The organism is Nocardia amamiensis (assembly GCF_015477605.1).
Lineage (GTDB): Bacteria > Actinomycetota > Actinomycetes > Mycobacteriales > Mycobacteriaceae > Nocardia > Nocardia amamiensis_A.
On sequence record NZ_JADLQX010000023.1, the window covers coordinates 1 to 57,671 of the forward strand.

The following is a 57,671-nucleotide window of genomic DNA, read 5'->3' on the forward strand; positions in this document are numbered from 1 at the left end:
ATCGCGTCCTCGTAGTTGTGGCCCTCCCACGGCATGATCGCCACCAGCAGGTTCTTACCCAGAGCCATCTCACCGTTCTCGGTGCACGGACCATCGGCCAGCACCTGACCCTGCTCCACCCGCTGACTCTCGTCCACGATCGGACGCTGATTCGAGCAGGTGCCCTGGTTCGTACGAGCGAACTTGCGCATTCGATACGACTTGCGGGTGCCGTCGTCGTGCATGACGGTGATGTAGTCGGCGGAGACCTCCTCGACCACACCGGGCTTGTCGTTGACCACGACATCTCCGGCATCGATCGCGGCGCGCAGCTCCATGCCGGTGCCGACGATCGGCGCCTCGGAACGGATCAGCGGCACCGCCTGCTTTTGCATGTTCGCACCCATCAGGGCGCGGTTGGCGTCGTCGTGCTCGAGGAACGGAATCATCGCGGTCGCCACCGACACCATCTGACGCGGCGACACATCCATATAGTCGACCTGGGCGGAGTCAACGAGCTCGACCTCGGAATTCTTGCGACGCACGGCGATTCGCGCGGCAATGAAGCGTCCCCCGGCATCGAGCGGCTCATTCGCCTGCGCCACGACGTGCAGGTCTTCCTGGTCGGCGGACAGGTAGTGCACCTCGTCGGTCACCGTCCCGTCGATCACTCTTCGGTACGGCGTCTCGATGAAGCCGAACGGGTTGACCCGCGCGTACACCGACAGATAGCCGATCAGCCCGATATTCGGACCTTCGGGCGTCTCGATCGGGCACATCCGGCCGTAATGGCTGTAATGCACATCGCGGACTTCGAGGCCGGCACGCTCCCGGGTCAGACCACCCGGGCCCAGCGCCGAGAGGCGACGTTTCTGGGTCAGACTCGCGAGCGGATTCCGCTGGTCCAGGAACTGCGAACTCTGTGAGGTTCCGAAGAACTCCCTGATCCCCGCGACGACGGGGCGGATATTCATCAGCGTCTGCGGCGTGATCGCCTCGACGTCCTGAGTCGTCATCCGCTCGCGCACCACGCGCTCCATCCGAGACAGGCCCACCCGGAACTGGTTCTGGATCAACTCACCGACGGTGCGCAGCCGGCGATTACCGAAGTGGTCGATGTCGTCGACCTCGACCCGAACCTCGATGCCGCCTGGCGCGGTCATCACCGCATCACCGGCGCGCAGGCGCAGCAGGTATTCGATGATCGTGACGATGTCTTCCTCGGTGAGCACCCGTGAGCGCACTTCGCCGGTGTGGATGCCGAGTTTCTTGTCGAGCTTGTACCGGCCCACGCGCGACAGGTCGTAGCGCTTCTCCTTGAAGAACAAGTTCTCCAGCAGGGTCTGCGCCGACTCCTTCGTCGGCGGCTCACCCGGGCGCAGCTTGCGATGGATATCGAGAAGCGCCTCGTCCGTGCCAGGTGTGTTGTCCTTCTCCAGGGACGTCATCATGACCTCGGAGAAACCGAACCGCTCGGTGATCCGCTCGCTGGTCCAGCCGAGCGCCTTGAGCAGGACTGTCACCGGTTGACGGCGTTTGCGGTCGATGCGAACGCCGACAGTGTCGCGCTTGTCGATGTCGAACTCCAGCCATGCGCCGCGCGACGGGATGACCCGCGCACTGTACAGCGTCTTATCGGTGGATTTGTCGATGGACTCGTCGAAGTAGACACCGGGCGAACGGACCAACTGCGAGACGACCACGCGCTCGGTGCCGTTGATGATGAACGTGCCCTTGTCGGTCATCATCGGGAAGTCACCCATGAAGACCGTCTGGCTCTTGATCTCACCGGTGTTGTTGTTGACGAACTCCGCCGTGACGAACAGCGGAGCCGCGTAGGTCATGTCCTTGTCTTTGCACTCGTCGATCGAGGCCTTGACCTCCTCGAAACGGGGGTCGGAGAGCGTCAACGACATCGTTGCGGCGAAGTCCTCGATCGGGCTGATCTCCTCGAGCACCTCCTCCAATCCACTCCCAGGTGAGTCGTCGCGCGCCGCTGCCCGTTCGCGCCAGGCAGGCGCACCGATCAGCCATTGGAACGAATCGACCTGAACCTCCAGCAAACCCGGAACATCCAGCGGCTCACGGAGTTTGGCGAACGAGACCCGCTTCGGCGCTCCGGAGACTCCGCTGACGACGGGTACTCCGGCACTGACCTCGGTCTGACTAGAGACTGCCAAGATGCGTCCTTCCAGCGCCTCGCACCGCCCGCGCGTTCGCGCGGCCGGCACGGTATCTGTTTGTCCTGTGGGCTGTATTTCACATTTACGCACCGTGCCGGAGGCCGCCCGAACATGACTCGACAACAACCGGCAGAAAGCGGCATGCCGACAGTGCCTCTTCTTACCGTCATTTCATATTTCGAGAGTTGGACAGCACGCGCCCCGGCGCGAAGTCCCTAAATTACACCCGAACTCGACCGATGTCGAGGAAGACAAACAAATAGACACCTGAATTCCGGCGCCTTCCCATATTGATGATGACATCTCAATATGTCATCCGTCAAGTCTATTAGCGGTAATCCGCCAATGCGCATTGATAGTCCCCGGACCGGACGTTATCCCGCGCTTGCCTTCGACCATCTGTCATCTGCGGCGTGGGACGGCACGTGCCGGTCCGGCGGTGTCCCTGAGGTGTGCAGGCGGGATCGCTACGGCGGCGGGACGAGTTCCGCAATGGTGCCCACACCATGCTGATACTGCACGGTGACCGACCGCCGAGTGTGCCGTGGCCAGCGATCTCTGGACACGGCATCTGTGCTCAGCTCAGTGTGAACGTCGCCGTACCCGAGAGCTGCTCCATATCTCTGTCGTTCGAGTCCAGCGCGACGATCCGAGCCTCCACCCGGCCGACGCCCGGCGCCGTGCCGAAACCGACGATCACGCCGTCCACCGTGTTTTGGACGACACCGTTCACGACGCGGTGCTGCTGCCCGTCCGCGTACCCGGTATCCAGGTTCTTGAAGCGCACAGCGACCTTCCAGTCCGAGCAGCTGTCCCCGGTCTGGGTGACCTTCACCCGCACGCCGAACGAGCCGGGCTTCTCCTGCCGCACGGTGACCGCGTCGATGATCGCGGAACAGCTGGTCGGCACCAGGCGCGTCAGGGTCGGCGAGAACGGAAAGCCTGGGTCATGCGGAATGGCGGTAGACGGCGCTGCGAGCCCGACCACCCCGGCGGCAGTCACCGCTGCGATGACACCGGCACGGGCCGAAAAGCGTTGCAGCTGCTTGGGATTCAGAGTCATGACTGGTTTGTCGGGTCACCGGCAGCCGTTGTTACCACAATAGTTCGTTAGTGAAATCACTGTAACGTCCGGAATAGATGCAGTTGATCATCTCCTCGACCAGGACCGAAAGCCGTTACAGCTCTGGCCCTCTCAGCTCCACCGCTGATCCGAAGACAACGGCGACTGTTCCAGCCCGCCGACATCCCAGTCGACCTCACGAATGTCCGAGAGTGCCGATGTGCGGACGCATTGACGGACGGTCGCCCGTCGCGATCGCCGTCATCCTCGGCTTGGTCATTTCTAGCGACCGTGGAGCAAAAGTCACCGGTTCAGGGCCTATCGCTGTGTGGCCGGTTTTGCGAGCAGCTCGATCAGTGCCGTGATGCTCTGCTCACCGCGGCCGTCGGCTACCGCTCGACGCAGCAGGTCGTGCATCGGTGCGTGCCAGGACATGTCGAGGCCCGACTCCGTCCCGAGCTGCTCGTCATCGGCGATCGCGGCGTGGAACAGTGCGATCGAAGAGCCGAGCCGGGTGTAGTCCCTGGCATCGATCTCCTCGGCCATGACCGGCAGTAGCGACTCGATCATCTGTAGCCACTTGGCCGAATAGGGCACCATCGTGCGGGCCGCCAGACCGCGCGCGGCCAGAATCGCCGCGCCTTCGAAGAAGCCGAGCAGTGCGGGCAGCAACGTGGCGCCCACGGCGGATTCGTAGAGGGCGGCCAGGTCCGGTTCGGCGCCCAGGTAGACGAGGTCGCCGCCGAGTACCCGCAGCGTCTGCGCGTGCTCGTCGAAGGCGGCCTGCTCGCCGCCGAAATACAACCACGTGTCCGGCTTGCCCACGGCCGAGGGCACGTTCTTGATCGCGCCGCCGAGGAAGCGCGCCCCCTGATCGGCTGCCCACTGCGCCAATTCTTTTGCGTGGGAGGGTGTTCCGCTATTGAGGGTGACGAGCGTGCGTCCGCTGAGCCCCACTCCCACCGGAGCCAGGCTGTCGTGGGTCGCTCGGAATGTGGTCATGCACGCGATGATCACCGGGCTGGCGGCGATGGCATCGGCGATGGCGAGTTGCTGCTTCGCACCCGCGGCCACCAACGGAGCCGCCCGGTGCGGGCTGCGGTTCCACACGGTGGTCGGATGCCCTGCCGCGAGGAAGGCTTCAGCGAGCGCGCGGCCCATCGACCCGGTGCCGAGCACGGTCACCGAGGTGCGTTCCCGATCGATCATTTGCGACTCCAATTCCAGACAAATGCGGACCGAGTCTGTGTGCGTCTGAGTAGTCGGGACAAGTACGCACTTTCCAAGGCAGTTACATACGTTCAGGTAATCGGCCAGGTCGCGACGGCCAGCACGCCGCGCGATATGACCGGAGTCACTGTCGGCACTCGAGGTCGCGCGTTCGGCGTACCGCGCGACCAGCGGACCCCCGGCGGCGCAGGCGGGCGACGACGGCCGGATGCTCACTACCGCTGATGAGTGAGAGCCCGACGAACAGACCCGCAACCGCCTGCGCCTCCGGCGGAGACCATTTCGCCGCGCGGTTCGCGTCATCGACAGCACGCCTGGTTGTGCGGTCGTCAGTGGTTATGGCTCGAGCCGACTGCGTGCATCCCGCCGAATGGAGTTGTGACACCGTCGTAGCGCAATTGCAGCATCATCCCCTGATGGGCGTGAGACAGGTTGTGGCAGTGGTTCATCCAGATGCCCGGATTCGAGGCCCGGAACGCGACCTCCCATACCTGTCCAGGACGAACGTCGAAGGTGTCGACCCACAGTGGGCTGCCCGACGACGGCGTCCCGTCCCTGGACAGGATCAGCACCGGATGACCGTGCAGATGCCAGGGGTGGGTCTCGCGGCTCCGGTTGACCACGGTGAACCGGACGATATCGCCTTCGGCGACGAGCTGATCGGGGATCGACGGGTGTCCGCGGCCGTTGACGGTGTGCGCGTATGCCGGTGATCCGTCGACCATGGCCATCCCGCGGTCGAGAACCAGGGTGAAGTGCCGGTCGGCAACGCCTGTTCGCAACGTGACAGGGACCGCGGATCCGTAGGTCAGCAGGTCGAGTTCGGGCCATCCCGCGGTGTCCCGCATGGCGGGCTCGTCGTCAGAGGCACCGGCCTGGGGCCGCAACCACACTGTGGCGGCGCGGTCGTCGAGTACCAGTGCCACGGACGTGCTCGGCATTGCGAACACGAGGTCGTAGCGCCCGCCTGCGGGCAGCCGCAGCCCGGTCCGGCTGATGTCGCCGGGCTGCTCGAGGTCGCGGCCGTCCACCGCGGCCACCCGGAACGACGTGCCCGCCAGCGCGAACCTGTGCGGATCGGAATCGGTGTTGATCAGCCGCAGCCGTACCGCGGTACCCGGCCGTGCGATGTGTTCGCCGCCGCCCGAGATCGTGGCGGTGCCGTCGAAGGTGTGCACGAGCAGAGTGAGATCCAATGATTCCGTGTCGGATTCATCGCGAGGTTTTACGACAAGGGCACCGTAGAGGCCCCGGCGTACACCGACGTGAGACGCGTAATGCGTGTGATACCAGTAGGTTCCCACTTGTTCGGCGCGGAATCGGTAGACGAACTCGCCGCCGGGTGCCACGACGTCCTGGGTGATGCCCGCCGCACCGTCCTCCCCGCACGGCACGTCGTAGCCGTGCCAGTGCAAGGTCACTCCGTCACCGATATCGTGATTGACCAGTGTGACCTCGATCAGATCGCCCTGGGTGGCAGTGATCGGCGGACCGGGCACCGTACCGCCGAAGGTCCATGCGTCGATCTCGCCTCCGGACTCCAAGCCCACGGTGGATTTCCGGGCGACCAACACGTGTTCGCGCCGAATGCCGCCCGGTGCCGGTGTGTCGGCGCCACGCAGTTCGGTTACCGATACAGCCGCGTGCGACGCCGGACCCGGACCACCTCCGTCTGCCACCGACGCGCCGGGCCGCACCGACAGGCCGACGCCGGTACCGGCCGCGCCGACCACAACCACCCCACCGGCAACGCCGAGGAAGCGACGGCGCGAAACCTCCGGCCCGGCCGAATCGGCGTCCGGTTCCTCGACCGGGTTCGGTGTCGCGAGCACCAGCGCGGTCAGCAGCGCGCCCGCGAGCACCAGCGCGATAGTGATCAGCGCGATGCCGACGGTGAGGGGGTATCCGACGAGGAAGGTCACCACGAAACCTGCCAACGCGACGTAAGCGGCGGTGAGCAGCGCGACGACGCCTGCGGCATCGATGGTTTCCGGCCGCTGGTCATCCGTGACTTGCGCGAGCAGCCGTGGTCCGGCCAGCACCGCGGCGGCCAGCGCGGCCACCGCGAGCATCGGCAGCCCGAGCAGCACCTTCTCCTGGACGAACCACCAACCTCGACCGGCCAGCACCGTCACCGGCGCGGCCCTGGCCGACGTCACCAGCAGGGCCACGACCAGGAAAGCCAGGGCGGGCCTGGCACGGCGCAGCGCCATGATGGCGCCTGCCGCGAACCACGCGACGACGCTCAGCAATGCGAGGGCATGGTCTAAGACCATCCAGGTGGCTGTCGTCATGACGCCGTGCGCGCGGATTCGGCCGGTTTCCGCGAAATCTTGTGCGATTGCCGCACGATCATCCCGATCACGGCGATGATGGCCAGCCCGTTGATCGCGTGCACGCCGAAGACGAAATGGCTGCTCGAGCCATCACCCAACGATTTGGCGACTTCCCGGATCACCGACTGACCGATCACCAACCCGGTGACCAGTCCGGCCAGCCCGATGATCCGTCCCGGCATCCGGGCGACGGCGGCGGCGATCGTGATCACGAGCGCGAAGAGGAGGATCGCGTATCCGAGTGTGCGATGCGGCTGGAAGGATTCCTCGACGGGCGCGTTGTCGAACGCACCGCTGGCGGCCAGATAGAACTGGGCGATGACGGCGAGCAGCAGCACGGCCGCCAGGCCGGTGAAGGCTTTTTTCATGCTGTGAATCGTCACGGCGGCCAGGCATACTCGGCTTCCGGCAGCGGGAGTCGCTGTCTACGCGAATACGCGTACGAGAATCGCGATCGGCTGCGTCGGTCGTCGTAGCCGATCGAGTGTCCGGGCAGGAGCGCGAGCACTCGCGGATGCCGTACGCTCACGGCATGGTTCAACGGGCGGCGTCACGGCAGCTTTCTGCCTGGTTCTCGCGTCGGCCCGCCTGGTTCTCGGATGTTCTGCTGGCGCTGTTCGTTACCGCGATCCAGGTTCAGAGTGCCGCGATCCCGGTGCCGCTCGAGCCGGTCTCGACGCCGGTCTCGGGCTTCGGATATGCGCTGCTGATCGTGAGTGGTGTGGCCGTCGCCGCCCGCCGCCGGTCGCCTGTCCTGATGTTCCTGGTCACGGCGGTGGCCAGCCTGATCTATTTCGGTCACGACTTCCCCGACCGGGCTTCCTATCTCGCACTCTTCGTCGCCCTGTACACCCTCGCCGCGTACGGCGATGGTCGGCGATCGCTGATGATCGCCGGTGCTGGCATCACGGTTCTCGCCGTCGGCTGGCTGATCGCGGCAGCGGATGTGGAACCGCTCGTGGCCATCGGCTGGGTGTTCTTCCGGATCGGCGCGTCGGTGATCAGCACGATACTCGGTGAATCCGTCCGATCCCGCCGAGTCATCGCCGCCGATGCGGAAGAACGGGCTGAACTGGCCGAACGGTCCCGCGACGAGGAAGCCAGGGCGCGCGTCGACGCGGAACGGCTGCGGATCGCCCGCGAAGTCCACGACACCGTCGCCCACGCGATCGCCATCATCAACGTGCAGTCCGGTGTCACCGCACACGTGCTCGACAAGCGACCGGAACAGGCCCGCGAAGCATTGCGCACCATCGAGCAGACCAGTTCGCGGGCACTCCGCGAGATGCGAGCCATCCTCGGTGTGCTGCGCGACGGCGACGAGCGCGAACCCTACCCCGGTCTCGATCAGATCGACGAACTCGTCGGCAAGGCCCGCGATGCGGGGCTCGACATCGCTTTCGAGCAGACTTCCCCGGTGACGCCGCTACCGAGCGCGGTCGGCAGCGCGGCGTACCGCATCGTGCAGGAATCGATCACCAACGTGATCCGCCACGTCGGCCCGACCCGGGTGACGGTGGCGCTCGAACCCGGCATCGATGCCTTGCGGATACGGGTGATCGATCAGGGCCGCCGCGACCCCGCGCACATCCCGGCCCGCGCCGCCGGCTCCCCTGCGACCGGCCGCGGGATCGTCGGAATGCGCGAACGCTGCCAGCTGCTCGGCGGTGAACTCGACGCTACGTCGCGTCCCGACGGCGGGTTCGAGGTCACTGCCCGGTTGCCGCTCGCCCCGGTCGGATCCCGCTTGTGAACTCCACGCCACCGATCAAGGTACTGCTCGCCGACGATGAACGTCTGGTCCGTTCCGGCTTCAAAGTCCTGCTCGACCTGGAAGACGACATCACGGTGGTCGGCGAAGCCACCACTGGCGCGGAGGCCGTCGAAATGGCCCGCGCCACCCGGCCGGACGTCGTCCTGATGGACATCCGCATGCCACGGCTGGACGGGATACGCGCCACCGCCCAGATCGCCGAAGCCAACGGGATGGAGCGGGTCAAGGTCCTCATCCTCACCACGTACGACACCGACGAGAACGTCTTCGATGCCTTGCAGGCGGGCGCGAGCGGGTTCTTGCTCAAGGACGCGGGCCCAGCCGAACTCCTGCACGCCATCCGGGTGATCGCGGCCGGTGACGCGCTGCTCGCACCCCGGATCACCCGCCGCCTCATCAGCCAGTTCACCGCGCAGCGCAGGGCGGCCAAGTCCGCCGAGGACCGGCTCGCGGTGCTGACCGACCGTGAGCGCGAAGTACTGGCCCTGGTGGGGCAGGGCATGAGCAATGACGAGATCGGCGCCGCGTTGTTTCTCAGTCCGGCCACCGCACGCACGCATGTCAGCCGTGCGATGGTGAAACTAGGTGCGCGCGACCGTGCGCAGCTGGTCGTCATCGCCTACCAGACCGGGCTGAGTGATTTCACCCCGTAGCGATGAGCGGTTCATCCGTCCCGAGCGGAACCGACAGCCATGAGCACGATGCGCGCACACATGAGATATCGCTCTGCGTCAGAGAATTGGCGCAGGAACCGCTTCGACAACGACGTACTCCTTGCAAATGTCCGGTAGTCGTTCAACGGCTGGCCGGCTACGACGACTGACGCAGTCGATCGCACTCTTCGTACGCGTATTCACGTAGACAGCGACTCCTTTCGCCGGAAGCGCGGCATGCCCGGCGGGCGCGACCATCGACGGCATGATCATGGATCCCGAACTCGAAGCATTCGTCCCGTTCTTCCCTCCGGCCGACCTGAGCGACCCGATCACCGCCCGCGAGAACCTCGCCAAGCTCGCCGCCGCGATACCGGTACCGGACACCGCGAACCTGGAGATCGAAAACCACACGGTGCCCGCCGATTTCGACGTGCCGGTGCGGATCTATCGGTCGCACGGCGCGCAGGGCGCCATCGTGTGGCTGCACGGCGGCGGGTTCGTCATGGGTGATGTGGACACCGAACATCCGTGGGCCGCGCGGCTCGCCAACGCCTCCGGCGCGACAGTGATCTCAGTGGACTACCGCTTGGCGCCCGAACACCCCTTCCCCGCCGCGCACGATGACGTCTACGCGGTGCTGACCTGGGCGGCCGAGCACGCGTCGCAGCTCGGCATCGACCCGGCGCGAATCGCGATCGGAGGCCACAGCGCCGGCGCGGGGATCGCGGCCGCGGTGGCGTTGCGGGCGCGTGACCAGCAAGGGCCGCCGATCCGCTTCCAGCTGCTCAACCAAGCCGTCCTCGATGACCGGCAGCAGACATGGTCGGCGCGGCATTTCACCGATACGCCGTTCCTGACCCGCGACAAAGTCGCCCAGATGTGGGGACACTACCTGGGTTCCACTCCCGCCACGCCGTACGCCGCCCCGGCCAGGGCCACCGAACTGTCCGGACTGCCACCCGCCTACATCGCCACCGCGGAGTTCTGTCCGAACCGCGACGAAGACGTCGACTACGCACTGCGCCTGCTGCATGCGGGAGTGCCGGTCGAGCTGCACCAGTGGCCGGGCACGTTCCACGGATCGCAGGCGATCCTGTCCGCCGAGGTGTCCCAGCGGCAGAACGCCGAACTCGCCGCCGTACTACGTCGCGCCCTGGCCGGAGATGCGAACCACCGACCAATCTAGACATTGACAAGTTCGCGCGCTCAGCCCTATCTTTCCACTGTCAAGATTTGCTGTCGATCCGCAGGCGACCCGATGGCACCGCCGAGTGCCCACGCCGTCGTCACCGCAACCACCCGGCTCACCGGCCGACCGACCGCCTCTGACTGGCTCGATTCCTGAGCGCACACGACCGCACTCGGACTGGCGGCGGCATTGCCGCGACGAGATCGACGAAGACAGGAGAACGATGACCACCATCGACCTCGCCGAAGCGAGGAAACAATCCACACCGCCTCCAGCAGATTTCGATTCCTCGGCGGAACCGAGCGGAGCACAGTTGCTGCGCCCTTATCTAGGCGGTCTCGCCGCCGTGGTCGTCCTGCAGATCATCGGCGCTGTCGCTGGTCTGGCACCGTTGCTGGCGGTTGTCGAATTGGGTCGAACTATGTTGTCGTCCAGTGCGATTGATCAGGGTCACGTCTGGTTGGTCGTGATCGCGGGCGCGGTCGGGTTCCTCGTCCGACTGCTGTTCACGGCCGCGTCGTCCGGAATCGGGCATCTGCTCGACAGCCGGGTGCAACTGTCGTTTCGCAGGCAACTGGCCGCGCGGCTGGGGCGCGTACCGATCGGCTGGTTCTCGCGGCGCAGCACCGGCGAACTGGCGAAGGTCGTTGGCAAGGACGTCAGTGCCGTGCACCCGTTCATCGCCCACACCCCCGGCGACCTCGTCGCCGCGTTCGTGGTGCCGCTGGTATCGCTGATCTACTTGTTCACCATCGACTGGCGGCTCACCCTGATCACGCTGATCCCGGTGGCGCTGGCGGTGGCACTGGTCCCGCTGATGATGACCCCGACCCGGCTGCGCGAGCAGAAGGAGTTCGATGCGGGGATGGGCCGGATCGCCAATGCGGCCGTCGAGTTCGTGCAGGGAATCTCGGTGGTCAAGGCGTTCGGTTCAGGCGAGCGCGCGCACCGGAAATTCCGCACCGCCGCAGACGATTTCGCGGACTCGTTCCTCCGCATGGTGCACGGTCTCGCCGGAATCGCCGCGGGCATGCAGGTGGTGCTGTCGCCGCCGTTCGTGCTGCTGGTCGTGCTCATCGGCGGTGCGGTTCTGATCACGAGCGGTTCTCTGGCCCCGGCGGATCTGCTGCCCTTCCTGCTGCTCGGACTGGGACTCACCGCTCCGGTCGCGGCGCTGGGCCACGGCTTCGACGATCTGCAGGCCGCCCGCCGCGCAGTCGATCGAATCCGGGAAGTCCTTGCGGTGCAATCGCTCCCGGAACCCGCGCAGCCGGTCGCACCACAGGGACACCGGGTGGAACTGCGTGATGTGCGATTCGGTTACGAAGCCGATCACGAGGTGCTGCGCGGGATCGACCTGGAGCTCGAGCCGGGGACGGTCACCGCGATCGTGGGGCCGTCGGGAAGCGGAAAGTCCACCCTGGTGCAGCTGTTGCCGCGGTTCTTCGACCCGACCCACGGTTCGGTCCTGCTGGGCGGTGTCGATCTGCGCGAACTCGGCAGCCGGCAGCTGTTCCGGATGGTCTCGTTCGTCTTCCAGGACGTTCGGCTGCTGCGCGCGTCGGTCGCGGACAATATAGCGCTGGCCGTACCGCATGCCGACCGCGACGACGTGGTTCGCGCCGCCCAGCTGGCCAATATTCATGAGCGAATTCTCGAACTGCCGCACGGATACGACACGGTGCTCGGCGCGGACGTCCAACTGTCCGGTGGTGAGTCGCAACGGATTTCCATCGCGCGCGCTCTGCTCGCCGACGCACCCATTCTGGTGCTCGACGAGGCCACCGCCTTCGCCGACCCGCACACCGAACACGCGGTGCGCCGGGCGCTGGCGACGCTGGAGGGCGATCGGACGATCCTGGTCATCGCCCATCGCCTGGAGACGATCGCCGACGCCGACACCGTCGTGATGCTGGAGAACGGGTCGATCGTCGAGCGCGGCAAACCCGCCGAACTGCTGGCACGGAACGGAAAGTTCGCCGAATTCTGGCAATCCCACCGATCGGCGCTCACCGACGAGATCGAAACCCTCGGCAGCGTACTGCGGCGTGAGCTCCGGCCCCGGCGGAGTGTAACCGCGGACCTCGCCGATGAGACATTGCAAGGAGACGAGTCCCGATGATTCGAATGCTGCTGCGTGTGCTGGGACATGAGTACGCCCATCCCGTGCGTCGAACAGTGGCCCTGATGACGGCAACCTCGGTAGCCGAAGGTTTGTCCTACGCGCTGCTGGTTCCGGTGTTGCGGGCACTGTTCGGGAGCACGCCCTCGGACGCCTGGCCCTGGCTGATCGCCTTCGGGGCTGCGGTCGCGGGCTACGCGGCGCTGCGCTATCGCAGCGATCTGTCCGGTTTCCACGTCGGGACCACGCTCTTGCGCGGTGTCTATCACCGTTTCGGCGATCGTCTGGCCCGCTTGCCCCTCGGATGGTTCACCGCCGGGCGCGTCGGGGAGGTGTCGGTTCTCGCCAGCGAGGGTGTGCTGCAGGCGATGAGCGTGATCGCGCATCTGCTGGCGCCGTTGATCTCCGCCAGCGTGACTCCGCTGACGATCGTTGTCGTGATGTTCGCCTTCGACTGGCACATGGGGTTGGCCGCACTGGCCGCCGTACCCGTCGTGGCGGCGATCCAGATCTGGACGGGCCGCTCGATGGCCGCCGCCGATGCCGAGCGCACCGAACGCGCCAAGGAGTCCACGGGGAGAGTCATCGAATACCTGCAGGCCCAGCCGGTGCTGCGGGCCGGCGGCCGGACTGCCGAACGCTTCCGGTTGCTCGACGACTCGCTGTCCGGACTCGAGCGCGCGTCCCGCCGTTCCATGCTGTCGGCGCTGCCCGGCATCGTGGGCCTGACGCTCGCGGTACAGGCGGCATTCACCGCGCTGCTCGCCTTGGGCGCCTACCTCGCGCTCGGCGGGAATATCGGTGTAGCAGAGGTTTTGGCGATCCTGGTGCTGGCCGCCCGCTGCGCGGATCCGCTGCTGTCGCTGTCGGAAATCGGCGGCCAGATGCGCGGCGCTCGTGTCGGGCTCGCCGGACTGGAGACGGTCTTGCGCACCGAGCCGCTGCCGGAAGCTGCCGAACCGATTCAGCCGGTCGGCCATGACGTGGAGTTCGAGTCCGTCGCCTTCGAACATGGCGACCGCACGGTGATCGACGACGTATCGTTGCTCGTGCCCGAGGGACAGCGGCTTGCCGTTGTCGGACCGTCGGGTGCGGGTAAGAGCACATTGCTGCAGCTGCTCGCACGGTTCTACGACGTGAACGCCGGCGCGGTGCGCGTGGGTGGGGTTGATGTGCGCGAAATCAGCACCGACGTGCTGATGCGGCAGATCGCCATCGTCTTCCAGGACGTCTATCTCTTCGACGGCACCATCGAGGAGAACGTGCGTCTCGGCCGTCCCGATGCCGACGACGCCGAAGTCCGGGCGGCAGCGACCGCGGCACGGTTGGACGAGGTGATCCAGCGACTGCCCGGCGGATGGGCCGCCAAAGTCGGCGAGGGCGGCGCACTGCTGTCCGGTGGTGAGCGGCAACGCGTTTCGATCGCGCGGGCGCTGCTGAAGAACGCGCCCATCGTGCTGCTGGACGAGGTGACCTCCGCACTCGACCCGGTCAACGAAGCGGCCGTCCACGAAGGAATCGAGCGCCTGATGGCAGGCAGGACAGTGGTGATGGTCGCGCACCGGCTGCGGACCGTCCGGCGCGCCGATCGCATCGTCTTCCTGGATAGCGGCCGGATTGTGGAAGAGGGCAGCCACGACGAGCTGCTGCGCCGTGGTGGCCGCTATGCCGACTTCTGGAATGTGGCCCTGACACCAGTAACGAGCGAATAAATTTCCGCATGACTACCATCGGACGCGATGCATGTTGACTTGATGCTCGATTCACTCGATGGGCTGTCTGTCGGGGATGCGTTGGGGGCGGAATTCCCCATCATGGGCCGGTCGATTCCGGCTCTTCAGGCAGGCGATCTCCCTGCCCGACAGTGGGGATGGACCGACGACACCGAAATGGCCTGCACCGTGGTCACCGAACTCTCCAGTCACGGAGGGATCGACCAGGACCGGCTTGCCGCCGCCTTCGCGCGACGGTTCGACCCGAGCCGTGACTACGGCTTCCTAGCGGTCGACACACTGCGCCGAATCAGGGACGGCGTGCATTGGCGGCAGGCGGCCGGAACCGTGTTCGATCACCAGGGTTCCTGCGGCAACGGTGCGGCCATGCGGGTCGCCCCCCTGGGCGCCTTTTACGCGGGCGATCCGGAAAAAATCGCCGCCCAGGCGGTCCGGTCGGCGCAGGTGACGCACATGCATCCCGAAGGCGTCCTCGGCGCGGTCGCGGTGGCCCTCGCGGCCGGTCAGGCCGCTCATGCCCGCCTGCGCGGGAGTCGGCCCACACCAGAAGAATTCATCACCGCCGTCCTGGACCGCCTCGACGAGGGTGACACGAGCCGGCTGATCCGCCACGCTCGCACCCTGCTCGGAGCCTCCGCAGAGGAGGCCGCGAATGAACTCGGCAACGGATCTTTGGTAACCGCCCAGAACACAGTCCCGTTCACGATGTGGGTCGCCGCAACGCATCTGGACGACTACCCGGCCGCGATCACCACATGCATTGCGGCAGACGGAGACATCGACACCACCAGCGCCATCGTCGGCGGGATCGTCGCCGCCTACACCGGGACCGGCCCTCGCCCCGGTCCCATCGCCGGGGTGCCGCAGACCTGGCTTGCCGCGCGAGAACCGTTACCCGGCTGGCTCGACCCGACCCGCGGAACACGACGCCGCAAGAATTCGGCATCCGGCCGCGTTCGAAGATGGCTATCCGGCGCGTCGTGAGAAGAACCAACCGGTCGCTCTCGCTGCTGATCGGCGGCACGAGGACAAGTCTCTGATCGGAGCCGCCAGAAGGCGGCCGCGACCGACATCACCTGAAGGCGCCGAGGTCACGGGGTGGCGGGCAATATCGGGGGGACGTATTCGAATGTCATTCCGAGCAACCATACGAGAAGCAGTACCACCGGGAGGTGGAATAGGAACTGCAGGAACGTGAAGCCGACGAGGTCGCGCGCCCGCAGTCCGAGCACTGCCAGCAGCGGCAGCATGAAGAATGGGTTGATGAGATTCGGCAGCGCTTCTGCCACGTTGTAGATCTGGACCGTCCAGCCGAGGTTCATCTGGACGTCTGTCGATGCCTGCATGACGTAGGGGGCTTCGACCAGCCATTTTCCGCCGCCGGACGGGACGAGGACGCCGAGCACCACAGTGTAGAGGGCGATGACGACGGCGAAGCTTCCGCCGCCGCCGATGCTCGTGAAGAACTCCGCGAGGTGTTCGGACACGGTGAGACCACCCCTGCCCTTGGCTTTGGTGAGGATCGCGGCCATGGCGGCGTACAGCGGGAACTGGACGAGAATTCCGGCCGTGGCGGGTACGGCGAGCGAGACGGCTTGCAAGAACTTGCGCGGGGTCCCGTGGAGCACCAAGCCCAGCATGAGGAAGACGAGCAGATAACCGTTCAGGCTGCTGACCACGGTGAGCACCGGTTTGGTGAACAGCTGCGAGATCAACCAGCCCGCCGTCATCACCCCGGCCGAGATCGGCAGGAGACGGCTGTACTCGAGCCACTCCCCCGGACGAGAGCGTGGAGCCACCTCCGCAGGCTGGTCATCCAGATCGACGTCCAGTTCCTCGGCGGTCTTGATCGCTGCGTCCTTCGGTGCCGAGAAGTGCGCGATCACCACCGTGAGCGCCATGATGACGGCGCACATGAGCAGGGACTGCCACGTGAAGATCGTGTGCCCGAAGTCGAGGACACCGGTGATTCTCAGCAGCGCCGGAGGCAACGAGCCGGCAGTGGCCTGTAACTGCGCGGCCGAGGAGGATATTCCCAGCGCCCACACGGCGCCCAGTCCCATGAACGCCGCGGCGCCGAGCGCCCGATAGTCCACGCGCAGATCGGTCCGACGGGCGATCGCGCGGGCGAGCAGACCGCCGAAAACCAGACTGAGTCCCCAGTTCAGCAGCGATATCGACATGGCGAGGAACGCAACGAAGCTCACTGCGCTGCTGGCGGTTCGCGGCACGGTGGCCAGCCGGTCGATCAGCCGAGCGACAGGCGGGGAGGTGGCGATGACGTATCCGGTGAGCACCACCATGGCCATCTGAAGGGTGAAGGCGGTCAGATCCCAGAAACCGTCGCCGAACGCGTTCGCGACTGTTCGCGGCGACGAGCCGTTGGCCAGTGCGGCGACGGCCACGATGAATACCCCCGCCAGCGCGACGACGTAGGCGTCCGGAAACCACTTCTCTGTCCACCTCGCGAGCGACTGCGCAACCCGCGCAAGGCCCCGTTCGGAACTGGTTGCTTCATGCTTTTCTGGGCTGGTTTCCGCACTGGTGGACGTCATCCCGCCGTACCTCGTCTTTCTCTTCACGCATGAGGCCGCCCGGTGCATGTGACGCACCACACACGGCTCGACTGGTGAGTATTGGTGCCAAACTTGCGTGCGGGCAAGAGAGAAATGCGCAGGTGCTGTCTGCAAAAATGCAGAAACAGCTCACTATCTCTGAAGCTGGGAAATACGGTGCTCACCCATGGTCTCGACGCCGACCCCGCAATACTGCGCGAATTCCTCACTCTCGCAGGGGCACCCGATGCAGAAGGGAGTCGACTGTCCGATCGGGCCGTTCGCCGCGCGTGGGGCGCTCGTCTACCGGGACAGGCACGACCGAACCTGACCGCCGTGCGCGCGGCCGGGATTCCTGCTCTGGTCGCATCGGGCGGACACTCTCCTGGCCTCGAACGGATCTCCGACCTGCTCGCCGACACACTCGGGGCACAACGGCTCGTAGCACCGGGTGCGGGCCATTTCGTCCCGGCGGCACCCGGTTTCGCTGACCGGCTCGAGGAGTTTCTCTCGAGAGCTATCGCCCACTGATCGGCTATTACCGGCTACCGGAAGGGATTGGCACCGAGCTGAGGATCGCGACACCGCCGCGCTGGCCACCGGCGTGAGTCTGTGATACGGGTACGGCGGGTAGGCGCCCGCTTGTGGCGGATTCGGCGGCCGCTTTCCGGCGGCGATCCATCGACCGGTGGACGGCGGCGGCAAGCACGAGAGTGGCGATGCAGAGCGCCAACGCAGCGATCCTGCCGACGTTCAAGTCTTGTCCGAAGCAGATGATGGACGGAACCGAGGCCGATGCGGAGTCAATCCCGGATTCGCAGCACGGCCCGGAGTGCTTCGACGAACAGCGAATCCGGCACCGATTCAGGATCGGCCAGCCGTTGCAGAGCAAATCCATCGGCGAGTGCGGTGACGATCGGCCCGATCATGTCGTCCGGCAATCCGACCTCGACTCCCGTTGCGCCGCGCACGCTTGCGACGAGCGATCCGATGGTTCCCCGTATCGCCGCGTATCTTTGAGCGAATTCTCGGCGAAGCTCGGTGTGGCGCATGGCCGCGGACCAGAACTCCATGAACAGCATCGTCTGCGCGGGACTTTCGTCCTGCAGAGGTCGGAAGCTCCCTCTTCGGGACTGCCGCCAAGCTGGCGGGATCGCAGCAGCATCGCCGGTCATGGTGTGCTCTCCGTAGTAGCACTCGCTGAGGTCCGCGGACGATTTCTCGGATCGGGTGGCCAGCAGGAAATTGTCCGACACAACGGGCTCCTCATTCGGCCCGTACATTCCGGTGAGGGGCGTCAGCCGATTCGGGCGCTTTGGCCGCCGTCCACAGGCAGCAGGGCGCCGGTGATGAAGGCGGCCTCGTCGGAGGCCAGGAAGAGGGCGGCATGGGCCACGTCCCATGCGGTGCCCTGGCGTTGGTTCAGCGGGACCATCCGGTCGCGGGCCGCGCGCAGTTCATCCTGGTTCATGCCCAACTTCGAGGCCATGCCCTCGATCGCCATCGGGGTATCGATGAAGCCGGGCATGATGGTGTTGGCGCGGATGCCGAAGGAGGCGTTCTCCATGGCCAGGGCATGGGTCAACGCGTTCAGGCCCGCTTTGGAGACCTTGTAGGCGACCAGCGGGGCCGAGCAGACCGCGGCGATGGACGAGACGTTGATGATGGCGCCCGTCCGGCGTTCGCGCATGTGCGGGATGATCTGGCGGCAGACCGTCCAAGGGGCGCGCAGGTTGACCGACTGGATGCGGTCCCAGGCGTCCTCGGTGACGTCGAGCGCGCCGGCGTCGCCGGCGCCGATGCCGATGTTGTTGTGCAGGACGTCGATACGGCCGAAGGCATCCAGCGCGGTGCGGGCGATGGCGGCGCAGTCGGATGGGTCGGTGATGTCGGCGACCAGCGGACGGGCGGTACCACCCGACTCGGAGATCAGCGCGCAGGTCTCGAGCAGCGATTTCTCGTCCCGGTCGACAGCGAGCACCTCGGCGCCTTCGCGAGCGAACAGCAGGGCGGTGGCCCGGCCGTTGCCAATGGTCGTGCCGGGGGTCTGGCCGGCGCCACAGACGACGGCGACCTTGTCGTGCAGACGTCCTGTCACGATGGGAATCCCTCCAGCCCTTCGTCCAGGGCGACCTGGAAGGTGTTCAGCGCAGTGGAAACGAGCGTGTACTGGCCGACGGCGAAGACGATGTCCATTGCCTGCTGCAGCGTCCAGTCCCGGCACAAGGCCGCCCACAGGGAGTCGTCCATGGTGTGGGTGGCGACGAGTTGGTCGGTGGCGCGCAACAGGACAAGGTCGCGCTCGGGCCAGTCGGTGGCGTCCGAGGCCACCTTGTCGATCTCCGGACGGGTCAAGCCCGCCTCCTCACCCAGCTTGCGATGCTGGGCGAACTCGTACTCCGAGCCACACCGCCACCCGGTGCGCAGGATGACCAGCTCGCGCTCGCGTGCCGGCAGCGTCGAGCCGGCCAGGACGTGTCGGCCGAACACCAGCCAGCGGTGCAGCAGATCGGGATGGTGGGCCAGGGTCGTGAAGATGTTCTGCCGACCGAGCCGGTCGAGCGTCGTTCGGGTGCGCTCGTCCCAGTCGGCTTCGACGGTGAGGGGAACTCGCATGGGAGACCTTTCGGATAATGATCGTTCGCCGAATGGTCATTATTCGAGCTTGGTATGCTGTCCGCAAGACCCCCAGGAGGATGTTTTGCCCGTACCGACCACCCGGCGGCAGCGTCAGGAGCAGACCCGCGCCAAGCTGCTGAACGCCGCCGCCCGCGTGTTCGCTCGCCGTGGTTACGAAGGAGCTTCGGTGCCGGAGATCGCCGCCGAAGCCGGGTTGTCTACCGGCGCGATCTACTCGAACTTCGACGGCAAGATAGACCTGTTCCACACACTGATGGCCGCGGAGATGCGCCGTCAGAGCGAGCGCCGCGTCCGCCGTGTGACCGCCTCGCCCGGGGACGCTGTCGCCGCCGCTAGTGCGCAGTGGGCCGACTTCGTCGAAGGCCACCGCGACTCGGTCCTGCTTCTGCTCGAGTTCTGCCTCAGCGCTGCCCGCGACAACCCTTCCGCCCGCCTCCACGCCGCCGAAGAGTTCGCTCGCGTCCGAGCCGATCTCGCCGACCTGGCTCCCGACGCCCCGCCCCATCTGGCCGCCGCCCTCCAGGCGCTCGCCTACGGCTACGGTCTCCAGCGCCTGGTCGACCCCGACTCCACCAACAAAACATCCCTCCTCGACGCCTTCACCTGGCTGCTCAACGGAGCGTCGAAGACCCAGGACCTGCCTGCGCGGGCCGCTTCCGGCCCGTAGCACCCGCGAATCCATCGACCCGAGAGGGCACTCCTCCTGTTGGGCGGAGTCCGGATTGTGGGGCAATCTCCGACGTCAAAAGCGATGTGACCGACGTGGGTACTTGGTGGGTCGCATCCGGCCGGTGACGCGCAATGTCTCGAGCGCAGCGCTTTTCCACGAGCACTCGTCCGCGTCGCACTCGCGATGCACCTGCATGAGCGCGTGGGCATCGGCGGGAGTGAACTCCGGGCCGTCTCGTGGCTCCACCGCTGGCCATCCCAAAGGCGGCCAGCCCAGCATGCACAGTTGCTCATGGCCCACGCGTTTCGCGATGTCGTACACGCTCGGGCCAGGCAACGGCCTTCGCCACCACCTACTGGCCGCGAAAAAGAGGCCTAACAGCACCACGACCACCACCGTCGCCACGGCAATGGAAGTACCGAAGTCGGACCAGTCGGACGTCAAGGCCGTACCCCGCTCGGGAGTGGACCGAAGGGGGGACCACCGGTGCGCACGCTGCCAAACCTCTTCGGGGGCAACGAATATCAGGGCAACTACTTCGGTAAGTCCGCGCCTGGCAGTCCATACGTGGTCCCGCGCCGGGGCGATGGCAACCGAAGCGCCGACCGGGCGGATAGCCTGCATCAGCAGGAGCGTCGGCATCAGCACGTCGCGATCCACAACTAGCACTTGCGGTTCCGGGTAGGCCTTCGCCTGGCTAGAGCCCGAATCGCCCGCTCCTCCCCTGCCTGATCACTACCGGATTGATCCAGCCGGATGTAGCCGATCGCGATTTTCGCCATGTCACCCTCGTTCGATTCGTGTGGTGCGGCACCCGGTGCGGGGGATCTCACGACCCTCCCAGCGACGCCGTAGACGCCGGTGGTGTGCCCGGACGAGCAACGGGCTCTCACCCCGCGCCGGGGCCGGAACATGACTGTGACGACGAACAACACCGCGGAGCGGCAAAAGATTTGTCACTCTGGGGATAACGAAAACTGTGGAATGGGATACGTGATGACGATGACCCAGGAATCCGGTGTCGGCGAGAAGGTACGCGTAGCCAGGAAGCTCGCGGGCTGGAGTCAGGAGAAACTTGCGCAGGAGGCCAACTTCTCGGCGAGTTTGGTCCGCAAGGTCGAGCGCGGCCGTGCGCCCGCATCACCGGCATTCGTCGCGGCATGCGCCCGCGCTCTGCGCTTGAACCTCGCAGATCTCCTCGAGCAGCCCTACCCGAGGCAGACCCGCGATGAACAGCGAGTTCACGCGGGAGTGCCCGAGATCCGCCGGGAACTGGCCGCGTACAACATCGAGCCCGACGGCACCATGAACGCCCGCCCCGAGCACCAACTCGCCGCTGACGTCGCGAGGGCCTCCAAATTGCGGCACTCCGTCAACCTTGGCGACCTCGGCACAGTCCTGCCCGGTCTGCTCGCCGATCTCCGTGTCGCATGGCACTCCGCCACAGGCCTCAAACGCGAGCGTATCTTCGGGCTTCTCGCAGAAGCGTTCGCAGCGACCGGACAAGTGGTGTACAAGCTCGGATATATCGACCTCTCCTCGCTGTGCGTCGACCGATACGAATGGGCAGCGGCACAGTCCGGTGACCCGCTGGCCGTCCTCGTGGGCGACTATCAGCGCGCGGGCGAACTGATCGGCGCGGCCGACTGGTCGACAGCGCTCCCCTTCCTCGAAGCAAGCCGTGCCACAATCGAATCCGACATCGGCGGCAACGATCCAGCCGTCCTGAGCATGTGGGGCAACCTCCACCTGAAATCCGGCCTCGCCGCCGCCCGCGCAGGTCGCCGCGATATCGCCGACGGACACCTTGCCGAGGCGCGCGAAACCGCCCAGCGCATCGGTAGCGATCGGGACGATTACCGGCTGTGCTTCGGTGTTACGAATGTCGACATCTGGTCGGTCGGCCTGGCCGTCGAGATGATGGACGGAACCGAGGCCGTGAAACGCGCCCAACACGTGCATCTTCCGGCGACAACGCAACGGGAGCGCGCGGGCCACCACTACATCGACTTGGCCCGGGGATACCTTCTCCACGGCAACCGCACGAATGCCCTTGCCTCCCTTGTGAAGGCCAAGGAGATCGCGCCGACACAAACCCGCTACCACCCCATGGTCCACGAGACCATCCGCGTTCTAGCCCGTGACGACGCTCGAAGCAATGAGAGCGTGCGCGGCTTTGCCGCATGGTGCGGCATAGACCGCGCCTGATCAGTTTCGGTCTGAAATCGCTCGACCCGCGCGCGCAGGCCACTGGCTTGAATGCGTTCGACGATCTGGTGAGGAGGGCCACGGCTTGTATGGACGATTCCGACCCTCCATACCAGTCGACCAGCGATGAGCCAACGCCTCGCGCCGTACGCTGCGCTGCCGGACGTCGCGGACTTCCGACAACAGGTCTTCTCGACCACTACGCGGGCAGACTGAGCGCCCTGTACACCGCGACCACCGTTGCGGCACCGACGATCTCGCCGCGATCGATCATCTGCACCGTTTCCGAGAGGGGAATCCAGCGGATGTCCTCGGCCTCGTTGACATCCGGCTGAGTGTCGGTGAGGTGCGCGCCGCGCGCCAGGTAGATCTCTTGCGGTTGGTCCAGCGTGCCGATGGCTGGCTGATAAGTGACCAAGTGCTCCATCGCGTCCGGCCGCCAGCCGGTCTCCTCCTCCACCTCGCGTGCCGCCGCGATCGCGACATCTTCCGCCCCGTCGACGTAACCGCCAGGGAGTTCCCATACCCACCGATCGATGATGAAACGGTGTCGGTACATCAACAGCGCCTCCCGCCTCTCATTGAGTACCAACGTCATTGCACACCGCGGCATCCGGGCGACGTACTGGGTGAACTTGACTCCGTCCGGCAGCTCCACGTCCACAGTCGACAGCCTGATATGGCGGTTCTCTTCGACCAGACGCTCGCCATGAATCGTCCACTGAGTGCGGCTCACCTGCTCGACGGTATCGCAGGCACTACCACGACTGGCCGGACGCACCGACATTCGATGTCCTGATCCGCGAGCTGTCTTAGCCTGATTCCGACCATCCGTACCAGTCGACCAGCGATGCGCAGGCAATATGCTGGGCGATTGTGACCGAAACCCACCCCCGAAACAGCAGCGAACCCGCGATCCTGCCGACGACGTTCGTACCGGTGGAGCTGGAAGGTGAGCTGTACGTACGGTGGGTAGAGCGGGGCTATTTCAAAGCCGACGCCGCCAGCGACAAGCCGCCGTACGCGATCGTCATTCCGCCGCCGAACGTCACCGGCCGCCTGCACATGGGGCATGCCTATGAGCACACTCAGATCGATGCGCTGACCCGGCGCAAGCGCATGCAGGGGTATGAGACGCTGTGGCAGCCCGGTATGGACCACGCCGGGATCGCAACGCAGAACGTCGTCGAGCGCGAGCTGGCCAAGGAAGGCTTGTCCCGGCACGACCTGGGCCGGGAAGCATTCGAGCAGCGCGTGTGGCAGTGGAAAGCCGAATCCGGCGGGGCGATCTCCGATCAGATGCGGCGCCTCGGCGACGGTGTCGACTGGGACCGCGAGCGCTTCACCATGGACGAGGGCCTGTCTCGTGCTGTCCAGACGATCTTCAAACGGCTTTACGACGACAAGCTGATCTACCGGGCCGAACGGATCATCAATTGGTGTCCGCGTTGCACGACCGCGATCTCCGATATCGAAGTCGACCATCAGGAACTCGACGGTGAGCTGGTGTCGATCCGCTACGGCGACGGCCAGGACTCGATCGTGGTCGCCACTACCCGCGCGGAGACGATGCTCGGTGACACCGCCGTCGCGGTGCACCCCGACGATGATCGCTACCGTCATCTCGTCGGAAGCGAAATCGTTCTGCCATTGACCGGCCGCCGCATCCGGGTTGTCGCCGACACCCATGTCGACCCGGAGTTCGGCACCGGCGCAGTGAAGGTCACCCCAGCCCATGACCCGAACGACTTCGAGATCGGTCGACGCCACAACCTGCCCTCGCTGACGGTGATGGATGAGCGGGCGATCATCACCGCACCCGGCCCGTTCCAAGGGCTCGATCGGCTCGAGGCGCGCAGCGCGGTCGTCGCCGCATTGCGTGCCGAGGGACGTATCGCCGCCGAGAAGCGCCCATATCGGCATGCGGTCGGGCACTGCTCGCGCTGCGGCACTGTCATCGAGCCGCGCTTGTCGATGCAGTGGTGGGTCGAGGTCGCAACGCTGGCCGAGGCCGCGGGTGACGCCGTCCGCGACGGCCGGGTCTCCATTCATCCGCCCGAGTTGGCGAGCCGCTATTTCGACTGGGTCGACAATCTGCGGGACTGGAACATCTCCCGACAGCTGTGGTGGGGACACCGCATTCCGATCTGGCACGGCCCCGGCGGCGAGATGGTCTGCGTCGGGCCCGGCGAGACCGCTCCCGATGGCTGGGTGCAGGACCCCGATGTACTCGACACCTGGTTCTCCGCGGCATTGTGGCCGTTCTCCACCATGGGCTGGCCCGGCCAGACCGACAGCCTTGCGCGGTTCTACCCCAATTCGGTGCTGTTCACCGGCTACGATCTGATGTTCTTCTGGATCGCCCGAATGATGATGTTCGGGCTCTACGCCACCGGCCGACCACCATTCGCGACGATCGCCCTGCACGGCATGGTTCGCGACAAGCACGGCAAGAAAATGTCGAAATCCTTTGGCAATGTGGTGGATCCGATCACCTGGATGGATGCCTACGGCACCGACGCACTGCGCTTCGCGCTCGCCCGTGCCGCCAACCCGGGTACCGACGCCCCGATCAGCGAAGAATCCGTCGAAGGTGCCCGCAACTTCACCACCAAGATCTGGAACGCCACCCGCTTCGCCCTGCTCAACGGCGCTACCACCAGCGGACCACTCCCCGCCTCGGAGACGCTCTCGACGGTCGATCGGTGGATCCTCTCGCGGCTGAACACCGTGATCGCCGAAGCCGACGTCCTCTTCGACGATTACCAGTTCGCCAAGCTCACCGAGCTGCTGTATCACTTCGCGTGGGACGAAGTATTCGACTGGTACCTCGAACTGTCGAAGGCCACTTACGCTGCCGGCGGGCCAGCCGCCGACGTCTCGCGGCGCGTGCTCGGACATGTCCTCGACAGCCTGCTGCGACTGCTGCATCCGATCGTCCCGTTCGTCACCGAGAAGCTGTGGACCACCCTCACGGGGCAGGAATCCGTCGTCATCGCCTCGTGGCCCACCGATACCGGCTACCGCGACCACGACGCCGAAACCGAAATCGCCGAGTTGCGGCAGCTCGTCACCGAGGTCCGGCGATTCCGCTCCGAACAAGGTGTCCGCACCAGCCAACCGGTACCTGCCGACCTCGAACTCCCGCCCGCGCTGCGATCACACGAACCCGCGATCCGGCAACTGCTGCGCCTGGAACCCGCCGCCGAGGGTTTCCGGCCTACCGCGACGCTGCCGATCGGCCGAGCCCGGGTCAGCCTCGACCTGTCCCAGGCCATCGACGTCGACGCCGAACGACGCCGCCTGCAGAAGGCCTTGGCCGCCGCGCACAAGGAATTGGACAGCACCGCTAAGAAGCTGGGCAACAGCGGGTTCCTGGCGAAGGCACCCGCCGACGTCGTCGAATCAATCCGCGCTCGCAAGCAGGCAGCGCAAGAAGACGCCGACCGAATCCAATGGCAGCTCGATCTCCTCTCCAACTAGCGCTCGCTCGAAATCTGGGGGCGGCAGCATGGTTTGCCGAACAAGCATCACGCGCGTGGCTGATCACCGTAAGGGAGGTGAACTGGAACCCCCACCGCGGACGGCATCTGCCGGTACCGGTCCCGAACTCGGTAACCGTGGCTGGATACGCGCGAGTTCCTGGGCACCTTTCCGTAATGGCCGCCCTCGGCGATTCCAGGCTGGATCGGGGGCTGTCCATCGCAGGCGCATCAGCAAACTTTCCGCGAAGTCGAGTAGTGGACTACCCACGTCATCGGACCTCGGGTGCGTGAGACTCAAAAAGTCCAGTTCATGCGTCTCGATCTGGAGAGCGGGCGATAACGGATGCGTGCTCAGGCTCCGGAGCAGCAGGCTCGTCGGGAACAGGAGTCGTTCGATTACGACGCCTTCATCTCCTATGCCCATGATGATCGGCCGGTGGCCGCAGGGATTCAGAAAGGCCTGCACCGCATAGGGCGGCGAATGGGCCGCTTGCACGCCCTGCGGGTGTTCCGCGACGCCACCGACCTCACCGCCAGCCCCGACCTGTGGGGCAGGGTCAGCGAGGCGATCGACCGGGCCCGCTATTTCATCGTGGTGCTTTCCCCGCACTCGGTCGCCTCGGGCTGGGTCAACAAAGAGGTTGCCCACTGGCTGGAGCGGCGTGGGCCGGATCAGTTGTTGTTCGTCGTCGCTGATGGGCATGTGATCTGGGACGAGAACACCGGACGGTTCGACCCGGACCGATCCGATCTGGCTCTGCCGGTGCTGACGGAAACGGGAGCACTGCCCACCGAGCCTTTCTACGTCGACGTCAGCGAGGACGCGCCGTGGGATCCCCGCGCGGCGATATTCCGGGAAAAGGTCACCGATCTGGCCGCCCCGATCCACGGCAAACCCAAGTACGAACTCGCCAGCGAGGATCTGCGGGAGCAACGCCGCTTCCGGCGGTTACGGCGCGCCGCCATCGCGGGCCTTGTCATGCTGACTGTTCTCGCGGTCACCGCAGCCGCGATCGCGTTCGCGCAACGACGAGAGGCGATACGCCAACGCGACGAAGCGGTAGCCCGACGACTGGTGTCGGAAGGCCAGGCCATGCTCGCCGGCGTCACCTTCGGCAGTGATGCACGAGCGCTGACGCAGATTTTGGCCGCGCAGTCGATCGCATCACGGCCGGACGAGGGCGCGCTGCTCGGCGCCGTGCTCGAGCGGCGTGCGTTGCTCTCGATAATCGACACCACCGCGCAGGTGTTCAGCGTGGCGGTCAGTCCGGACCGGCAGCGGATCGTCTCCGGCGGCGCCGACGTGCGGCTGTGGGATGCGACCAACGGCCAAACGATCGGGGAACCGATGACCGGCCACCAAGGCCGGGTGTGGAGTGTGATATTCAGCCCCGATGGGCAGCGCATCGTCTCCGGTGGAACTGACAGCACGGTCCGGCTATGGGACGCGGCCACCGGCCAACCCATTGGCGAACCGATGACCGGACACCAGAAGGGTGTGCGGAGCGTCGCTTTCGCCCCGGACCGGCGGCGCATCGTCTCCGGGGGTGACGACAGCACTGTGCGGCTGTGGGACGCGGACACCGGACAACCCATAGGGGAACCGATGACCGGACACCAGGGGTTTGTGTTGAGTGTGGCGTTTGCCGCGGACGGGCGGCACATCGTCTCCGGCGGCACCGACAAAACCGTGCGGGTATGGGATGCGGCGAGCGGCCAATCGATCGTCGAACCGATGACCGGTCATCAGGGTGAGGTGACGAGCGTGGCGTTCGCCCCGGACGGCCAGCGTATCGTCTCCGGCGGTATGGACGGTCGTGCCGGAAACGTCCGGCTGTGGGACACGAACTCCGGAGCACCGATCGGCAAACCGATGACCGGCCACCAAGGCGCGGTGAAGAGTGTGGCGTTTGCCCCGGACGGCCAGCGTATCGTTTCCACCGGCATCGACGGCACCGTGCGGCTATGGGATACGAACACCGGTTCATCGATCGGTGAACCAATGACCGGACACCGAGGCATGGTCTCGAGCGTGACGTTCAGCCCGGACGGGCAGCGCATCATCTCCGGCGGCACCGACGGCACCATGCGAGTGTGGGAGCCGATCACCGATAAACCAACCATCCCAGGCACGGTAGCGAGCGTGGCGTTCAGCCCGGACGGCCGCCGGATCGTCTCCGGCGGTGAAGACGTTCGGCTGTGGGATGCCACCACCGGAGCACCGATCGGCAAACCGATGACCGGACACGGCGGCGAGGTGATGAGCGTGGCGTTCGCCCCGGACGGGCAGCACATCGTCTCCGGCGGCTCCGACGGCGCTGTGCGGTTATTGGATACGAACACCGGAGCGCCGATCGGCAAACCGATGACCGGACACCGCGAAACGGTCTGGAGTGTGGCGTTCAGCCCGGACGGGCAGCGCATCGTATCCGGCGGCGCGGACAACACTGTGCGGTTATGGGACCCGACCATCGAAGCACCGATCGGCAAACCGATGATCGGACACGAGGGCCAGGTGATGAGCGTGGCGTTCGCCCCTGACGGCCGCCGGATCGTCTCCGGCGGCTACGACAACACCGTACGACTATGGGACGTGGCCACCCACCAACCCATCGGCCAGCCGATGACGGCGCACGTGACCTGGATAACCAGTGTGGCGTTCAGCCCGGACGGGCAGCGCATCCTCACCGGCGGCTACGACGGCACCATGCAGCTGTGGGACGCGACCACCGGACAACCCATCGACGAACCGATTGCCGCGCACCAGGGAATGGTGTGGAGTGCGGCGTTCAGCCCGGACGGGCGCCGCATAGTCTCCGGCGGCGCCGATGCCACCGTGCGGCTGTGGAACGCGGCCGCCAGCGACCCCGTCGGCCCTCCCATGACCGGACACCCGGCAACAGTGTGGAGCGTTGCGTTCAGCCCGGACGGGCAGCGAATCGTCTCCGGCGGAGACAATGGCAGCATATGGATGTGGGAGGCAACACCCGGCGCGTGGACGAAAGCTCTGTGCAGCAAGCTCACTAGCAACATCAGCCACAAACAATGGCGTAAGTGGGTCTCTCCCGACATCGAATACATCAAGGTCTGCCCTGAACTACCGATTGCCTCCGACGACAACACGGCCGCGAAATGAGGGTGAGCGGACACCGGTTTGCCACCACCGATCGCAGGAGTGCATTCGGACGGGCTCGCTCGAGCGAAGGAATCCGTTAGCAGCACACAACGACACGCCAGAGAAGGGTGGACAGTGCCTCAGAACGATCGCCAGTCCGAGCTTCGCCACCGACTCTGGAACGACCCGGACGACAAGCCCAGGCCCGCCTACGACAGCGCGGTGCTCGAGCAGTACCGGCTCTACGTGGAGATGGCCGACCGCATCAGCGCGCGGCGCGGCCTGACGAACTCGTTCTTCGTGACCCTCAACACCGGCATCTTCACCCTCGTCGCCGCCTTCGGGAAAACACCGCCGTCGAACAAGGAACAGTGGCTGGCGATCCCTCTGGTCGCGATCCTCGGCCAGTGTTTCGCCTGGTTCTACCTGGTACGCAGCTACCGGCTGCTGAACAGCGCCAAGTACCAGGTCATCGGCGTCCTCGAAGAACGACTGCCCGCCTCGCCGTTCTGGAGGGCCGAATGGTGGGCTCTGGGTGAAGGGAAGGACCGGTCACGGTACTGGCCCCTCACCCATATCGAGCAATGGATCCCGATTCTCTTCGGCCTCGCCTACATTTCGGGATATCTCGCGATGGTTCTCACTTGAGCACGTCGGCTGATGCCGTGCCGACGGTCAGGACCTGTCACCGAACCAGCGACGCAGCGCTTCGAGCAGCCCGTCCCGCGCACCAGCGTCCGCGGCCCAGGCGACATAGCCGTCCGGGCGGATCAGCAGCGCGGAAAGCTCGCGTGGTGCAGTGGGTTTCGCCGTCACTACACGCACAAGATCGGACCACGGAGCGCACATCCCCCGGAGTTCGGCGGAATCGGTCAGGTCCAACAGGATCGCCCGACCGCCGGAGAAGTGCTCACTGAGCCGACTGCCGTCGGAGAGTTCGATATCCGGGGTGACTGCGCCGACCAGGTCATGCCCGCCGCCGAGATCGTAGCGGTGCAGGACACCGGAGATCTTCTTGAAGATGGCGGTGGCGCCGTCGCGAGTCGCGAGCAGATCGGTGACCACATCACGCAGAGCTTTGCTGCGCCGATCGAGCCGCATCAGCGCGATCTGGGCGCGGGTCCACTCCAGTACCCACGCGCCGGTCGGATGCCGTTCGGTGGTGTAGGTGTCGAGCAGGGTCTCGTTCGCGTCGCCGCGCACCACCGCGGCCAGTTTCCAGCCGAGGTTGACCGCGTCGCCGATGCCGAGATTGAGGCCCTGTCCCCCGAACGGCGAATGCACATGGGCCGCATCGCCTGCCAGCAGCACCCGTCCCTTCCGGTATTCGGTGACCTGACGGGTGTTGTCGGTGAAACGGGTCGCCGAGTGCACGGCCGTTATCTCGACCGGCACGCCCGAGACCGCGCGCAAACTGGCCTGCAATTCGGCCGCGGTCACCGGTGTCGCGCGGTCGGCGGGCGGGCCGTCGAGCTCGACGGTGAGGATACGACCCGGTGTCGGGCCGTTGACGTAGATTCCGGCATCGGTCGAGTTCCAGCCCGGCCGCAGACCTTCGGTACCGGTCATCTGGACCACCGCCTGATGTCCGGTGATCTCAGGGTCGAGACCCGGAAAATCGAATCCGGCGCGCTTGCGGACCATGCTGCGCCCGCCGTCGCAGCCGACCAGCCAGGCCGCGCGGACCGTGCTGTCGCCGCAGTAGATGGTGACACCGGTTCCGTCGTCATCGAAGTCGGTCAGTTCGACGCCGCGCCGGACCGGCACGCCGAGTTCGATGGCGCGCCGGGCGAGAATCGCTTCGATGCCCTGCTGGGGCACCAGCACCGCCTCGGCAGCGGGGCCGAGTTCGGCGAACGCCGGGTCGTCGAAGTCGATATCGGGCATGCGCAGCATGATGCCGGCGAAATGACCGGCGATCGGCAGGCGCTGGGTCGCCGCCCCCGCGCTCGGGGACAGACCCGCGGCGCGGATGCGCTCCACCATCGCGTTCTGCTGTTGGAGCAGCTCGGGCAGCAGTCCGCGGCGGAACAGGGCTTGCGCGGTCGGCACATTGATCGCTCCGGCTTTGATGGTCATATCGGGCTCGGTGAGCCGTTCGACCACCAGCACGTCCGCGCCGCCGAGGCGAAGTTCGCAGGCCAGCATCAGCCCGACCGGTCCGGCTCCGGCGACCACCACATCGAATGTCTCGTTCATGACCGCGACTCTGCCGCCGGATGGTTGCGGCGGTCTTGCGCCGCCTTGCACGGGTCTTGCGTCGGGACGACGACCCATGCTCTCGCGTTGCGCCCGCCACCCGTGCAGCACGGGGCGAAAGGCAGGCGGTGAATACCGCCTGCCCTTGGTGTTCCGCTGGGTCAGTCGCCGAGCGTCCGGAAGAACTCCCGAACGTCGCCGACCAGTAGCTCCGGCACCTCCAGCGCCGGGAAGTGGCCGCCGGAGTAGAACTCCGACCAGTGCGTGATGTGGTGGGCGCGCTCGGCGAAGCGGCGGATGGCGTAGTCGCCGTCCTTGAACACCGCGACGCCGGTGGGCACCGTGCCCTTCGGCTTCGGCGCGAACATGCTCGCGTCGTGGAAGCGCTCGTAGTAGAAGTTCGCGACGCTGCGGGCGGTGTCGGTGAACCAGTAGATGCTCACCGTGGCCAGCAGCCGGTCCTTGGCGACGGCCTGTTCGGGCAGTTCGTGGGCGGAGTCGGTCCACTCCTGGTACTTCTCCGCGATCCAGCCGAGCTGGCCCGCCGGGGAGTCGGCGAGCAGCTGCGCGATGGTGTTCGGGCGCGATCCCTTCAGGTTCATGTAGGCCGAGCCGTCGTCCTGGAACTTCTTCATCGCGCCCAGCCGGGCTTTCTCCGCATCGGTGAGCGCGGCCATGTCGGCGGGGTCGCCGGTCGGGAAGGTGACCAGCGCGTTGACGTGCACGCCGACCACGTGCTCGGTGTCGATCCGCCCGAGCGCCGGGGCGATGAACGCGCCGTGGTCGCCGCCATGCACGCCGTAGCGGTCGTAACCGAGGCGCGCCATCAGCTCGGCGAGCGCTGCCGCGATCCGGCCGTCGTTCCAGCCGGTCTCGGTGATCGGGCCGGAGAAGCCGTGTCCCGGCAGCGACGGGATGACCAGGTGGAAGGCCGGAGCGTCGGGGGCGCCGTGCGCGGCGGGATCGGTGAGCGGGCCGATCACGTCGAGGAAGTCGACCACCGAACTGGGCCAGCCGTGCAGCAGCAACAACGGGGTGGCGTCCTCCTGGGCCGAGCGGACGTGCAGGAAGTGCATGTTCTGGCCCGCGACGGTGGTGGTGAACTGTGGGTAGGCGTTCAGCTCCGCCTCGACGGCCCGCCAGTCGAATTTCTCGGCCCAGTACCCGGCCAGGTCCTTCAGGTAGGCGGTCGGCACGCCGCGTTCCCAGCTGGTGCCGGGCAGGTCGTCGATCCAGCGGGTGCGGGCCAGGCGCAGGCGGAGGTCGTCCAGGTCGGCCTGCGGGATGTCGATGCGGAAGGGTCGGATTTCGGTGTTCGTCATGCCGGTAATGCTTCGGGTAACGAGGGGGTCGCCGAATCACGAGAATTCGTTATCTTGCCGCCGGATGTCTCTTTACCCGCCGCGATTCTTCACCCCGGCACTTGGCACCGACCGTGCGCTCCGGGCATGATCGCGCCGTGGTGAGCCTTCCCGTATGCGGTGCCTTCGTGGGGCGGGCCGCCGAAGTCGCGGCATTGCAGGACGCCTACCGGGACCCGGCGGTGCATACCGTGCTGGTCGCGGGCGAGGCGGGCATCGGCAAGTCGCGGCTGGTCGCGGAGTTCACGACGCGGGTCGGCGCGCAGACGGTGGTGTTGTGCGGACGTTGTCCGGAGTTCGGCGCCAAGGGCGTGCCCTTCGCGCCGTTTGTAGCGGTCATGCGAGCGCTGTTGCGAGACCAGGGCGTGGACGGGCTTGCGGCCCTGCTTCCGGTCGCCCAGCCCGCGCTGGCGCGCTGGCTTCCCGAGTTGGCAGCGCGGTCGGGGGCGGCGGAGACCGACACCGATCGAATCCGGTTGTTCGGTGAGATCCTGACCGTGCTGGAACAGCTGGCTTCGGTCCGGCCCGTCATAGTGGTCCTGGAGGACCTGCACTGGGCCGATGACGCCAGCCTCGAGCTGCTCGCCTTCCTGGTGGCCAACCTCGCCCAGCGGGATCTGCTGCTGGTCGGCACCTACCGGCCCGCAGATTCCGAGCCACTGCGCAGGCTGGTCGCGGGATGGCGCCGCGACCCGGGGGTCCGCCTGCTGACTCCGGCGCCGCTGACCAAGCACGAAGTCGGCCGACAGCTGGCCGCGCTGCTCGGCCGGGAGCCGGAAGCCGGAACGATCGCCCGAGTCTTCGAGCGCAGCAAGGGGATTCCGTTGTTCGTCGAGGCGCTCGGTCCCGCACCCGCGGATACACCCGCCGACCTGTCGGAGCTGCTGCTCGGGTACCTGGCCGACCTGCCCGACCGCACCGGTTCGGTATTGCGGCTCGCGGCGGTGGCCGGGTCACCGATTCGCCATACGCTGCTCGAGCGTGCCGGCGACATCGGTGAGGACGCGCTCACCGCCGCCCTGCACCAGTTGGTCGACCACCAACTGCTGATCGCCACCGACACCGGCTACGAGTTCCGGCACATTCTCATTCGCGACGCCGTCTACGACGATCTACTGCCGGCCCAACGAAAACGACTGCACGCCAAACTTTGCCAGGTACTCGCCACCGACCGGGCCCAGTTCCCCTCCGGCGAGCTGGCCTATCACGCGTACGCGGCGGGCGACCTGCCGCTGGCGCTCGAAGCCGCGTGGTACGCCGCAGCCGATGCGGAAAGTGCTGGCGCACATAGCGATCAGGTACACCACCTGGATCGGGTGCTCGAATTGTGGGATCGGACGCCGGAAGCCGCGAGCCGGGTCCACGCCGATCGACTCGGTGTGCTGGAAGCGGTCGTGGCGGCATGCCATCGCGGCGGCGTCATCGAGCGCGGCATCGCGGCCGCCGACGAGGCGCTGGCCGCCATCGATGCGACCGTCGAACCGGAGCGCGCCGCCCGGCTGCACCACTATCGGGCCGGGTTGCGCAATCAGAGCAGCAGCGGCGGGGACGACGACCTGCTCGCCGCGCTGGCGTTGCTTCCCGCGGATCGGCCGGCGGTGCTGCGCGGCGAGGTGCTCGCCGAACTCGCCGCCGCACGCGTATTCAGCGGCGACTCGGCCGCGGCCGAAAGCGATGCGCGCGCCGCCGTCGATGTGGCCGAACAGCTGGGCGAGCGAGCACTGGCCGCGCGCGCATACGCATATCTCGGGCTCGCCACCGCTGACCATCCCGAGGTCGCCATGGCGCACTTCGAACAGGCGCATGCCGCCGCGACTGCCGCGCGCGATCCGAGAACGCTACTGACGGTGGTGCTGTGGGAGTCGGCACTGCTGGTGGCGTCGGGTGCGAACGAGGCCGCCATCGCCGCGATCCAGCAGGGGCTGCGCGCCGCGCACGAGACCTATCGTTTCGTCGAGACCGGACCGATTCTGCTGGTCAAATGGACCCAGGCGCTCACCGCACTGGGCCGCTGGAACGAGGCGCTCGATCTCATCGACGAATGGCTGACCGAACGGCTGCCGCCGCTGAGCACCGCCGCGCTACTGCTGTGCCACGCCAGGATCATGCTGGCACGCGGTGACGCGGACGCCGCGGAGACCAGCACCAAGACCGCGCAGCCCTTGCTCGGCGACCGCCGATGGGCCAGGCAGTACCAGATCCAGCTGCATACCCTGCAGACCGAGATCGCGCACGCGGCGGGCAACCCGCAGCGCGCCGCCGAGATCGGCGCCGTGACCCTGACCGCCGACGACTTGGCCGCACATCATCACGAGGCGTGGGCGCTGGCCGCCGCGGTGGCGCGAACCCGCTGCGCGACAATGGTTCTCGGCACTGTCATAGAAAGGCTGCCGGTGACTACGGCTGTGGACGTCGCGCACCGGGACACTTGTCGCGCCGTGCGCAGTGGCCGTCCCGCCGACTGGACTGCGGCGGTCTCTGCCTGGCGAGCCCTGCGCCAGCCGTACGAGCTGGCACGCAGCCTGCTCGAATCCGGCGAAGCCGAACTGGCCACCGGCGATCGCACGGCGGCGCGCACCGCATTGCGCACGGTCCTGGAGCTGGCCGGCGAATTGCAGGCGCCGCCGCTCCGCGAGCGAGCCGAGCAGCTGGCCGACCGCGCCGGGATCGTTCTCGATGGACCCGCGGACCGTCCGCCGGTCGCGCAGCGACCGAGCACCGGGGGCCTGACGCCCAGGGAACTCGAGGTGCTGCGGCTGGTGGCCACGGGCGCGAGTAATCGCCAGATCGCGGCCGAGCTGTTCATCAGCGCCAACACCGCGGGCGTTCACGTCTCGCGCATCCTCACCAAGCTCGGCGCGGCCACCCGGACCGAGGCAGCCGCGATGGCGCGGGACCGGGGACTGCTCGTTGCCGGCGGATGACCGACCGGCTACGGTCCTAAGATACACTGGCTCGAACATGTCTCGAAAGGACGGGCTGATGCGGTCGACCTTGCTGTCCCGGCGCGATCTCGATTTCCTGCTCTACGAGTGGCTCGACGCGGAGGGGCTGACCAAGCGCGAGCGGTACGCCGAGCACTCGCGGGAGACCTTCGACGCCGTGCTCGAGCTCAGCGAGGCTCTGGCCACCAGGTACTTCGCGCCACACAACAAGCTCAACGACGCCAACGAACCGACCTTCGACGGCGAACGCGTGACCATCATCCCCGAGGTCGGCCGCGCGCTGGAAGCCTTCGCCAAGGCCGGATTGCCTTCGGCGGCAATGGATTACGAACTCGGCGGCGCCCAACTGCCCGCCACCGTCGCGCAGGCGAGTTACGCGTGGTTCCAGGCGGCCAACCCCGGCACCGCGGGCTATCCCTTCCTCACCGTGGCCAACGCGAATCTGCTGGTCTCCCACGCCGCTCCGGAACTGGTCGAGAAGTTCGTCCGTCCGATGCTCGCGGGCCGGTTCTTCGGCACCATGTGCCTGTCGGAGCCGCAGGCCGGTTCGTCGCTGGCCGACATCGTCACCCGCGCCGAGCCGCAGGGTGACGGCACGTACCGGCTGTTCGGCACGAAGATGTGGATCTCCGGCGGCGATCACGAGCTCGGCGAGAACATCGTGCACCTCGTGCTGGCGAAGATCCCCGGCGGACCGGCCGGCACCAAGGGGATCTCGCTGTTCGTGGTGCCGCGCTTCCTGGTCGGCGACGACGGCGCGATCGGCGAGCGCAACGACGTCGCGCTGGCCGGGCTCAACCACAAGATGGGCTTCCGCGGCACGGTGAATACGGTGCTGAACTTCGGCGAGGGCCGCTGGACGCCCGGCGGCGCACCCGGCGCCGTGGGCTACCTGGTCGGCGAACCGCATCGCGGGCTGACCTACATGTTCCACATGATGAACGAGGCGCGCATCGGCGTCGGCCTGGTCGCCGCCGCACTCGGCTACACCGGCTATCTCGAGTCGCTGGACTACGCCCGCACCCGCACCCAGGGCCGGGCCAAACTGCCCGCCGACCCGGCCGCGCCGCAGCGCCCGATCATCGAGCACGCCGACGTGAAGCGAATGCTGCTGGCGCAGAAGGCTTATGCCGAAGGCGGACTGGCGTTGGTGCTGTACTGCGCCCGGCTGGTGGACGACCAGAAAACCGCCGAGTCCGAGGAAGACCGCCGCACGGTCACCCTGCTGCTGGACATTCTGACCCCGATCGCCAAGAGCTGGCCCTCGCAGTGGTGCCTGGAGGCCAACAGCCTCGCCATCCAGGTGCTCGGCGGCTACGGCTACACCCGCGAGTACAACGTCGAGCAGCATTACCGGGACAACCGCCTCAACCCGATCCACGAAGGCACGCACGGCATCCAGGGCCTGGACCTGCTCGGCCGCAAGGTGACCCAGCAGGGCGGCGCCGGCCTGCTCACCCTGGGGGCGCGGGTCGAGGCGACCATCGCCGCCGCCCGCACGTCGGGTGACGAGGCGGTCGAGCTCGCCGCCCAGCTGGATGCGGCGTGGCGGCGGCTGGTGGAGGTGACCGCCGGACTGTTCGCCTCCGGCGACATCGAAGCCGCGCTGGCCAACAGCTCGGTGTACCTGGAGGCATTCGGGCACATCGTGCTGGCGTGGATCTGGCTCGAGCAGTTCCTCGCCACTGGGGACCGTTCCGGCGACTTCTATGATGGCAAGCGGCACGCGGCTCGGTTCTTCTATCATTTCGAGTTACCCAAGACCTCACCGGCGCTGGATCTGCTCGCCCGCCTGGACCGGACTACGCTGCAGATGCGGGACGCCTGGTTCTGAGCACGACCTGTTTCGATACACGTTCTAAACGATGTATCATTCTTCGGTGATCGATTCCAGTCAGCGGACCACCCGCCCTCCCGGCCGACCGGCCTCCGCGACCAGGGAACAGGTCATCGAACACGCCCGCAAGGCGTTCCTGGCCGGTGAGCGGGTGGACATCCAGGCTATCGCCGGGCAACTCGGGCTCAGCCGTGCCTCGATCTACCGCTGGTTCGGCTCCCGCGACGGCGTGCTCGGCTCGGTGCTGGCCGGGGAGTTCGAGGCCCTGCTCAGCCGCGCCGACGCACGCCGCCGCTCCACCGGCGCCCGGCGCATCCTGGACGTGCTCTACCGGGTCAACCGCTGGATGACCGACAACGAACCGTTCCGCCGCTACTTCGAGAACGAGCCGCTCTCCGGGCTGCGCATCCTCACCGCGAGCGACGGACCCGTACAGCCGCTGATCGTGCGCACGGTCCGGGAATTGATCGTCCGCGCCACCGAGGAGGACGGGTACCGTCCGCCGCTGGAACCCGGGCTCCTGGCGTACGCGATAGTCCGCCTCGGCGAGGCGTTCCTGTACAACGACAACGTCGCGGGCATCCGCGGCGACATCGACCGCCTGCACGAGGTGCAAGCGGCGCTGCTGGGCATCCCCGAGGCGATCAAGCAATGACCGGGGCGCTCGTGCACGAGCGTTTTCCCGAGGTGACCGGCACCTTGCCGTTCCTCCGGCTCGGCACCGCACCGACCCCGGTGCGCCGGTATGACCTCGGCACCACGGCCGAGCTCTGGTGCAAAGACGAGAGCGGATACGGCGACGGCGGCTGGGGCGGCAACAAAGTGCGCAAGCTGGAGTGGCTGTTGCCCGAGGCGCGGCGCCGCGGCGCGCGCACCATCCTCACCGTCGGCGGCACCGGCACCAACTGGGGTCTCGCCACGGCCTTGTACGGCCGCGCCCACGGCATCGATACCGCTCTCGCCCTGGTCGACCAGCCGGTCGACGACCATGTCCGCGCGCAGCTGCGGCGACTGGAGAACTCAGGGGCCACACTGCATTTCACGCACAGCAAGCTGCGCACGATGCTCGCCGCGCCGTGGCTGTATCTGCGCCACCTGCGCGGCGGAACGCGCCCGTATTTCCTGCCCGCAGGCGGCTCGTCGCCGATCGGCGCCTTGGGTTACGTCGAGGCGGCGTATGAACTCGCGGCCCAGATCGCCGCGGGCGAGCTCCCGGAGCCCACGCACATCGTCACCGCCGTCGGCTCCGGCGGCACCGCGGCCGGTCTCGCACTGGGGCTGCGACTGGCCGGGTTGCGCACGCGCGTCGTCGGCGTCGTCGTGAACGACACGCTTCCCCTCGACGCCGCGCACATCGTCCGCCTCGCCGAGCGCGCCGAAAATGTGCTTCGTTCTCGCGGAGCCCGCTTCGCCCCGACCGGACTACGGCCGGAGGACGTCACGATGACCACCGAGTGGCTCGGCCCTGGCTACGGCCACGCGACGCCTGACGCCCGGGACGCCGAAGAGCGAGCCGCGACGGTCGGACTGCGATTGGAGACCGTCTACACCGCCAAGGCATTGGCCGCGCTGCTCGACATGGACGCCACGAACGCCTTCGGCACCGGTCCCGTGCTCTTCCTCGACACCTACGGTCCGCGCCCAGCGGCTCGATGAACAGACGAGCGAAACCGGCCTCCGCCGGGTACTCGGCACTGCTCGGTGTCCCCGAGGTGATCGAGTCGTCACGGAAGGACCGCCGTGGACCGCGGACCCTCGGCTCCGGAACCCGTGAGGTTCGACGATTGGTGCGCGATGAGACCTCACCCGTGCACGGTGGTGCAAGCACGATCGCACAGCCGCACGACAGCAGTCCTCCGGCCTCTGCACGTGGGAACCTGATCTTGTGCAGGTGGACGCTGGCGCGGGCGACCTACGATCCATCTCCGTAGATACGCCCGTCGCTCTCCACACGCCGCAGAATTCGGATCGGCGTGATCGTAATCTGCTCGCCGTCGCGGGGGTGGCGGATTACCCGCGCCGCCCCACATAGTGCCAGGTCGGGGCAGGGGTTGCCCGGCGCACTAACATCCTCTGATTTCCGGCGGGCTCGACACGGGCCCAGGGGTGGCCGCCGCCGCATTATCGTCGCTATCCGTGCAGGTCAGCGATAGAAAGGCGGAGGCGGTGGCGGCGGAACCCACGCCCGTGCGGCAGTTGCGCGCCGATCAGGCGCGGCGGGTGGCCGATATCCTGCGGCACCAACTGCACGCGGGCGCGTTCGACAGCACGCTGCCGGGCGAGCAGGAGCTCGCCGTCGAGTACGGCGCCTCGCGCAATACCGTCCGCGACGCCTTGGCGCTGTTGAAGGACGAGGGCCTGATCGACCGCGCGCCCAAGGTGGGCACCCGGGTGGCCACCCGCAAATACGATCACGGGTTGGACGCGCTGCTCGGGTTGCAGGAGACCTTCAAAGGCCATGGCACCGTGCGCAACGAGGTGCGCGCCGCGATGCACGTCACCGCACCGCCCGCCGTCGCGCGCCGCCTCGGACTCGCACCGGGCGAACGCGTCGTCTACCTGGAACGGCTGCGCTACCTCGCGGATCTGCCGCTGAGCCTCGATCTCACCTATCTGGCGCCCGACATCGGCACCGAGGTGCTCGGCCACGATCTGGAGCACACCGACGTGTTCGTGCTGCTGGAACGCATCAGCGGCCACTCCCTCGGTTCGGCCGATCTGGCCCTCGAGGCCGTGCCCGCCGACCCGCACACCGCCTCCACCCTCGACGTCCCCGGCGGCGCGCCGCTGCTGATGCTGGAACGGCTGACCCGGCTCGACGACGGCCGCCCGGTCGACCTGGAGTACATCCGCATGCGCGGCGACCGAATCACCATGCGCGGCAGCCTGACCCGCAGCACACCTGAATGGAAGGTCCTCTAGATGGCACTCGTGAATCAGCGCGCCGACATCCCCGTCACCATCGACGAGTCGCTCTGCATCCAGGGGTGCACGCTCTGCGTCGAGATCTGCCCGCTGGACTCGCTGGCCATCAACCCCGCGAACGGCAAGGCCTTCATGCACGTGGACGAGTGCTGGTACTGCGGTCCCTGCGCGGCCCGCTGCCCCACCGGCGCCGTCACCGTCAACATGCCCTACCTGCTCCGCTGATCTGGAAGACCGATGAAAGCAAAACTCGCCTCCGTCCTGCTCGCCGCCGCGCTCGCGCTGACCGGCTGCTCCCTGGAGAACACCGACGCCACCCCGGCCGGCACCGTCAAGGTGGTCATCGGCTACCAATCCAAGACCATCAACACCGTCACCGCGGGCACGCTGCTGCGTGCGCAGGGTTACCTGGAGCAGCGGCTACAGAAGATCACCGACAACGGCGGCGCGAAGTACCAGGTCGAATGGCAGGACTACGACACAGGCGCCCCGATCACCGCGCAGATGGTGGCCGAGAAGATCGACATCGGCTCGATGGGCGATTACCCGCTGCTGATCAACGGCTCCCGCACCCAGGCCAACGAACGCGCGAAGACCGAACTGGTGTCGGTCACCGGGTACAACCCCAAGGGCGCGCTGAACATGGTCGTGGTGCCGAATGATTCGGCGGCGAGCGGGATCACCGATCTGGCCGGGCAGAAGATCTCCGCCAGCGTCGGTTCGGCAGGCCACGGCACGTTGGTGCAGGCCCTGTCCCGGGCCGGTATCGACCCGGCCAAGGGCGTGGAGGTGCTCAACCAGCAGCCGCAGGTCGGCGCGACCGCGCTGGAATCGCACCAGGTGAGCGCGCTGTCGCAGTTCGTCGCGTGGCCCGGTCTGCTCGTCTTCCAGAACAAGGCCAAGCTGCTCTACGACGGCGCCGAACTCGGCGTGCCGACCTTCCACGGCGTGGTCGCCCGGCGCGCGTACGCCGCCGAGCATCCCGAAGTGCTCCAGGCCTTCCTCGCCGCACAGCTCGACGCCACCCAGTTCCTGCGCGACAAGCCGTTCGAAGCCGCCGAGATCGTCGCGGACGCCTCCGGCCTGCCGCAGGAAGTGGTGTACCTCTACAACGGTCCCGGCGGAACGAGTTTCGACACCACGCTCGAGCCGAGCCTGATCGCGGCGCTGAAAAGTGATGTGGCGTACCTGAAGTCGATCGGAGACTTCGCCGATCTCGATATCGACCGGTTCGTCGAGGATGCGCCGCTGCGCAAAGCGTTCGCCGAGACCGGCCGCGACTACGACCGCGAACTGGCGGACCAGGCCAACCCCACGCGGGTCACCGGCATCGATCCCGTCTGCGGCACCGCCGCGCAGAACCCCGCGCTGGCCGGGGAGCTGTGGCTCGACGGCGCGGACAAGCCGCAACCGGCCGCCGACCCGACCTGCCTGCTGCGCGCGATCCAGGCCGCGAAGGCGCAGGGCAAGACGATCCGCGCCGCCTACGTCCCGGACGCCGAGCTCGGCACGCGCTGGTTCGCCGACAAGGCGGTGTGGCTGCGCGACGGCACGACCTACCTGCCCTTCACCACGGCCACCGCGGCGCAGCGCTACCGGCAGTCGCACCCGTCGGCCACGCCGGTCGGTTACGACCAGGCCGTCACGGAAGTACGCGGATGACAAGCGAACTCGCCGCCCCCTCGGCGCAGGTCACTACGTCGGCGCCGGCCGCGACCCGGTCGGCCCCGACGCCGCCCTCGGTGTGGCGCTCGCGCCTGCTGCGAGTCGTGTCGGTCGCCGTCGTGGTCGGTGTGTGGCAGCTGCTCACGATCAACAACGTGCGGGCGGGCCTGCGCTTCGACACGTTGCCCACCGTCACCGAGATCATCGCCGAATTCGGCACGCAGCTGCGCGCCGACCAGTACTACCTGGATATCGCTCAGTCGCTGCTGCGGATCGGCACCGGCTTCGGGCTGGCCGCGGTGGCCGGCGTGATCGCAGGCATCGGCCTCGGCCGGTCCCGGCTGCTCGCCGACACTCTCGGCCCGCTCGCCGAACTGGTGCGGCCGATTCCGGCGATCGCGCTGGTCCCGGTCGCGATCCTGCTGTTCCCCAGCGACGAATCCGGCATCGTGTTCATCACCTTCACCGCGTCGCTGTTCCCGGTGCTGGTCAGCACGCGGCACGCGGTGCGCGCGCTGCCGACCATCTGGGAGGACGCGCTGCGCACGCTCGGCGCGTCCCGGCTGGACGTGCTGGCGCGCGTGGTGTTCCCCGGCATCCTGCCCGGCGTCTTCAGCGGCCTGTCGGTCGGCGTCGGCGTGGCCTGGATCTGCCTGATCTCCGCGGAGATGATCTCCGGGCGTCTCGGCGTCGGCTACCGGACCTGGCAGGCGTACACCATTGTGGACTACCCGGCGGTGTTCGTCGGCATGATCACCATCGGCGTCCTCGGTTTCGCGACTTCGGCGCTGGTCGAGCTGGCCGGCCGCCGCATCACCCGCTGGCTGCCCAGGGAGGTCGAGGCATGACCACAGTGATCGAAGCACCGGCCTCGACCGGCATGCGTTTGAGCCTCGCCGGCGTCCGGATCGCCTACGGCGGCGAACCCGTGCTCGACCGGCTCGACTTGACCATCGCGCCGGGCGAAATCCTCGTCGTGGTCGGCAAATCCGGTTGCGGCAAGTCGACACTGCTGCGCGCCATCGCCGGACTGCGCGCGCCGGAGGGCGGTTCGATCCTGGCCGACGGCGACGCCGTCACCGGACCCGCCGCCGACCGCGCCCTGGTGTTCCAGGACGACGCGCTCCTGCCGTGGCGCACCGCGCGGCAGAACATCGAACTCGCCCTGCGCCTGCGCGGAACCCCCCGCGCCGAACGCCGGACCACGGCACTGCACTGGGTGGACGAAGTCGGGCTCACCGGGTATGCCGACTATCTGCCCCGCGACCTGTCCGGCGGCATGCGCCAGCGGGTCCAGCTGGCGCGCAGCCTCGCCGCCGCACCGCGCGCCGTGCTGATGGACGAGCCGTTCGGCGCACTGGACACGCAGACGCGGGAGACCATGCAGCGCCTGCTGATCGACACCTGGCGCGCCCATCCCACCACCGTCGTCTTCGTCACCCACGACCTCGACGAGGCCCTGCTGCTCGGCGACCGCATCGCCCTGCTCGGCGGCGGCACCCTGCGCGCGCTGGTGCCGGTGCCCAGCCCGCGCGAGGCGATCGACCGGTCCGCGACGAAGGCCGAGATCCTGGAGAAGCTGTGAACATTCCGCCGCTGTCGGAACGGATTCGGCTGGACTGCGACGTGCTCGTCATCGGCGGCGGCACCGCGGGCACCATGGCCGCGCTCACCGCCGCCGAGCAGGGCGCGAACGTGCTGCTGCTGGAGAAGGCGCACGTGCGGCACTCCGGTGCGCTGGCCATGGGCATGGACGGGGTGAACAACGCCGTCATTCCCGGCAAGGCCGAACCGGAGGACTACGTCGCCGAGATCACCAGGGCCAACGACGGAATCGTCGACCAGCGCACCGTGTACCAGACCGCGACGCGCGGCTTCGCCATGGTGCAGCGGCTGGAACGCTATGGGGTGAAATTCGAGAAGGACGAGTACGGCGAGTACGCGGTGCGCCGGGTACACCGCTCCGGTTCGTACGTCCTGCCGATGCCCGAGGGCAAGGATGTCAAGAAGGCGCTGTATCGCGTGCTGCGGCAACGCAGCATGCGCGAGAAGATCCGCATCGAGAACCGGCTCATGCCCGTGCGCGTGCTCACCGAGAACGGACGCGCGATCGGCGCCGCCGCGCTGCACACGCGCACCGGCGAATTCGTGGCCGTCGGTGCGAAGGCGGTGATCCTGGCCACCGGACCCTGCGGCAGGCTCGGGCTGCCCGCCAGCGGATATCTATACGGCACCTACGAGAATCCGACGAACGCGGGCGACGGTTACTCGATGGCCTACCACGCGGGCGCCGAGCTCAGCGGCATCGAGTGCTTCCAGATCAACCCGCTGATCAAGGACTACAACGGCCCGGCGTGCGCCTATGTCGCCAATCCATTCGGCGGCTACCAGGTCAACGCCGAGGGCGAACGCTTCGTCGACTCCGACTACTGGTCCGGCAAGATGATGGCGGAAGTGAAGCGCGAGATCGAATCCGCGCGCGGACCCATCTACCTCAAGGTCTCGCACCTGCCGGACGAGACGCTGAGCACGCTCGAAGGCATCCTGCACACCACCGAGCGCCCGACCCGCGGCACTTTCCACGCCAACCGCGGCCACGACTACCGCACCCACGACATCGAGATGCACATCTCCGAAATCGGCTTGTGCGGCGGGCACTCCGCCTCCGGCGTGTGGGTCGACGAGCACGCGCGCACCACGGTGCCCGGCTTGTACGCGGCGGGCGATCTGGCGTGCGTGCCGCACAACTACATGATCGGCGCGTTCGTCTTCGGCGATCTCGCGGGCGCGCACGCCGCGTCGACGCTCGATGAGGTCGCGGCGCCGGATGAGCTGCCCGAAGACCAGCTGGCCGCGGCACACGAGCTGATCTACGGCCCGCTGCGTCATCCGGACGGGCCGCCGCAGCCGCAGGTCGAATACAAATTGCGCCGCTTCGTCAACGACTATGTGGCGCCACCCAAAACGGCCACCAAACTCGCCATCGCGGTGGAAACCTTCGAACGGATGCGCGATGAGATCGAGGGCATCGGCGCACGCACCCCGCACGAGCTGATGCGCGCGGTCGAAGTGTCGTTCATCCGCGACTGCGCTGAAATGGCCGCCCGCAGCTCCCTGACCAGGACCGAATCCCGTTGGGGCCTCTACCATGAGCGCGCCGACCTCCCCGAACGCGACGATGTCGAATGGCGATACCACCTCAACCTCCGCAAGAACCCCGACGGAACCATGGCATTCCTGAAGCGGCCGGTGGCCCCGTACCTGGTTCCGGTGCCCGGACTCGACGACCTGCCCTCGGCCGATGTCGCGGCGGTGCCGGTGCACCAGCCGCAACCGGCCACAGGCCGTGCGCCGCACGCCGGCGTCGCCGCCGCTGAGCACGGCTCCGCCGCTGGGAAGCAACCGACCACTCCCCCGTCACCCCGCATTGTCGCGTTGCTCGCGCTCGACGAGCCGACCGTGCCGCAGCTGTCGGCCCATCTGACCGATCCGGACGCGGGCGTGCGGGCAGCGGCGATCTCGGTGCTGACCGAGCACACACCGGACGGCTTCCCGGCCGCCCTGATCGACGCGCTCGACGACGAAGCTGCCTCGGTCCGGCGCGCGGCCGCGGCGAGCCTGCGCGAACTGGTGGAGGTCTTGCCCTCGGCGGCCGGGCTCTCGGACCGGCTCGGCTCGCCCGACCCGGTCGTTCGCGCCACTGTGATCGATCTGCTGCGCGCCCTTCGGGCCGGAGCAGCTTCGCAGTACCGCGCGGCGGGCACGGACGTGGATCACCGGGTGCGCATCGAGGCGGTCCGCGCCTTGGTCTCGCTGGACGACCGCGACGGCGTCGCCGCCCTCGCCGCCGACGACAATCGCGAGGTCCGCATCGCGGTCGCCCAAGCGCTCGCCGCGATCGGCGACGGCGGCGTCGAAGTGATTCGCGATTTGGCCGGCGACCAGGACCCGCTGGTGCGCGCCGCCGCGCTCACCGCGTTCGCACAACTCGGCGCCGAGCCCGACGACGTCACCACGCTGGAGACAGCGCTGCGCCATTCGGCCTGGCAGATCCGGGTGGGCGCGGCACGCGGACTCGCCGCGGCCGACCCCGCCCTCGCGGTGCCGATCCTGGCTGCGGCGCTGGGCGATCCGCATCTCGACGTGCGCAAAGCTGCGGTCTTGTCGCTGGCGGCGTGGCCGGACCTGCCCGCCGCGCACGATGCGCTGCGCGGCGCGATCGATGACACCGACGCCGATGTCCGCGCGTATGCCCGGCGGGCGCTGGCCACCCAGCCCACCGCCTAGGGGAAGCTGGTTGCCGCAGCTCGAATCGCTGATTAGATTAGCGGCTCGACCGTTGCCGATCCGCTAGCCGAGTCATAGCCGGGGCGGCGACGCCGGCCGTCAGCGGCGAAACCGCAGGCGTTCTCGATGATCAGCGACGGGAGTGTGGCGTTGACCTTGCCGAACTGGCTGGATCTCGCCGTGCTCGTCGCACTCGTCGGCGCCGCGGCGCTCGGCTGGCGACGCGGCGCGATCGTGGCGCTGCTCGGATTGGCGGGCGCGTTGGCCGGTGCGATCCTCGGCGCGACCCTGTCGGCCACGACACTCGCGAACTTCGCCCCCGGCGCCGTGCGACTGCTGCTCGTGCTGATGGTGATCACCGGACTGATCGCGTTCGGCGCGATCGCCGGGCACCGGGCCGGGTGTACCGCGCGCACGGCCGTGTCCACGCCCGCCGCCCGACGCACGGACGCCGTTTGCGGATGCTTGGTCCATGCGCTCGCGGTTCCGCTGGTGGTGTGGTTGTTCGCCGCACCAGTGGAGTCGGCGGCCCTGGTACGTGATTCGACCACGGTGCGGACCGTCGACGATCTCGCGCCATTCTGGTTGGCCGGGCTGTCCGAAGTGCTCACCGCGCCGATCGCCGACGCCGGGCTGGCCCGCCCGCTGGCGCCGCCAGACCCGGCCATCACCGACGGACCCGTGCCCGCCGAGTTGCGGCCCAGCGTGCTTCGTATCCAGGATCTGGCGCCGACCTGCGGAGTTCGCCAATCCGGTTCCGGATTTGTGATCGCGCCGGAGCGGGTGCTGACCAACGCCCACGTCGTCGCGGGGTCCACCAGGGTCTCCGTCGACGCCGCGGACGGGCCGCTCAGCGCGAGCGTCGTGCAGTTCGATCCGACCATGGACATAGCGGTGCTCGCCGTCCCCGGTCTCACCGCGCCCGCCCTGACAGCCGCGCCGCGGCCGGCCGGAACGGGTGCCGACGCGATCGCGCTCGGCTACCCGAGAGGTGGGTCCTACACCGCGGTCGCGACCCGGGTGCGCAGCCGCGCCGCACGCCAGGTGCGCGACATCTACCGCACCGGTCTCGGTGAGCGCGAGATCTACACCCTGGACGGCTCGATCCAGCACGGCAATTCCGGCGGTCCGCTCGTCGACCTGAACGGCCGCGTGCTGGGCATCGTCTTCGGTGTGGACGAGAACAACGACAGCGTCGGATTCGCCACGAGCCTGCCGGAAGTTCTCGATCGACTCGATCACAGCTGGCTCTCCGACCGGCCGGTCGACACCGGCCCCTGCGCCACTTAGCGCACGACTACATTTTGCTTGCGCTCGGCCGCACGTGCCCGGGTAGTGCGTGCTCGGTTCCAGCCCCGATACCCCTCACGCCTACACGTCGCCCGCACTCCATCGCACGCGACTACGCGCCGCTTCCATGAGTACTCGCGGACGATCATTCACGACTACACCCTGCTGACGATCGGGTTCGTCGCGCGCGATCGGGCGCTGTGTGCTTGGTTGACTCGCCGACGCTGCCGCACGACCACACCTCGGGCCGCGCAACTCGATCGCGCGCTGTGTCCTCGGTCGACTCGCCGATGCTCGCTCACGACCCGCGTACAGCTCCGTCGGTCGCACCCCTACGATTCCGCTCGCTGAGCTCGCTCACGACGCGTCGGCGACGATCACGACGCCGGTGGACGCGTCGAGCAACGGGATCGTCCGCTCCGCGGCGTCGTCGACGTGCACGCGCGGGTGGGTGGGCAGCTCGGTCTCGTAGTAGGTGCCCGGGCCGTAGAACTGGCCGTACTTCACCACCACGCCGTCGATCTCCAGCACCGCCGCTTCATGCTCGCGAATCACCGCGCCGCGCCCCGCGGGCGGCTCCCAGGCGATGCTCTGCGCGAGAAAGCGTTTCGCTCCGGCGGCCCGCGCGGCGGCGATCAAGTTGCGGGTTCCTTCGGTGCGAATGCGCGCGTTGGCCTCGGTGCGTTCCGGAAGCAGCGCCGCGTCGTCGGGCAGATCGGTGAGCTGGTGCATCACCATGTCCGACCCGAAACCGACCACGGCCGCGGTCAGGGCCTCCGCGTCATAGACGTCGCACACCACCGGCGTGGCCCCCGCAGCCCGCACCTGGTCGGCCTTCGCCGCCGACCGGGTCATCCCCGCGACCTCATGCCCCGCCTCGACCAGCAGCGGCAGCAAGCGGACGCCGATCACGCCGGTCGCACCGGCCAGGAAGATGCGCACGGTGTCATTCTGCCGGACTTCGTCGCGGCGTGTTTGCTGCCCCCCGTCGTCGATGAAGCCGTTCGATCACCGCACGGGCCGGCCACGCCCGGCGCGAGTCCTACCGGCCCCGCTCGCGTCCGAGCGAGAGGGAGCACGGGCGAACGATTCCATTGCCGCTGGCGGTAAAGCCATTTCGAGAGCATGGGTTAGGGTCCTGCGGACCCGCGCGCTGGCGATCCAGCTGCTCGGGCGGTCACGTCGCACACCGGAATCGAGGCAAGTGAATGAACCACAAGCTCTGGTTGCTCGGACGGTCGGTTACAGTCGGCGCTCACCTCTTGGGCGAGAAGCTGTTCCGGCCGAAAGCTCGGGACGTCCACGACGTACCCGTGTCCGGTGAAACTCTCACACCGCAGTGGCTCACAGCCGTGCTATGCCGCGATGTCCCCGAGGCCGAGGTGCTCTCGTTCGAAACCTCCAACAGCAGCCGCGGAACATCCACTCGCGTCGCGATTCGCGTGAAGTACAACGATGCGGGCAAGCAGGCGAGCTTGCCGGCCCATCTCTTCGCGAAGACGACAACTGCCTTCTCGCAACGGATTCTGCTCGGTGGCGGGAAGATGATCGACGGCGAAACCCGCTTCTTCCGGGATTTCCGGCCCCAGGTCGATATCGAGGCTCCGTTCGGCTATTGGGGCGCCGCCGATGCCGGGTCCTGGCGTTCGATCGCTCTGATGGAAGACATCGCCTCGACCCGCGGTGCGCAGTTCATCGAGCCGAACGCCCCGGTCGCCCGCGATCAGATCGAGGATCTGGTGCGCAATCTCGCCCGGCTGCACCGCACTTTCTGGAACCATCCGTCGATCACGGATCTCAAGACCACGACCGAAGCGCTCCAGGCATATCTCGCCGCCATCGACATGAAGAAGCGGTGCGAGGTCGGCCTGCGGCGGGCCGAGGAAGTGGTTCCCGAGGCCCTGCACGGCCAGAGCGAACGGCTGTGGGCAGGTGTCGAGCGAGCGATCGAGAAGGCGACCGACGAGCTACCCCAGACCCTGCTGCACGGCGACCCGCACATCGGCCAGACATACCGAACCGGCTCGGGGCGAATGGGTTTCGTCGACTGGCAGGTGGTGATGCGGGGAGGCTGGGCGCACGATTTCGCCTACACCGTCAACTCGGGATGCGAGCCAGAGGACCGGCGTGCCTGGGACCGCGAACTGCTGGCGGCCTACCTGGACGAGCTCGGAACCCTCGGCGGGCAGGCGCCGTCTTTCGATGACGCCTGGCTGGCCTACCGGCAGCAATCCATGTTCGCCTACGCGGCTTGGGCGTTCACGATCGGCAGGGCGGCGTATCAGCCCAAGATGCAGCCGGTGGAGACGTGCTTGACGCTGTTGAAGCGAATCACCACGGCCATCGACGATCACGATTCCCTGGACGCCCTCGGCGTCTGAGTTCCGCTGCCCATCACGCTGTCGCGGCAGGTGGGCGCGCTATACCATCGACCGGTTCCAGCGAAGATCCGGTAACTCGCTCCTGTGCAGCGTCTGGGGGCGGAGCGAGGCTTCAGCAATCGTGCAGTGCCCTACGAACAGTTGGGAGTTTGCTCCTTTGAGTACTACGCAGTCGCAGGTTCCGGCTCAATCGTGCCCGGTCGTCCACGGCTCTCCGATCGATTCCGACGACCCGCGGGTGCCCCTGTACTCGCCGGAGTTCGCGGCCGATCCACACCGGGCCTACCGGGAAATGCGCGGGCGTTATGGATCTTTGGCGCCGGTGGAGTTGTCACCCGGCGTACCCGCCACCTTGGTGATCGGCTACAGCACCGCGGTGCGGATCCTCAATGACCCCGAGCACTTTCCCGCCGACCCCCGCGCCTGGCAGAAGAACATTCCCGCCGACTGCCCCATTCTCCCCCTCCTGGAGTGGCGGCCCATGGCCAGTCGCAGCACGGGGACCGACTTCGCCCGCTACCGAGGTGCGATCACCGCGAGCATCGACGAGGTCGACCTGTACGCCCTCCACACCATCGTGGAGGGGCTCGCCATCCCGCTGATCAACTCCTTCTGCCGCGACGGGTCTGCCGACCTGATCCGCCAGTACGTGTTCCCGCTGGTATTCGAAGTCGTCAACTATCTGCTCGGCTGCCCGCCGGATATCGGCGGGCAGGTCGCCGCCGGTACGGCCGCCTTGCTCGAAGGTGTCGACGCCGAGAAGGGCAACCAGATGCTCGGGGAAGCGCTGATGAGATTGGTGACACTCAAACGCGCCGAACCGCAACGCGATATCACCTCGGTACTGCTCCAGCATCCCGCCCGGCTGGATGACGTAGAGGCCTCCCACCACGTCTCCCAGGTCTACGGCACCGGGATCGAATTCGAGCTGAACCTGATCGCCAACACCCTGCTGCTGATGCTCACCGACGAGCGCTTCGGCGACAGCATCCTCGGCGGCAACCTGTCGTCCCGCGATGCCCTCGACGAAGTCCTGTTCAACGACCCGCCACTGGCCAACCTGCTGATCACCTACCCCCGCCACCCGATACTCATCGACGACGTATGGCTGCCCGCACACCAACCCGTCGTCATCAGCATGGCCGCCTGCAACAACGACCCCGCGATCCGCGCCGACGACCTGACCGGCAACCGGTCCCACCTGGCCTGGGGCCTGGGCCCGCACGCCTGCCCGGCGCGACCCCTGGCCTACCTGATCGCCCAAGACGCCATCGACCAACTCCTCGACGCACTCCCGGAGATCAGGCTGAACCTGCCGAACCAGACACCCAACTGGCGACCAGGCCCCTTCCACCGGGCGCTGACCGAGTTGCCGGTCACGTTCCCACCCACCGCGCCGCTGAACACCTGACAGCCGACGGCTAGCGCTCGAGGTGGACTCGGTTGCGCCGCATCCGGCGCGGTAGCCCGAAGATGCCGAAGAAGACCGCGACCATGGTGCCCGCCCCGTACCAGAGGGTGCGGCCGAACGTGCGGGCGAAGTTGTGGGCGTTGGCCTGCAAGCCGGCGTCGGTCAGGATGCGCTGCGTCGCGGCCGGCGGGCCGGAACGACTCCTGCAGCTGTCGGGGACCTGGGTGGGGTCGGTGGCGGCGGATCTGTCGTGGACGCAGGCGCGGAACTGGGCGATGATGGCGTCTCGGTCCGCGGCCGGCACGCCATCCAGGGTGAGTTGCCGGTGCAGGGCGGGAGTGACAGCGTCGACACCGCGTCCGGAGTCGTCTGCGAATTGGGTGAAGAACACGACGCCCACCAAGGCGATCCCGAGCGCCGTTCCCACTTGCTGGACGGTGCTCAACGTTCCGGAAGCCGACCCCGCATCGTCTGCCGGGACACCGGTGAGGATCAGGTCGACCATCGGGGCGACCACCAGCCCGAAGCCGAAACCGGCGACCGCGAGGGGGATGACCATCTGCCAGGGTGCGACCCCGGGTCCGTAATGGGTGGCCACCCAGCTGTATCCGGCGAACCCGGCGGCGTTGACCAGCGCACCGGCCATGAGCACCCGGCGGCCGAACCGGGGCACGAACACCTGCACCGCGAGCCCGGACCCGGCGGCCGCTGCCACGGCGAACGGGGTGGCGGTCAGCCCCGATCGCAGCGGTGTCCACCCGAGTCCGATCTGCAGGTAGAGCATCCACATGAAGAAGAAGCCGCCCAGCGCGACCCAGAAGATCGCCCACGTCGCCATCCCGGTCGAGAACGCCCGCGCCCGGAACAGGGCCAGCGCCATCAACGGTGACCCGGCGGTACGGGTGCGCCGGCCCTCGTAGGCGACGAACACGCCGAGCAACACCAACCCGGTCGCCATGAGCACGAACGTCCATGCGGGCCAGCCCAGGCTCCGTCCCTCGGTCAGGGGATACACGACCATGACGATCGCCGTGGTGGCGAGCGCGACACCGATCGGATCGAGCCGGCTCGCAGCCGGTGACCGTGAGTCGCGGACCAGCACCCACGCCCCGGCCAGCGCACAGATTCCGACCGGAACATTGATCAGGAATATCGGGCGCCATCCCCAGCCGAACAGGTCCCATTGCAGCAGCACACCACCGAGGACGAGTCCCGCCACCGACGCCGAGCCCAGCACTCCACCCCAGATGCCCAGCGCCTTGCCCCGCTCGTCCGCGGGAAAATCGACCCGCACGATGGCCAGGATCTGCGGCACCATCAGTCCTGCCATCGCGCCCTGCAACACCCGCGACCCGATGAGCACGGCCGGGTCGGCGGCGACGCCGCACAATCCCGACGCGAGGGTGAATCCGGCGACGCCGACCAGGAACACCCGTTTGCGGCCGTAGAGGTCACCGAGCCGGCCGCCGGTGATCAGCAGTGCCGCGAACCCGAGCACGTAACCGGCGACAACCCATTCCATTTGGGTGTATTCCGCGTCCAGGTCCTGGAGCATGCTCGGGATCGCCACGTTGACGATGGTGATGTCGAGCAGATCCATGAACCCGGCGACCAGCATGACGACCAGCGCGAGCCAGCGCCGCGGGTCCGGCGTGTGCGCGGCAGCAGCATGTGCGCGCAGGGCGTCCACATCGACGGCCGGCCGCCGCATCGAGTACGTGTCCTCCGGCATGGCAGTGGTTCCTCCCTGGTCATCCGCCTCGGCGGTGACATACGAGGCGCATCCTCTCCGTCATATCTATGACGAATGAGATCGGAGGAAGATGACAGAGAGCGGTTGAGGACGGTGACAGATGGATGACCGGAACTTGCTTGCCGAACAGTTCGAACGCAACCGCAGCCACCTGCGGTCGGTCGCCTACCGGATGCTCGGTTCGATCAGCGAAGCCGATGATGCCGTCCAGCAAGCCTGGTTGCGTCTCGACCGCGCCGCGACCGACGACGTGGACAACCTGACCGGCTGGCTGACGACCGTCGTCGGGCGGGTGTGTCTGGACATGCTCCGTGCGCGCCGGGCCCGGCGGGAGGAATCTGTCGGACTGCGCACACCCGAACCGATCCGGGCCGGGCCCGGCGTTGCGGCCGATCCCGAGGACGAGGCGATCGTCGCCGACTCGGTGGGACTGGCCTTGCTCACGGTGATCGAAACGCTCACGCCGGCCGAGCGCGTTACCTTCGTACTGCACGACCTGTTCGATGTCCCGTTGGCCGAGATCGCGCCGATACTGGGCCGCTCGGTGAACGCGGCGGCGCAGCTGGCCTCTCGCGCCCGCCGCCGGGTCCGCGGTGCCGATCCCGTCCTTGATGCCGACCAGGTTCGCCAGAAGCGCATCGTCGAAGCGTTCCTCGCCGCCGCACGCAGAGGTGACTTCGAAGACCTGCTCGCGGTCCTCGACCCCGAGGTCGTACTCCACGCCGACGCCGCGGCGGCGCCTGCCCGCCATCCGTTGCAGGTGCGCGGCGCGACTGCTGTCGCACGCGGGGCGCGCGCCTACGCGGATCGCGCCAGATTCGCGTGGACCGCGCTTATCGACGGCCGGGTCGGCATTCTCAACATCGCGCCCGGTCGTGCGGTGCTGGCCCTCGACATCACGGTCACCGGCACACGGATCACGGCGATCGACATCATCGCGGAGTCCGAACATCTGAGCGCACTCGACATCGTTCTCCTTCGATCCGAACCGAGCACGGACGCCGCTGCCCATGCTGGGACGTGGCTATAACCGATCAGCCACAGCCCACGCGGGCGGTGACCTCCTCGCCGTTCACCGTGTATTGGATCCCGCGGCTGGTCAGCATGCGCAGCACCGCGGTGTTCTCCGCCGTTGTGCTCACGAACAGTGACGTGTAGCCCTCGCTGGTTGCGCACTGGATCAGCTGTGCGAACACCGCGGTCCCGATGCCGCTGCCGCGGCGGGAACGGCCGATCCAGACCCCGGCTTCGGCGATGCCCGTTTCGACAGGACACAGTCGGGCGGCCCCGACCACCGCACCATCCGCGACAATGCAGTACGTCGATTCGATCGGCGGATCTGCCAGTGCCCTACCGCGGTGGAACTCTCGGAACGCCGCTTCCCGCTGGGCATTCCAGCCCGCGCCCGGTCCTTCCACCGGCATCACCTCGCCCGGATCCGCGTCCGCCACGGCGGCCTGCAGCAGTTCGGTGAGCAGTTGTTCGTCGAGGGGTTCGAGCGTGACGTGGTCGGGCACAGGCCGATCCTGTCATCAGAGACCGGGCGCGGGCGAGAGAATTGTCGGCTCCGAGCGGCGGGGTGGACAGGTCGCAGCACATCGTGCGTGGCGCGACAGCTGACTCGTCGCGCCAGCGTTGACGGCAGACCTGCGGCGTCCTCCGCTCTATGCTCACAGCGTCGCGTCCAGGAGAGGAGAGCCGGTGGCAGATCGGGAAGTGCTGAGCTGGGAGTCATTCGGTACGGCGAGCCGGGAACTCGCGACGATCATCGCGGAGGACGGCTTCGAGCCCGATCTGATCCTCTCGATCGCGCGCGGCGGGCTGTTCGTCGCGGGCGCGCTCGGCTACGCGCTGGACGTGAAGAACCTGCACGTGATGAACGTGGAGTTCTACACCGGCGTCGACCAGCGCCTGGACATGCCGGTGATGCTGCCGCCCGTCCCGCAGGCCGTTGACCTGGCCGGAGCCACCGTGCTGGTCGCCGACGATGTCGCCGACACCGGCGCCACCCTGAAGCTCGTCCGCGACTTCTGCTCCGGCCAGGTCGCCGAGGTGCGCTGCGCGGTGATCTACCAGAAGCCGTGGTCGGAAGTCGACAGCGAGTACGTCTGGCGACGCACCGACCGCTGGATCAACTTCCCGTGGTCCACCGATCCGCCGGTGGTGCGACGTCGAGCGCAAGTGCTCGACGCATAACCCCCGTCACTGCCCGGGATGTTCGCACGCCACCGCATCCAATCGCTCGCCGAGCGCGTTGACCTGATCGCGCAGGGTGACGACGGACTCGATGGGATACCCCACGGCGGCCAACACCGACTGGACCATCTCCCTGGCTCGCCGCCGCAGCGCGTGTCCGGCCTCGGTTGAGCGCAACTCGACCGATCGGCGGTCGTGCACGCAGCGCACGCTCTCCACCAGGCCGCGCGCTTGCAGGCGCTGGATGAGCGGCGAGACGGTCCCGTAGTCCAGACGCAGCTGTTCGCCGAGTTCCTTCATCGTCATGCCCGGTCTCTCCCACAGCGCGAGCAGTGCGATGTACTGCGGATAGGTGACCTCCATCGCGTCCAGGAAAGGACGGTAGGCGGCGGTCATCGCCCGCGAGGTCGAGTAGAGAGCGAAGCACAGCTGGTTGGCGAGCGCGAGCAGGTCGTGCTCCGCGTCTCGTGCGGTGACGGGCGCCCCGGCCGGGTCGGCACGCACCGCTGAAGAAGGATGCGCTACATCGGACATCAGGACACCTTACAAACCAATCGAGCCCTACCCTAGCGAGACCACCTTCGCCTGCCCGGAAACGACAATGTCGTCGCGATCGACAAGCGCAACCCGTACCTGCACCGTCTGCCCCGCTGACAACGGCGCATCGTCACCTGCTGTTCCGACCAGGATGATCACGGCGGTATGTTGGGCTCCGTCGCATGTGACGGCGTTCTGCGTGCCGGTGGCCGACGGACTGTCTGCGTTGGGATCGCCCACCATCGCCTTGATGCCGGCCACTCCGGCCGAGGCTTCGCAGCTGTAGTCGACCCCCACGTTGGCCGGCCCAACACCACTGACGTCGATAGTGTTGGCGGCGAGAGCGGGAGCAGCGCCTGACATGATGGCCAGCCCCATCGCCCCGAAGACGGTGACGATGAGGGCAGGACGTCGGTAGTTCCGGATAGTCGCCATAGATCTTCGTCCTCCTGCATAGGAAGTAGATCGTGGAGGGCAATCAGAAGACACCGCGGCGCTCACGGCACCACACATCTATGCTTCCCCACCGCCACCTCGGAGCAAACAACCTCTCGAGGATCAGATCATTCCGGGCTGCTGAATCGCCCCGGCGGGTTGGGGGCTTCATCTCTTGCGAAGGGCGGAGTTGTCCCAAAGTGAAAATAGCGCTTTCCGAAAGTATTTCCCGGAAGCTCAGTGTGAAATAGAGCCACCGCGTGCAGGTGATCCGAAGACGCCTACATTCACCCAGTGCCTGAATCGGCGACGCACAGTGGGCACGCTCAGCCGAAGCAAGCGGTTTCCCGACCGGCCTTTCGGCCCGATGGTCAGGAACCGCCCGCTCAGTATCGGGTGTCAGCCGCCGATCGCGGCCAATGCCAGTCCGGCCATTTTTTCCATGCCCAGCGCGTTCGGATGGATCGGCACGAAGTTCACACCCCACACAGCCGGCTCGACCCAGCGGATGCCGATGGGTTTGCAAACGTCGTGGCCGATGGAGCTCTGCATGCCGACGAAGGTGGTACCCGTCTCGTCCGCGGCGCGCTTGACGACGCCGTTGAGGGTGTCCTGGATGTTGTTGATGTAGGGAACGTCGCCCTCGGCGATCGGCATCGTCAGGAAGCAGTTGCTGTTGTCCTCGGGCATGACCTGGGGGTACGCCAGAATGGCAACCTTCGCGGACGGCGCCTTGGCATGGATGTCCGTGAGCGCCTTCTTCACCGCGGGGTAGGTCTTGTTCAGGATGTCGTTGGTGAACTGGTCGCCGTAAATGGTCTCGCAGGGGTTGCCCTGGCCGGCAGTTCCGGTCCCTGCGCTGATGCAGGAGGAGATCACCTTGATCAGGGTGTCGTTGTTGTTGCCGCCGATGGTCAGGGTGACTAGCTTGGTGTCCTTCGTGACGGCGTCGAGCTGGGGGATGAGGCTCGGCCACTGGCTCCCGTAGAAGTCCTCGGTCTTGGCGCCCGAACAGCTGACGTCGGTGAACGACTCGATGCCGAGGGCGTCGGCAATAAGGTTGGGGTAGTTACGGGTGGTGCGCGAGCAAGCCGGGGTGACTGTGGGATCCGGCGGGAGGATGCCCGCTCCCGCGCTATAGCTGTCGCCCATGGCGACATAGGGGGTAAGGGCCGGTGCGGCCTGGGCCGGGGCGGCCGCAACGAGGCCAAGGCCCGTCGTGATTGCCGTGGCGAACGCAGCAGCGATCCGCGCGCGAACGTCCTTGACCATACAAAACTCCTGCAACAGAACTCACAGTTACCGACCGGTAACGATTTGGCGGAGGAACTGTGACACGGCGCACACGGTTTCGCAACTAGCATCATCGACGTCATCGTTTACTTAAGGAAGTGATCGGCTCCCAGGACACATCAAGCTGCGGACCGCGTAGTGCACGCACAGGTGGCCGTAGACCTCTTGAATCACTCCGGCGGGCGTCTTCGACCTCAACACCACACCGCGGCCGCGTC

46 protein-coding genes (1 of these 46 running past the window's edge) are annotated in these 57,671 nt (G+C 67.2%); 26 read left to right on the forward strand and 20 right to left on the reverse strand.

All coding sequences use genetic code 11. The features are described 5' to 3' along the window. From rpoB to IU459_RS26395, 5 genes are all read right to left on the reverse strand, one after another. The coding region (gene rpoB, locus IU459_RS26375; RefSeq protein WP_440446530.1) for a DNA-directed RNA polymerase subunit beta at nt 1-2,159 on the reverse strand (2,159 nt) is incomplete at its 3' end. A gap of 580 nt (nt 2,160-2,739) precedes the next feature. Then, nucleotides 2,740-3,225 carry a hypothetical protein gene (locus IU459_RS26380; RefSeq protein WP_228838557.1) on the reverse strand — a complete coding sequence of 162 codons (486 nt, stop codon included), beginning with the start codon at nt 3,223-3,225 and terminating at the stop codon, nt 2,740-2,742. Between the two features lie 318 nt (nt 3,226-3,543). Beyond that, nucleotides 3,544-4,434, reverse strand: a complete 891-nt coding sequence (locus tag IU459_RS26385) for an NAD(P)-dependent oxidoreductase (RefSeq protein WP_195132275.1) — start codon at nt 4,432-4,434, stop codon at nt 3,544-3,546. 350 nt (nt 4,435-4,784) lie between these two features. Then, nucleotides 4,785-6,749 carry a multicopper oxidase family protein gene (locus IU459_RS26390; protein WP_195132276.1) on the reverse strand — a complete coding sequence of 655 codons (1,965 nt, stop codon included), beginning with the start codon at nt 6,747-6,749 and terminating at the stop codon, nt 4,785-4,787. After that, a complete protein-coding gene (locus IU459_RS26395) occupies nt 6,746-7,159 on the reverse strand; it encodes a DUF6220 domain-containing protein (protein ID WP_195132277.1) in 414 nt (137 codons plus the stop codon). The genes IU459_RS26390 and IU459_RS26395 overlap by 4 nt, the downstream gene beginning before the upstream one ends. Before the next feature lie 164 nt (nt 7,160-7,323). Between IU459_RS26395 and IU459_RS26400 the strand changes: the two genes are divergently transcribed. The 6 genes from IU459_RS26400 (at nt 7,324) to IU459_RS26425 (ending at nt 15,249) form a co-directional block, all read left to right on the forward strand. Next, the gene (locus IU459_RS26400; protein ID WP_195132278.1) at nt 7,324-8,544 is read left to right on the forward strand and encodes a sensor histidine kinase; all 1,221 of its coding nucleotides are present in this window, start codon (nt 7,324-7,326) and stop codon (nt 8,542-8,544) included. Further along, nucleotides 8,541-9,218, forward strand: coding sequence for a response regulator transcription factor (locus IU459_RS26405; RefSeq protein WP_195132279.1), 678 nt, complete (start codon nt 8,541-8,543; stop codon nt 9,216-9,218). Before IU459_RS26400 ends, IU459_RS26405 begins: the two co-directional genes overlap by 4 nt. A gap of 265 nt (nt 9,219-9,483) precedes the next feature. Beyond that, on the forward strand, nt 9,484-10,407 hold the full coding sequence (locus IU459_RS26410; RefSeq protein ID WP_228838558.1) for an alpha/beta hydrolase: 924 nt from the start codon (nt 9,484-9,486) through the stop codon (nt 10,405-10,407). A gap of 226 nt (nt 10,408-10,633) precedes the next feature. Continuing rightward, entirely contained in the window at nt 10,634-12,532 is a 1,899-nt protein-coding gene (locus tag IU459_RS26415; RefSeq protein WP_195132280.1) for an ABC transporter ATP-binding protein, read from the forward strand. After that, nucleotides 12,529-14,244 (forward strand): ABC transporter ATP-binding protein, encoded by a 1,716-nt coding sequence (locus IU459_RS26420; protein ID WP_195132281.1) that lies wholly within the window; start codon nt 12,529-12,531, stop codon nt 14,242-14,244. Before IU459_RS26415 ends, IU459_RS26420 begins: the two co-directional genes overlap by 4 nt. A 27-nt stretch (nt 14,245-14,271) precedes the next feature. Further along, nucleotides 14,272-15,249: an ADP-ribosylglycohydrolase family protein gene (locus IU459_RS26425; protein WP_228838559.1), complete on the forward strand. Its 978-nt coding sequence runs from the start codon at nt 14,272-14,274 to the stop codon at nt 15,247-15,249. A gap of 107 nt (nt 15,250-15,356) precedes the next feature. On the opposite strand, the gene IU459_RS26430 is transcribed toward IU459_RS26425, so the two are convergent. The 4 genes from IU459_RS26430 to IU459_RS26445 form a co-directional block, all read right to left on the reverse strand. Next, a complete protein-coding gene (locus tag IU459_RS26430; protein WP_195132282.1) occupies nt 15,357-16,820 on the reverse strand; it encodes a short-chain fatty acid transporter in 1,464 nt (487 codons plus the stop codon). Between the two features lie 803 nt (nt 16,821-17,623). After that, nucleotides 17,624-18,076: a TetR family transcriptional regulator C-terminal domain-containing protein gene (locus tag IU459_RS38735; protein ID WP_195132283.1), complete on the reverse strand. Its 453-nt coding sequence runs from the start codon at nt 18,074-18,076 to the stop codon at nt 17,624-17,626. A 41-nt stretch (nt 18,077-18,117) separates the two neighbouring features. Continuing rightward, the gene (locus IU459_RS26440) at nt 18,118-18,918 is read right to left on the reverse strand and encodes an SDR family NAD(P)-dependent oxidoreductase (RefSeq protein ID WP_195132284.1); all 801 of its coding nucleotides are present in this window, start codon (nt 18,916-18,918) and stop codon (nt 18,118-18,120) included. Continuing rightward, nucleotides 18,915-19,436, reverse strand: coding sequence for a carboxymuconolactone decarboxylase family protein (locus IU459_RS26445; protein ID WP_195132285.1), 522 nt, complete (start codon nt 19,434-19,436; stop codon nt 18,915-18,917). Before IU459_RS26445 ends, IU459_RS26440 begins: the two co-directional genes overlap by 4 nt. Nucleotides 19,437-19,521: 85 nt before the next feature. Here IU459_RS26445 and IU459_RS26450 point away from each other — a divergent pair, with 85 nt between their 5' ends. Continuing rightward, on the forward strand, nt 19,522-20,127 hold the full coding sequence (locus tag IU459_RS26450) for a TetR/AcrR family transcriptional regulator (RefSeq protein WP_228838560.1): 606 nt from the start codon (nt 19,522-19,524) through the stop codon (nt 20,125-20,127). A 75-nt stretch (nt 20,128-20,202) separates the two neighbouring features. Here IU459_RS26450 and IU459_RS26455 read toward each other — a convergent pair whose 3' ends face one another. Next, nucleotides 20,203-20,574 carry a hypothetical protein gene (locus tag IU459_RS26455; RefSeq protein WP_195132287.1) on the reverse strand — a complete coding sequence of 124 codons (372 nt, stop codon included), beginning with the start codon at nt 20,572-20,574 and terminating at the stop codon, nt 20,203-20,205. Nucleotides 20,575-21,126: 552 nt separating this feature from the next. On the opposite strand from IU459_RS26455, the gene IU459_RS26460 reads away from it, so the two are divergent. After that, nucleotides 21,127-22,338, forward strand: coding sequence for a helix-turn-helix domain-containing protein (locus IU459_RS26460; protein ID WP_228838561.1), 1,212 nt, complete (start codon nt 21,127-21,129; stop codon nt 22,336-22,338). A 199-nt stretch (nt 22,339-22,537) separates the two neighbouring features. Here IU459_RS26460 and IU459_RS38740 read toward each other — a convergent pair whose 3' ends face one another. Continuing rightward, a complete protein-coding gene (locus IU459_RS38740; RefSeq protein WP_324199038.1) occupies nt 22,538-23,074 on the reverse strand; it encodes an NUDIX hydrolase in 537 nt (178 codons plus the stop codon). 137 nt (nt 23,075-23,211) lie between these two features. On the opposite strand from IU459_RS38740, the gene IU459_RS26470 reads away from it, so the two are divergent. From IU459_RS26470 to IU459_RS26480, 3 genes are all read left to right on the forward strand, one after another. After that, nucleotides 23,212-25,821 carry a valine--tRNA ligase gene (locus tag IU459_RS26470; protein ID WP_440446531.1) on the forward strand — a complete coding sequence of 870 codons (2,610 nt, stop codon included), beginning with the start codon at nt 23,212-23,214 and terminating at the stop codon, nt 25,819-25,821. Nucleotides 25,822-26,166: 345 nt separating this feature from the next. After that, the gene (locus IU459_RS26475; protein WP_195132290.1) at nt 26,167-28,959 is read left to right on the forward strand and encodes an eIF2A-related protein; all 2,793 of its coding nucleotides are present in this window, start codon (nt 26,167-26,169) and stop codon (nt 28,957-28,959) included. Nucleotides 28,960-29,073: 114 nt separating this feature from the next. Further along, entirely contained in the window at nt 29,074-29,586 is a 513-nt protein-coding gene (locus IU459_RS26480) for a RipA family octameric membrane protein (RefSeq protein WP_228838562.1), read from the forward strand. A gap of 27 nt (nt 29,587-29,613) precedes the next feature. On the opposite strand, the gene IU459_RS26485 is transcribed toward IU459_RS26480, so the two are convergent. Further along, a complete protein-coding gene (locus IU459_RS26485) occupies nt 29,614-31,137 on the reverse strand; it encodes an FAD-dependent monooxygenase (protein ID WP_195132291.1) in 1,524 nt (507 codons plus the stop codon). Between the two features lie 161 nt (nt 31,138-31,298). Then, on the reverse strand, nt 31,299-32,459 hold the full coding sequence (locus IU459_RS26490) for an epoxide hydrolase family protein (protein ID WP_195132292.1): 1,161 nt from the start codon (nt 32,457-32,459) through the stop codon (nt 31,299-31,301). 137 nt (nt 32,460-32,596) lie between these two features. On the opposite strand from IU459_RS26490, the gene IU459_RS26495 reads away from it, so the two are divergent. From IU459_RS26495 to IU459_RS26545, 11 genes are all read left to right on the forward strand, one after another. Next, the gene (locus IU459_RS26495; RefSeq protein ID WP_195132293.1) at nt 32,597-35,422 is read left to right on the forward strand and encodes a helix-turn-helix transcriptional regulator; all 2,826 of its coding nucleotides are present in this window, start codon (nt 32,597-32,599) and stop codon (nt 35,420-35,422) included. 58 nt (nt 35,423-35,480) lie between these two features. After that, nucleotides 35,481-37,277, forward strand: a complete 1,797-nt coding sequence (locus IU459_RS26500; RefSeq protein WP_195132294.1) for an acyl-CoA dehydrogenase — start codon at nt 35,481-35,483, stop codon at nt 37,275-37,277. Nucleotides 37,278-37,323: 46 nt separating this feature from the next. Next, entirely contained in the window at nt 37,324-37,935 is a 612-nt protein-coding gene (locus tag IU459_RS26505; protein ID WP_324199039.1) for a QsdR family transcriptional regulator, read from the forward strand. Next, nucleotides 37,932-38,936, forward strand: coding sequence for a 1-aminocyclopropane-1-carboxylate deaminase/D-cysteine desulfhydrase (locus tag IU459_RS26510; RefSeq protein WP_195132296.1), 1,005 nt, complete (start codon nt 37,932-37,934; stop codon nt 38,934-38,936). The genes IU459_RS26505 and IU459_RS26510 overlap by 4 nt, the downstream gene beginning before the upstream one ends. A gap of 480 nt (nt 38,937-39,416) precedes the next feature. Next, the gene (locus IU459_RS26515) at nt 39,417-40,202 is read left to right on the forward strand and encodes a GntR family transcriptional regulator (protein WP_195132297.1); all 786 of its coding nucleotides are present in this window, start codon (nt 39,417-39,419) and stop codon (nt 40,200-40,202) included. Beyond that, nucleotides 40,203-40,430 (forward strand): 4Fe-4S dicluster domain-containing protein, encoded by a 228-nt coding sequence (locus IU459_RS26520; RefSeq protein ID WP_195132298.1) that lies wholly within the window; start codon nt 40,203-40,205, stop codon nt 40,428-40,430. Nucleotides 40,431-40,442: 12 nt separating this feature from the next. After that, entirely contained in the window at nt 40,443-41,867 is a 1,425-nt protein-coding gene (locus tag IU459_RS26525; protein ID WP_195132299.1) for an ABC transporter substrate-binding protein, read from the forward strand. After that, the gene (locus IU459_RS26530; RefSeq protein WP_195132300.1) at nt 41,864-42,718 is read left to right on the forward strand and encodes an ABC transporter permease; all 855 of its coding nucleotides are present in this window, start codon (nt 41,864-41,866) and stop codon (nt 42,716-42,718) included. Before IU459_RS26525 ends, IU459_RS26530 begins: the two co-directional genes overlap by 4 nt. Continuing rightward, a complete protein-coding gene (locus tag IU459_RS26535; RefSeq protein ID WP_195132301.1) occupies nt 42,715-43,455 on the forward strand; it encodes an ABC transporter ATP-binding protein in 741 nt (246 codons plus the stop codon). Before IU459_RS26530 ends, IU459_RS26535 begins: the two co-directional genes overlap by 4 nt. Next, nucleotides 43,452-46,157, forward strand: coding sequence for a fumarate reductase/succinate dehydrogenase flavoprotein subunit (locus IU459_RS26540; RefSeq protein WP_195132302.1), 2,706 nt, complete (start codon nt 43,452-43,454; stop codon nt 46,155-46,157). Before IU459_RS26535 ends, IU459_RS26540 begins: the two co-directional genes overlap by 4 nt. Before the next feature lie 126 nt (nt 46,158-46,283). Next, nucleotides 46,284-47,447 (forward strand): MarP family serine protease, encoded by a 1,164-nt coding sequence (locus IU459_RS26545; protein ID WP_195132303.1) that lies wholly within the window; start codon nt 46,284-46,286, stop codon nt 47,445-47,447. A gap of 357 nt (nt 47,448-47,804) precedes the next feature. On the opposite strand, the gene IU459_RS26550 is transcribed toward IU459_RS26545, so the two are convergent. Beyond that, on the reverse strand, nt 47,805-48,389 hold the full coding sequence (locus IU459_RS26550; RefSeq protein WP_195132304.1) for an NAD-dependent epimerase/dehydratase family protein: 585 nt from the start codon (nt 48,387-48,389) through the stop codon (nt 47,805-47,807). Between the two features lie 266 nt (nt 48,390-48,655). Between IU459_RS26550 and IU459_RS26555 the strand changes: the two genes are divergently transcribed. After that, nucleotides 48,656-49,828: an aminoglycoside phosphotransferase family protein gene (locus IU459_RS26555; RefSeq protein WP_195132305.1), complete on the forward strand. Its 1,173-nt coding sequence runs from the start codon at nt 48,656-48,658 to the stop codon at nt 49,826-49,828. A 157-nt stretch (nt 49,829-49,985) separates the two neighbouring features. Continuing rightward, a complete protein-coding gene (locus tag IU459_RS26560; protein WP_195132306.1) occupies nt 49,986-51,239 on the forward strand; it encodes a cytochrome P450 in 1,254 nt (417 codons plus the stop codon). A 10-nt stretch (nt 51,240-51,249) separates the two neighbouring features. Here the strand turns inward: IU459_RS26560 and IU459_RS26565 are convergent, their stop codons facing one another. Continuing rightward, nucleotides 51,250-52,971, reverse strand: coding sequence for an MFS transporter (locus IU459_RS26565; protein WP_228838563.1), 1,722 nt, complete (start codon nt 52,969-52,971; stop codon nt 51,250-51,252). Between the two features lie 121 nt (nt 52,972-53,092). Here IU459_RS26565 and IU459_RS26570 point away from each other — a divergent pair, with 121 nt between their 5' ends. Beyond that, nucleotides 53,093-54,022, forward strand: coding sequence for a sigma-70 family RNA polymerase sigma factor (locus IU459_RS26570; RefSeq protein WP_195132307.1), 930 nt, complete (start codon nt 53,093-53,095; stop codon nt 54,020-54,022). Between the two features lie 4 nt (nt 54,023-54,026). Here the strand turns inward: IU459_RS26570 and IU459_RS26575 are convergent, their stop codons facing one another. Further along, nucleotides 54,027-54,509: a GNAT family N-acetyltransferase gene (locus tag IU459_RS26575; RefSeq protein ID WP_195132308.1), complete on the reverse strand. Its 483-nt coding sequence runs from the start codon at nt 54,507-54,509 to the stop codon at nt 54,027-54,029. Between the two features lie 184 nt (nt 54,510-54,693). Between IU459_RS26575 and IU459_RS26580 the strand changes: the two genes are divergently transcribed. Continuing rightward, nucleotides 54,694-55,188, forward strand: coding sequence for a phosphoribosyltransferase (locus tag IU459_RS26580; RefSeq protein ID WP_195132309.1), 495 nt, complete (start codon nt 54,694-54,696; stop codon nt 55,186-55,188). Between the two features lie 6 nt (nt 55,189-55,194). On the opposite strand, the gene IU459_RS26585 is transcribed toward IU459_RS26580, so the two are convergent. The 4 genes from IU459_RS26585 to IU459_RS26600 all read right to left on the reverse strand — a co-directional run. Continuing rightward, on the reverse strand, nt 55,195-55,722 hold the full coding sequence (locus IU459_RS26585) for a MarR family winged helix-turn-helix transcriptional regulator (protein ID WP_195132310.1): 528 nt from the start codon (nt 55,720-55,722) through the stop codon (nt 55,195-55,197). A 27-nt stretch (nt 55,723-55,749) separates the two neighbouring features. Continuing rightward, a complete protein-coding gene (locus tag IU459_RS26590; protein WP_195132311.1) occupies nt 55,750-56,160 on the reverse strand; it encodes a hypothetical protein in 411 nt (136 codons plus the stop codon). A 399-nt stretch (nt 56,161-56,559) separates the two neighbouring features. Next, a complete protein-coding gene (locus IU459_RS26595; protein ID WP_195132312.1) occupies nt 56,560-57,432 on the reverse strand; it encodes an SGNH/GDSL hydrolase family protein in 873 nt (290 codons plus the stop codon). A 111-nt stretch (nt 57,433-57,543) separates the two neighbouring features. Next, nucleotides 57,544-57,671, reverse strand: the end of a protein-coding gene (locus IU459_RS26600) for an IS4 family transposase (RefSeq protein WP_195132313.1). The gene runs 1,015 nt beyond the window's last position; 128 of the gene's 1,143 nt are visible here — the last part of the coding sequence; its start codon lies off the right edge, out of view; it ends in the stop codon at nt 57,544-57,546.

Coding starts and splice junctions, on each gene's coding strand:
- IU459_RS26380 (WP_228838557.1), bottom strand. CDS start 3,225: ATGACTCTGAATCCCAAGCAGCTGCAACGCTTTTCGGCCCGTGCCGGT.
- IU459_RS26385 (WP_195132275.1), bottom strand. CDS start 4,434: ATGATCGATCGGGAACGCACCTCGGTGACCGTGCTCGGCACCGGGTCG.
- IU459_RS26390 (WP_195132276.1), bottom strand. CDS start 6,749: ATGACGACAGCCACCTGGATGGTCTTAGACCATGCCCTCGCATTGCTG.
- IU459_RS26395 (WP_195132277.1), bottom strand. CDS start 7,159: ATGAAAAAAGCCTTCACCGGCCTGGCGGCCGTGCTGCTGCTCGCCGTC.
- IU459_RS26400 (WP_195132278.1), top strand. CDS start 7,324: ATGGTTCAACGGGCGGCGTCACGGCAGCTTTCTGCCTGGTTCTCGCGT.
- IU459_RS26410 (WP_228838558.1), top strand. CDS start 9,484: ATGATCATGGATCCCGAACTCGAAGCATTCGTCCCGTTCTTCCCTCCG.
- IU459_RS26415 (WP_195132280.1), top strand. CDS start 10,634: ATGACCACCATCGACCTCGCCGAAGCGAGGAAACAATCCACACCGCCT.
- IU459_RS26420 (WP_195132281.1), top strand. CDS start 12,529: ATGATTCGAATGCTGCTGCGTGTGCTGGGACATGAGTACGCCCATCCC.
- IU459_RS26425 (WP_228838559.1), top strand. CDS start 14,272: ATGCATGTTGACTTGATGCTCGATTCACTCGATGGGCTGTCTGTCGGG.
- IU459_RS26430 (WP_195132282.1), bottom strand. CDS start 16,820: ATGACGTCCACCAGTGCGGAAACCAGCCCAGAAAAGCATGAAGCAACC.
- IU459_RS26445 (WP_195132285.1), bottom strand. CDS start 19,436: ATGCGAGTTCCCCTCACCGTCGAAGCCGACTGGGACGAGCGCACCCGA.
- IU459_RS26460 (WP_228838561.1), top strand. CDS start 21,127: ATGACGATGACCCAGGAATCCGGTGTCGGCGAGAAGGTACGCGTAGCC.
- IU459_RS26475 (WP_195132290.1), top strand. CDS start 26,167: ATGCGTGCTCAGGCTCCGGAGCAGCAGGCTCGTCGGGAACAGGAGTCG.
- IU459_RS26485 (WP_195132291.1), bottom strand. CDS start 31,137: ATGAACGAGACATTCGATGTGGTGGTCGCCGGAGCCGGACCGGTCGGG.
- IU459_RS26490 (WP_195132292.1), bottom strand. CDS start 32,459: ATGACGAACACCGAAATCCGACCCTTCCGCATCGACATCCCGCAGGCC.
- IU459_RS26500 (WP_195132294.1), top strand. CDS start 35,481: ATGCGGTCGACCTTGCTGTCCCGGCGCGATCTCGATTTCCTGCTCTAC.
- IU459_RS26510 (WP_195132296.1), top strand. CDS start 37,932: ATGACCGGGGCGCTCGTGCACGAGCGTTTTCCCGAGGTGACCGGCACC.
- IU459_RS26520 (WP_195132298.1), top strand. CDS start 40,203: ATGGCACTCGTGAATCAGCGCGCCGACATCCCCGTCACCATCGACGAG.
- IU459_RS26525 (WP_195132299.1), top strand. CDS start 40,443: ATGAAAGCAAAACTCGCCTCCGTCCTGCTCGCCGCCGCGCTCGCGCTG.
- IU459_RS26530 (WP_195132300.1), top strand. CDS start 41,864: ATGACAAGCGAACTCGCCGCCCCCTCGGCGCAGGTCACTACGTCGGCG.
- IU459_RS26535 (WP_195132301.1), top strand. CDS start 42,715: ATGACCACAGTGATCGAAGCACCGGCCTCGACCGGCATGCGTTTGAGC.
- IU459_RS26545 (WP_195132303.1), top strand. CDS start 46,284: ATGATCAGCGACGGGAGTGTGGCGTTGACCTTGCCGAACTGGCTGGAT.
- IU459_RS26555 (WP_195132305.1), top strand. CDS start 48,656: ATGAACCACAAGCTCTGGTTGCTCGGACGGTCGGTTACAGTCGGCGCT.
- IU459_RS26565 (WP_228838563.1), bottom strand. CDS start 52,971: ATGCCGGAGGACACGTACTCGATGCGGCGGCCGGCCGTCGATGTGGAC.
- IU459_RS26570 (WP_195132307.1), top strand. CDS start 53,093: ATGGATGACCGGAACTTGCTTGCCGAACAGTTCGAACGCAACCGCAGC.
- IU459_RS26585 (WP_195132310.1), bottom strand. CDS start 55,722: ATGTCCGATGTAGCGCATCCTTCTTCAGCGGTGCGTGCCGACCCGGCC.
- IU459_RS26590 (WP_195132311.1), bottom strand. CDS start 56,160: ATGGCGACTATCCGGAACTACCGACGTCCTGCCCTCATCGTCACCGTC.
- IU459_RS26595 (WP_195132312.1), bottom strand. CDS start 57,432: ATGGTCAAGGACGTTCGCGCGCGGATCGCTGCTGCGTTCGCCACGGCA.